We start from the raw sequence: 56007 nt of genomic DNA on the forward strand, positions 1-56007 counted from the left end.
ATGGGGATGATCCAGCTGGGCCGCATCCCCCCGCTGCGCCTGCCCTGATTATTTTGTAAGCACACCAACAATAATTCTGACCAACGTTTCCCGCAGTCATACAACTTATGCTTGCATGCCTCCTGCGAACCAGAAACAACTTGCCACAAAACAGGAGGCTCAAATGTCAGACGCGCTCAGCACCCGCATTGTCGAAAAACGCGACGACCTGATCGCGCTCACACAGGATCTCATCCGCATCCCCACGCTGAACCCGCCGGGCGCGCACTACGACACGATCTGCGCATTCCTTGAAAAACGCCTCTCGCCCCGGTTCGACTGCACCCTTGTGCGCGCGACAGGCACCCCCGGCGACAGCGACCGGCACCCGCGCTGGAACATCGTCGCCCGCGTCACAGGCACCCGCCCAGGCCCCTGCATCCACTTCAATTCGCACACCGATGTGGTCGAGGTCGGCAAAGGCTGGACCCGCGATCCCTTTGGCGGCGAACTGGACGGTGACAAGATCTACGGCCGCGGCGCCTGCGACATGAAAGGCGGCCTTGCCACCTCGATCATCGCCGTCGAAGCCTTTCTGGAACAGCACCCCGATTTTGCCGGTGCCATCGAAATTTCCGGCACGGCGGACGAAGAATCCGGCGGCTACGGCGGTGTTGCCTACCTTGCCAAAATGGGCTGGTTCAACCCCGAACGGGTGCAGCACGTGATCATCCCCGAACCGCTGCAAAAGGACCGCATCTGCCTTGGTCACCGCGGCGGCTGGTGGGCCGAGATCGAGACGAAAGGCGAAATCGCCCACGGCTCCATGCCCTTCCTTGGCGACTGCGCCGTGCGCCACATGGGCGCGGTCCTGCAAGCGTTCGAAGACACGCTATACCCCGCCATGGCCGCGCGGCACACCGACATGCCCGTGGTGCCCGAAGGCGCGCGCAGTTCCACCATGAACATCAACGCCATCCACGGCGGCCAGCCGGAAAATCCGCCCGATTACGACGGCCTGCCTGCCCATTGCGTGCCCGACAGCTGCCGCATCACCATCGACCGCCGCTTCCTGATCGAAGAACCGATCGAGTCGGTAAGCGCCGAAGTCATCGCCCTGCTCGACAACCTCAAATCCAACCGCGCAAATTTCGACTACACGATCACCGAACTCAACCGCGTGATCCCCTCGATGACCGACCGCGACGCGCCCATCGTCACCACGGTCACCCAGGCGATCCGCGACACACTGGGGCAGGAACCGACCTACGTCGCCTCGCCCGGCTCCTATGATCAGAAACACATCGACCGCATCGGCAAGCTCAAGAACTGCATCGCCTACGGCCCCGGCGTGCTGGAGCTGGCGCACAAACCGGACGAATGGATCGGCGTGACCGACATGCTCGATTCCGCCCGCGTGATGGGCAGAACACTGGAATCGCTGCTCCTGCCCTGACGCGGCGCCCCCCTTCATCTGCCCAGAAATATCCCGGGGGAGGCGCCGACAGGCGGCGGGGGCAGCGCCCCCCTTTCACCGCCGCAGTCAGCGCGACTCAGCCCACTGCGATATTGTCGATCAGCCGTACCCCGGCCAGCCATGCGGCGGCCAGCAGCCGCGCGGGCCTGTCCACGGTGGTCATCAACGCCAGATCCCCGCAGGCCCGCAGGTCAAGATAGTCCACCCCGGTAAACCCCGCCCGCGTCAGGCGTGCCTCGGCCACGGCGCGCAGGGCATCGTGATCGCCCCCCGCCAGCAGGCCACTGGCCATCTCTTCCATCGCGCGGTGCAGCTCGGGTGCCCAGACGCGGGCGCGATCCGACAGCAGCAGGTTGCGCGATGACATGGCAAGGCCGTCTTCCTCGCGGATGGTCGGGCAGCCCACCACCTCGACCCCAAGGTCCAGATCCCGCGAAAGCCGGGTCACCACCTGCAACTGCTGGTAATCCTTTTCGCCGAAATAGGCGCGATCGGCCCGGGTCTGGGTGAACAGCTTGGTCACCACCGTCGCCACGCCATCGAAATGCCCGGGCCGGTTGGCACCGCACAAAACATCCGTCAGCCCCGCGACCGACACCGTCGTGCAGAACCCATCGGGATAGATCTGATCCGGGTCCGGCACATAAACGGCATCGACGCCAAGCGGCGCCAGCCTGCGGGCATCCGCGACCTCGGTCCGGGGGTAATTCGCCAGATCCTCGGGCGAATTGAACTGCTTGGGGTTCACGAAAATCGTCACGATCACCCGGTCACACCCGGCCTTGGCAGCGCGCACCAACGACAGATGCCCGTCGTGCAGCGCGCCCATGGTCGGCACCACACCCACGGTCTGCCCCGCGCGTTTCCATGCGTCGACTTCGGCGCGCAGCTCGGTCAGCCTGCGCACAATCGGCGCGCTCATGCCTTTTTCCCCGGTGCAGCGTCACCAAAGACATGTTCAGGCCCCGGAAACTGCCGGGCGCGCACCTCTGTGGCATAGGCGGCCACGGCCAGTTCGGCCTGCTCGCCCAGATCGGCGTAGCGTTTGACGAACTTCGCCTTGAACGCGGTGAACAGCCCCAGCATGTCATCCACCACAAGGATCTGCCCGTCACATCCCGCCGAGGCACCGATCCCGATGGTCGGAATCTCGACCTCAGCCGTGATCAGGTCCGCCAGCGTTTCCGGCACCTTTTCCAGCACGACCGCAAAGGCACCCGCCCGTGTCACCGCCCGGGCATCGGCCAGCAGCGCCTCACCGGCGGCACCGCGCCCCTGCACCTTGTAACCGCCCAGCGTGTTGATCGACTGCGGCGTCAGGCCGATATGCGCCATCACCGGAATGCCGCGCCGCACCAGAAAGGCAATGGTTTCCTCCATCGCCACGCCGCCTTCCAGCTTGACCGCCCCCGCCCCGGTTTCGGCCATCACCCGGGCGGCATTGCGGAACGCCTGCGCCGGGCTTTCCTCGTAGGATCCGAACGGCATGTCGACCACCATCATGGCATGGGACAGCCCGCGCCGGACCGCCTGACCGTGCAGGATCATCATTTCCAGCGTCACGCCCAGCGTCGAAGGCAGCCCATGCAGCACCATCCCGACCGAATCCCCGACCAGCACGAAATCGCAATGGGCGTCCATCACCTGTGCCATCGGCGTCGTATAGGCGGTCAGCGACACCAGCGGCACGCCCCCCTTGCGGGCACGGATATCATCGGGCAGCGGTGCGGATTTGCGGGCGGTTGCACTCATCTCGGGACTCTCCTCATGACCAGGATGCGCGCTGCATCTACCAAACCCGACGCCCCGCCGCCAGCACTTCACCCGCGCAGAGCGCTTGAACGCAACGCCATTTCATCCGACAGTCGGTGCAACCGGCGCCGCCGACGCGCCCCATTGCAGGAGTTGACGCCGAATGAAACGCCGGACCCCGACCGCCACTTTGGCACGCGCCTTTGGCGTGACCCTCGCCCTTGCCACCGCCGCCCATGCCCAGCAGACCGACCTTACCATCGCGTTGCAGCTGGAACCGCCTCACCTTGACCCCACCAGCGCCGCCGCCGGGGCCATCGACTCGGTGCTATACGCCAATGTGTTCGAAGGTCTGACCCGTTTCGCCCCCGATGGCAGCGTCATCCCCGCGCTGGCGACCAACTGGGAGATCAGCGCCGATGGCCTGACCTACACCTTCCACCTGCACCCCGGCGTGACCTTCCATGACGGCACCACCATGGACGCCGAAGACGTGAAATTCAGCCTAGATCGCGCCCGCGCCGACGACAGCGTAAACGCGCAAAAGGCCCTGTTCGCCGATATCGCCGATGTCACCGTGACCGACGCCCAAACCGTCACCATCACCCTTGCGCAACCCAACGGCGCCTTCCTGTTCAACCTTGCATGGGGCGATGCCGTCATCGTGGCCCCCGAAAGCATCGACAATATCAAGACCGCGCCAATCGGCACCGGCCCCTTCAGGTTCGACAACTGGCGGCAGGGCGACCAGATCACCCTGACCGAATACCCCGGCTACTGGGGTGACAAACCCGCCCTGACCAGCGCGACATTCAAATTCATTTCCGACCCCACCGCCGCCTTTGCCGCCATGATGGCACAGGATATCGACGCCTTTGCAGGCTTCCCCGCCCCCGAAAACCTGCCCCAATTCGAGGCTGATCCACGTTTTCAGGTCCTCGTCGGCAGCACCGAGGGCGAGACGATTCTGGCGATGAACAACAAACAGCCCCCCTTTGACGATCCAAAGGTCCGCGAGGCCGTCGCCCATGCCATCAACCGTCAGGACGTGATCGACGGCGCGATGTTCGGCCTTGGCACCCCTATCGGCACACACTTTGCGCCGCACAATCCCGACTATGTCGACCTGACCGCGCAATCCGCCTATGACCCCGAACTGTCGCTGCGCCTGCTTTCTGATGCCGGCCTGCCGGACGGCTTTACCACCACGCTGAAACTGCCGCCGCCCTCCTATGCCCGGCGCGGTGGCGAAATCATCGCCGCCCAGCTGCGCGAGGTCGGCATCCAGACCGAAATCACCAACCTCGAATGGGCCCAGTGGCTTGAGGAAGTCTTTCGCGGCCACGATTTCGGCCTGACCATCGTCAGCCATACCGAGCCGATGGACATCAACATCTACGCCCGGCCGGATTACTACTTTCAATACGACAACCCGGCGTTTCAGGACCTGATGACCACGCTGAACACCACCACCGACGCGGCGGCGCGCTCGGATCTGCTGCGTCAGGCCCAGACGATGATCGCCGACGATTACGTGAACGGCTACCTGTTCCAGCTGGCCTATCCCACCGTCGCCGATGCCCGCCTGCGTGGTCTGTGGCTGAACCAGCCGACACAGGCGACCGATCTGACCGGCGTCAGCTGGGCGGAATAACGCCCGCCCGCAAAGCGGCACAAAAAAAAGCCGGAGCGCGAAGCTCCGGCTTTCGTCGGCATCATAAAGGTCCGGACTCCTCTTCCATTCCTTCTCGCACGCCGAAACTTTTCCCGGACCCGCAAACGCCGTGGCGCCACATTCAGATCTGGGTGGACTGCCCCCCGCGTTTCAACGTACTGACCAAACCGGTCCTTACAAACACAAAAACCAAACAAGCGCGCTGCTATCTGGCGGAAACAGTTCCGTTTACATTTCGATCACATTTTGGACATGTTCACGACATTCTGTCAAAATAAAACTCATCTGGCAGACAATTAAATTCTATGATGCTGTTGTTACTTGCCATTCGGTGCAAAATATTTGTCCAAATGCACTAGGCTTTGGCATCCGTCGCCGCCCAGCGCATCATTTACCGGCATGACCTGACGCGATCGACAGCCCGGCACCTCCCATGATCACCGACCCACTCATCAGCCGCTCCGCGCGTTGCACCGCCTGTCCTGACAGGTTGCCCACGATTCGCGACCAGCCTGCTGGCGGCTCTCCCGCGCCCTCATCCAGCACGGCCAACCCATACGCACAGCCATACGGGAACCATACGCTTTCCATACGCGTGCCATACGCCGATTTCCGCCTCTGGACCGCCCTGCGGTTGCGCCCTAACGTGCCGACATGCTGCGCTATGCCCTCTCGCGTTTGACCTCTCTTGCGATCAGCCTCGCTGTCGCCTCCGTGGTCATTTTTCTGGTGGTAGAAGTGGCCCCCGGGGACCCCGCCAGCTACATGCTCGGCATCAACGCGCAACCTGACACACTGGCGGCGCTGCGTAGCGAACTTGGCCTCGATGTCCCTAAAATAACGCGTTATTTCAACTGGGTAACCGGAATGCTCGCGGGTGATTTCGGCATGTCCTACACCTATCGCACCCCAGTTTCGCAGATGATTTCAGACCGGCTTTGGGTCTCTTTGCCGCTCGCGCTTTATGCCTTGGGGCTGGCCGTGCTGATCGCCTTTCCCGCCGGTGTCCTTGCCGCCGCCCGCCGCGGAAAAACAAGCGATATCAGCGTGATGGCCGCCACACAGCTCGGAATTGCCCTGCCGAATTTCTGGTTTGCCATGCTTCTGGTGCTGTTCTTCGCCATCAACCTGCGCTGGTTCAGCGCCGGCGGCTTCCCCGGATGGTCCTATTTTCCCAGCGCAATCAAGGCGCTAACGCTCCCCGCCGTGGCGCTCGCCCTGCCTCAGGCCGCTATCCTGACCCGCGTGCTACGTTCCGCCCTGCTCGACACCCTGCACGAAGATTACATCCGCACCGCCCGCGCCAAAGGGCTCACCCGCCGCCAGACCCTGTGGCGGCACGCCCTGCGTAACGCCTTGATTCCAGTGCTAACTATCATCGGATTGCAGTTCTCATTCCTGCTCGCCGGGGCCATAATCATCGAACAGGTTTTCTACCTCCCCGGCCTCGGACGCCTCGTTTTCCAAAGCATCAGCCAGCGCGACCTGATCGTTGTGGAATCCGTGGTGATGCTGCTGGTATTCGCAGTGATCCTGGTAAATTTCCTCGTCGACCTCGCCTACGCCGCCGTCGATCCCCGCCTGCGTTCCCGCGCATGAGGCTCTCTCTCGCCCTCGGCGCCACCCTCACCAGCCTGTTTGTCGGCGCCGCTCTGCTGTCCTTTATCTGGACCCCGTACGGTATCACGGGTGTGAACATCGCCGCCCGCCTGCACTCCCCGGACATGTCTAACCTCTTGGGAACAGACCATTTTGGCCGTGATCTTCTCAGCATGATCATGGTCGGTGCGCGCACCTCCATTGCCGTGGCGCTGATTGCGGTCGGCCTTGGCATGGGCCTTGGCGTGCCCCTTGGCCTGACTGCCGCCGCCCGGGCAGGCGGTTGGCTGGACGAGATCGTCATGCGCGGCAACGACCTGATCTTTGCCTTCCCCAGCCTTGTCATCGCCATCCTGATCACCGCCGTTTTCGGCCCCGGTGCGGTGAATGCGATCATCGCCATCGGGATCTTCAACATCCCCGTCTTTGCCCGCCTCACCCGGGGCGGCGCCCTGTCCCTGTGGCAGCGTGATTTCATTCTTGCCGCCCGTGTCGCAGGCAAATCCGCAGCCCGGATCAGTGTCGAACACATCCTGCCCAACCTTGCCAACCTGTTGATCGTGCAGGGAACCATCCAGTTTTCGCTGGGCATCTTGGCCGAGGCGGGCCTGTCCTATGTCGGCCTTGGTGCCCAGCCGCCGATCCCGTCCTGGGGGCGTATGCTGGCCGATGCCCAGACCATGGTGGCCATCGCGCCGCATGTGGCTGTGATCCCCGGCATGGCCATCGTTCTCATGGTTCTGGGCCTCAACCTCCTGGGCGACGGGCTGCGCGACGCGCTCGACCCGCGCCTGCGGGGGCGGAAACCATGACCCTGCTGAACATCCGCAACCTGTCCCTGTCCATCCACGGCACCCCGATCCTGCGCGACCTTTCCGTCAGCATCGCCCCGGGCGAGATCCTTGCCCTGACCGGCGAATCCGGTTCCGGCAAGTCGATGACTGCGCTGGCCACCATGGGGCTGCTGCCGCAGGGTGCTGAAACCACGGGCGAAATCGCCCTCAACGGCACGGACCTTTTGCAACTCAGCGAACCGCAGATGTGCAACCAGCGTGGCAACACGATTGGCATGGTCTTTCAGGAACCGATGACTGCGCTGAACCCGCTTCAGACCATCGGCCATCAGGTTGCCGAAACGCTTCGCCTGCGCCGCAATGGCGAGGCGCCGATGACACCCGCAAGCGCCAGGGATTTGGTGCGCGACACGCTCACCCGCGTTGGCCTTCCGCCCGAAAAGGTCCCGCTGACCCGTTTTCCGCACGAACTCTCGGGCGGGCAGCGGCAGCGCGTGGTGATCGCCATGGCCATCATCCGCCGGCCCGCCCTGCTGATTGCGGACGAGCCGACAACCGCGCTAGACGTCACCACGCAGGCGCAGATACTCGATCTGCTGCGCGACCTTGTGCGGGATTTCGCGATGGGGCTGATGATGATCACCCACGACCTTGCCGTGGTCAGCCAGATTGCCGACCGGATCGCCGTGCTGCGCAAGGGCGAAATCGTCGAACAGGGCCTTACGGACGATGTGTTCCGCCAGCGCCGTCACCCCTACACCCGCGCCCTGTTCGCAGCGTCCCGCCACCGGGCGCAGCTTTGCGATGTGCCCGTGCACGAACCGCTCCTGCGTGTGCAGAACGTCAGCCGCGACTACCCGATGAAACGCACGGGTCTGTTTCAGCCGCGCCCCCGGTTTCGCGCGCTCAAGGATGTCAGCTTTGATATCCGGCGCGGTGAACGCCTTGGACTTGTTGGCGAAAGCGGCTCTGGCAAGTCCACGCTGACGCGCGCCATGCTTGGCCTTGATCCGGTCAGCGGCGGCCAGATCACCCTTGATGGCAGACTGATCGACGTGAACAACCCCGCGACCCGCCGCAAGATGCAGGTCGTCTTTCAGGACCCTTACAGCAGCTTCAACCCCCGCCACCGCGTCGCCCGCCTGATCAGCGAACCCTTCCACCTGATGGACGACGCCCCCACCGCGGCCGCCCGCGACGCCGCAATTGCCGAAGTGCTGACAGCGGTCGACCTGTCACCGTCAGACGGGGCCAAGTACATCCACGCGTTTTCCGGCGGGCAGCGCCAGCGCATCGCCATCGCCCGCGCCCTGATCACCCGCCCCGAACTCATCCTCTTTGACGAGGCTGTTTCGGCCCTTGATGTACGGGTCCGTGCACAGATCCTGGACCTGATCGCAGACCTGTCGCGGCGCTATGGCCTCAGCTACCTGTTCATCAGCCATGACCTGTCGGTCGTGCGCGGCATCACCGACCGAGTGATGGTCATGCAGGCTGGTGAGATCGTCGAACAGGGGCCCACAGATCAGGTCTTTGATGCCCCATCGCATCCCTACACCCGCAAACTGATCGCCGCCGCCCCGCGCCTGCCTGCCTTTGGTGACGAGGCTCTATCGACAGATAGGGGCATGACATGAGCCTTCCGAGCAAGACGCCCATGACTACCCCGGTCCGCATCAAACTCCTTGGGGCCAACATATCTGACATCAGCGCGGCGTCACCCGCCGGGCTCTTGCGGGCCGCCCCTCCACCCGCCTTGCTGCGGCGGCGGAACAACCACCCAGTTCTGAACCGGAAAGGTCCGACATGCATCCCGGCCCCCTGAACCTGATTACAGATGTCGCTGGCCTTCGGGTCGGCAATGCGCAGGACGCCGGGATAAACTCGGGAACCACCGTGCTGACCGCTGACGCCCCGTTTGCCTGTTCCTACGCCGTTCTGGGCGGTGCCCCCGGCACGCGTGAGACGGACCTGCTGGAACCCGACAAATCCGCGCCGGGGGTCGATGCGCTGGTCCTGTCCGGCGGCAGCGCCTTTGGCCTTGCCGCAGCTCAGGGGGTGATGGACGCCCTGCACGCAGCGGGTCGCGGCTTTGCTGTCTACAGTGCCCGCGTGCCTCTGGTTCCGGCGGCGATCCTGTTTGATCTGTTGAACGGTGGTCACAAAAACTGGTCTGAAAACCCCTACCCTGCCTTGGGACGGGCGGCACTGGCAGCGGCGGACCATAGGTTTGCAATTGGCAGCGCAGGCGCGGGGATGGGCGCGCAAACGGCAATGCACAAAGGCGGGCTTGGCTCGGCCTCAATCGTGCTTGACGGTGGTATTACTGTCGGCGCGCTGGTGGCTGTCAATCCTCTGGGCAGCGTCACCACACCGTCCGGCCGCCATTTCTGGGCTGAGCCCTTTGAAATCGACAAAGAGTTCGGTGATCTGGGTCCTGATCCGGCGCGCGGCTTGCAGGCGTTACCGGACAGTCGCAAGTCCGCCTCGATGGCGGCGCTTGGCAACACCACCATCGGCATTGTCGCGACCGATGCACTGCTCGACAAGGCGCAGCTGAAGCGGATGGCCGTCGCGTCGCATGATGGAATCGCACGCGCCATCGTACCGGCGCACAGCCCACATGACGGCGACCTGGTCTTTGCCGCCTCGACCGGGGCAGTGCCGTTGACCGCCCCGCCGCAGCAATTGACGCAGATCGGGCATGCCGCTGCCCTGTGCCTGTCCCGCGCCATCGCCCGCGCTGTATGGGAAGCGACGCCCATGCCCGGGGATCTGCTGCCGACACTGCGGCAGGAACTGGGCCTGATCTGAAAGCCTTTGCGCCATCTCAGTCATCGCGGCGGTGCTGTCGGCGGGAGTATGTTCAGGCAGAGCAAGGGGAGCGGTCAGCGCAGGATCGGCGGTTTCTTCGGATCAGAGCCGGGAGCGGATGGGGTTTGGATATTAGCCGACGAGGGTTGCGGCAAATCGAAACGCAGGCCGACACGCGCCAGTTTTGCCGTCAGCGGATCACTGTCGGCAAGAAAGACAACGTCCAGCGCGCCAGCCTCGATCCCGGAAAACACCAGCGCTTCGTTCACGGCCCGCGCCAGTGCCGCTTCTGCCCCGGGGGCCGTGCCGGTCAAACCCAGCAGGTGGCCACGGCTTTCATCGTCATAGATCACTGCGGCAAGATACGCCTTGCGCGCCAGCCCCGCAGCGAGGCCGAGCTTGGTATCCAATGCGGTGATCAGACTGTCCGGCAGGCCCTTTGGGGTCAGTACCTCGACCGGACGCGCCTCTGATTCCTCGGGGCCTTCGCCAAGCGTCTGGGCCAGCCAGTCCACGGCCGATGCCGGGATCAGGATCGATGACGGAGCGACTTCGAGGTTCAGGCCAAGCCCAATGTCCTGCCCTGCCAGCATTCCCGCAATTGCGCGCCCCGAAAGCGCCGCATAGGCCGCGGCACGCGAGGTGAAAGCAGTGAGCCGGTCCTCGCGGTCGAAGACCAGAACGAAGCGGCTGTCGGAGACTTCGAACAACTCGGGCGTGACATTGTCACCTGTTGGTTCCTGGGCCAGAAGAAGGAAGAGTTCACCATCCGCCAAACGTTCATAGAACTTCAGACGCGCCGAAGAATCCTCGGGCGCGGCCTCCATAGCGGCGTGGGCGGCATCCAGCGGCGTCTCTTCGATCATCACGTTTCTCCAAATGCAGACAGTGCCCGGCGCGTGGGTCGGGCGACCCATAGCTATTGAACCGGTGGCGGCGTGACCATCCGGTATTGCGCCGGGACCGATGCAGCAAGAGGAAGATGTCTGGGCAGATGGTCGCGCCACGGCTTCAGGAACGGCTTGTGTCAGACCGGTGAGGCGCTGATGACTGCGATCCCTGACATGTCGAACAGGCCGATATTTGGCGCGGAAGAATGCTGGAACGGCGTCACCGCTGCCTGCAAAATGAACAGGTGGCGGGCTCTTTTCCCCTGAGGACGTCTTGAACTTGTGACCCGATAGTTGGCGGTCTATGGTCCTCCTGTGCCCCCGGGACACGACGTCGGGGGCTGTCATGGTATTTGCGCGTGTGCCACAATGTTGCCATTGAATTCAGTCCATTACAGGCCAGGAGGCCGTCCCCATGCCCCCCAAATTCGGAACCAGCGGTCTGCGCGGTCTTGTTGTCGAACTGACGGACCAGATCGTAACCGATCATGTACGCGCCTTCCTGTCGGTCTGCGATGTGGGGGATACGCTTTTTGTCGGCCATGACCTGCGCGACAGCTCACCGGCTTTGGCGGCGGTGGTCACCGACGCGGCGCTGGATGCCGGTGTAAATGTCGTATCCTGCGGGGCACTGCCTACGCCGGCTCTGGCACTGGCAGCCCTCAATTTGGGGGCTGGGGCGCTGATGGTCACTGGCAGCCATATTCCCGCAGACCGCAACGGGCTCAAGTTCTACACCCGCATGGGCGAGATCACCAAAGCCGACGAGACCGGGATACTGGGTGCCCTCGGGCAATCGGCCAAGGGGCTTGTCGCCCGGAATTCCGAGGATCTGCAGGCCACCGAACGCTACCGCGACCGTTTCATTGCCGCCTTTGGGTCCAAGGCACTGAGCGGCACGCGGCTCGGCGTCTATTCCCACTCGGCCGTCGGGCGTGATGTGATGATCGAGATCTTGCAAGGCGTTGGCGCCGAGGTGATTGAGCTGGGTCGTTCGAACATCTTCATCCCCGTCGACACCGAGGCGGTCGATGCCGGGACCCGCGCGCAACTGCGGAACTGGGCTGCTGAACATGGCGTCGATGCGATTTTGTCCACCGATGGCGATTCGGACAGGCCGCTGGTGACCGACGCCACTGGCACCGTCGTTGTCGGTGATGTGTTGGGCCAGATCACGGCGGCGCTGCTTGGGGCCGATGTGGTGGTGACGCCCGTTTCATCGAATACCGGCGTCGACAACGGCGAACGATTTGCCGAAGTCATCCGCACGCGCATCGGATCGCCCTTTGTGATCGCGGCGATGGAGGCGAAGTCCGGCGAAAAGGTCGTAGGCTACGAGGCGAACGGCGGCTTTCTTCTGGGCTATGATGCCAAGGGGCCGACCGGGCCGCTGCCCGCGCTGATGACCCGGGACTGCATGCTACCGATCCTCGGTGCGCTCTTTGCTGCACGGAATGGGGACGGCATCGATCTTGCCGCCCGCGTGGCCCAGGAACCGGCGCGATTCACCGCCGCCGATCGGCTTGAGAATGTGCCGACAGAGCGGTCACAGGATCTGGTGGCGCGGCTGAACGCCGATAGCGCAGTTCAGGACGATCTTCTGGGCCGTCTGAGTCTGGGCCGCGCGGTGGCGCTGGACCAAACCGACGGAATGCGCCTGACCGCCGAGTCTGGCACGGTGATCCACATCCGCCCCTCGGGCAATGCGCCGGAACTCCGGCTTTATGTCGAAGCGGAGTCTCCGGAGCAGGCCTTCGTCACGCTTGAGACAGGTCTCGGAGTGCTTCGTGGGATGCTGGGCGAGTAAAAACCGGCAATACGCAGTTGATTAGAACCATGCCCTGCGGCACCCATCCTTCCCAATGTGCGGCACTTGCCCTCTGTCAGTCTGAAGCAGCGACCGACGCCCCGGCGTCACATCAGGCAGGCAATCTGCACCGCAGCGCGGACGCCGTCGATGATGCGCAGGTTTGTGGCCGCTTCTGCCCGGCTGGGCAGGTCCACCATGCCGGCACAGCCCAGAACGATGCTGTCCACATCATCCTCGCGCGCGGCAGCCGAGATTTCCTCAAGCACACGCAAGGCAGCGGCATCGGCCTCACGCTCAAGGTCCAGCACGGCCACGCCGCTGGCGCGGACCCGTCCCAGATGCCCGGCAAGCCCGTAGGCGTGGATATTTTCCTCAAGCACGGGAACGGAAACCTCCAGCGTGGTCACCACAGAAAACCGCGGCCCAGCCAGCACGGCCATATGATAGGCCGCCTGCCCGATCCCGATCACCGGGCAGTTGGCGATGGCACGCGCCTCGTTCAGGCCGGTGTCGTCGAAACAGCCGATGATCACCGCCCGTGCGCCAAGTTCAGATGCCTTGGCAACCAGTTCTAGCAGCGGAGGAACGGACGCCGCGCCATCCTCAGGCCCCTGAATTGCCGGGGGGCCGTCATGTGACGTCCAGCCCACGATCTTGAAATCTGGGGCCACATCCAAGGCGATGCGCTCCATGGCATCGGTCATGGACACGGTGCTATTGGGGTTGATGAGAACGATCATACCAAGCCGCTGCCTGCATCCGACCCCTTGGCCGCGCGGCGCCGTGTAGCGAACCAGGTGACACAGAGGAACACACCGATCATCAGCAGCGAAAACACCGTGGTCAGCGTGCCCAAGGCGTAAAGCACGGGCGTCGTGACATTGGTCGTCATCCCGTAGATCTCCAGCGGCAAGGTGTTATAGCTGCCCGCGGTCAACAGGGTGCGGGCGAATTCATCATAGCTGAGCGTAAAGCCGAACAGCGCCACCCCGATCAGCGACGGCGCTATGATCGGCAGCACCACATGTCGAAGCGTCTGCCACGGCGTGGCCCCGAGGTCGCGCGCCGCCTCTTCATAGCTTTTGTCGAAACGGTTGAAGACGGCGAACATGATCAGCAGGCCAAAGGGCAGTGTCCAGGTCAGCTGCGCCCCGAATCCGGATGTCGCCCAATGCACCGTCAACCCGGATTGCGAAAACATAAGGCCCACGCCCAGCGAGATGAGGATCGACGGAATCACCAGCGAAGTGATGATGAGGTAAAACAGCACGTTCGAGCCATAGAACCGCTTGCGGAACGCCAGACCACCCATCACCGACACGACCACCGTGGTCACCATCACCATCAGGCCAAGCGCAAAGCTGCGCCGGAAACTGCCCCAGATGTCACCCACCGCCTGCTGTTCGAACAGGTCGCGAAACCAGTGGAGCGAGGTGCCCCGCATCGGAAAGGTCAGCCCGCCGCCCTCACCCTGAAACGACAGGATGCCAATGGTCAGCGTCGGCCCGTAAAGGAACAGCAAGAACAGCGCAAAGATCGCGGCAAGGACGTAAAAGGATCGGGACCGTGGTTCCATTCTACAACTCCTTCCGGATATCGACAAAGCGCAGCATGATGGCGATCACGATCAGAACCGTCCCCAGCAGCACCACCGCTGTCGCCGCCGCCGATGGGTATTGCAACAGGGCTATGTCGTTTGAAATCAACCGCCCCACATTGGCCGACTGACTGCCAGACATGAACCGCACGGTGATGAAATCGCCCATCACCAGCGTGATGACAAAGATCGACCCGATCATGATCCCCGGCTTGCAGAGCGGCACAATGACGTTCCACAGGATCTGCACGCCATTGGCGCCCGCGTCCCGGGCCGCCTCGATCAGGGATTTATCGATCCGCATCATGGTGTTGAAGATCGGCACCACCATGAACAGCGTATATAGGTGCACAAAGGCCAGGATCACGGCAAAGTCCGAAAACAGCAGCCAGTCCAGCGGCTCATCTATCACACCCCACGAAATCAGCGCCGAATTGGCGATCCCGTTACGCCCCAGGAACGGGATCCACGAAATCATCCGGATGATGTTCGACGTCCAGAACGGGATCGTACACAGCAGGAACAGCGCGATCTGCCATGTCAGCGTGCGCACGTGGAAGGCCAGGAAATAGGCCACGGTAAAGCCGATCACAAAGGTGAACGCCCAGGTGATCAGCGCATATTTGAAGGTGTTCAGAAACACACGGTAGGTCACCGGTGACCCAAACAGAAATTCATAATTGTCGAATTCAAAGGCCGGAATGATGGAGAACTCGGTGGCCCGCCAAAAGCTGACGATGGCAATCATCACGATCGGCGCCACCAGAAATACCAGCAGCACCAGCGCCATAGGCGCCGCCTGCAACCAAGCCACAGCCCCCGCTCTCATCCGCCCCATCTGCATAGCTCGCAGGTCCCCTGCTTCTTCTCATTCTAAAATACGCCGGGGTTGCGGGGGCTGACCCCCATTCCGGCACAGGGGCCGGGCACAACCGCCCGGCCCCTGCAATAGTCACATCACGCTGCGATGAATTCGTTCCACTTGCGGACCATGTACTGGTTCTCGTCCATGACCGAATTCCAGCAGGCCACAGCGCCCATGCGTTCCTCGAAAGATCCGCCGTCGCGTGTTTCGCCCGCTTTTGCCAGCGCGTCGCCAAACGGCGAGGTGATAACATCGGTCGCTTCCTTGCCTTCGAACCAATAGCCCCACTCGTTCTCGGACATGTGCTCCTTGGAGGTCGACGGCACGGCCGAATAATAGCCCTGACGCATCAGGAACCCGCCGACCCAACCGTCGAGATACCAGTTGATGTATTCATAGGCTGCATCGCGTTCGAGACCGGTCAGAGCCTTGGACAGGCCGATACCGCCGCCCCACGAACGGTAGCCCTCTTCCAGCGGCTGATAAACACACGGGATGCCCTTGGATTTCACTGCCGTGATTGCGGGCGACCACATCGACTGGATCACCACTTCGCCGGACGCCATGAGGTTCACCGACTCGTCAAACGACTTCCAGAAGGCGCGGAACTGGCCGTTCTTCTTGGCTTCTGTAAAGATGCCAAGGGTCATGTCGATCTCTTCCTTGGTCATGTTGCCCTTGTCTGCATAGGTGTGCTCACCCATCGACTCGACCACCATCGCCATGTCCATGATCCCGATGGACGAAATATCAAGGATCGATGCCTTGCCCTTGAATTCAGGGTTCAGCAGTTCAGACCAGTTCTTGATCGGGCGGCCGATCAGGTCGGGGCGGATGCCCAGCGTGTCGGCGTTGTAGATGGTCGGGATCAGGGTCATCCAACCGGATTCCTCCTGCACGAAATCCTTGCCATCCGGACCAGAAGTAAAGCCGACCGTGTGCGGCGCCGTGCCCTGAGCGATCGTGCTTTCGGGGGTCAGCTTGCCATCACGGAAGATGCCGACGATCTTGTCGTAGTTCTTGATCTTGGAGGTATCCATCGCCTGCAGGTTGCCCGCGGGCCAGACCTTTTTGCAGATGAAATATTCGATGTCGGCGATGTCAAAGCTGTTGGGCTGGGTCGCTGCCCGCTGGGTCACGGAATCCGTATCCAAAGCGGTCATTTCCAGCGTGAAGCCAAGGTCTTCCTTCACCTTCTGCGCCACCTCGTTGAGGTTGGACACACCGGTGCCGAACTGGCGCAGCGTCACATCCTTGATGTTCTGCGCCCAGATCATCGGGGCACCCAGGGTCGATCCGGCAGCAAAGGCGGCACCGCCCTTTAGCACACCACGGCGGGAAATCGGGGTCGTTGTCATGTCTTACTCCTTGTCAGACGTATCGCCGCTTCACGCGGTCAGTTTGTGCAGGTTCTTGGCATCCCAGATCAGACCGACACGGTCGCCCGGGGTATGCGGGTTGGAATAGAACTCGTTTTCGGGCACCAGGGCTGTCAACTCCTGATCCCCGGCTATCCGGGCCAGAACGGACACATGCGTGCCCTGATATTCGATGCCAGTGACATTGGCCTCGACGCCGTTGCCCGGCGCGCCAACGCCGACGGCATCGGTTCGGATGGCGAAATGCCCCTCTGGCAGGGCAACCACGTTGTGACCGCCCATGAATTGCGCAACGAAACGGGTACGCGGAGCATTGAAGACGTCCCGCGCAGGTCCGGCCTGCTCAATCACCGCGTTGTTCATCACGACGACCTCATCAGCCAGGGCAAGCGCCTCGTCCTGACCGTGGGTGACATGCACAAAACTGATCCCCAACTCGCGCTGCAGCTTTCGCAACTCACCGCGCATCCGGATGCGCAGGAACGGGTCCAGCGCCGACAGCGGTTCGTCCAATAGCAAGACCTGAGGACGTGTGATCAGAGCACGGGCCAGCGCCACGCGCTGCTGCTGACCACCCGAAAGCTGGTCCGGCAGGCGCTCGGCCATCGCGGTCAGGTCGACAAGCTCCAGCATCTCGGCCGCCTTGGCGCGGCGTTCGCGGGTATCCACACCCTTCATCTTGAGCGAAAAGGCCACGTTGTCGATCACACTGAGATGCGGAAACAACGCATAACTCTGGAACATCATCGCCGTGCCGCGCTTGGCGGGGGGTAGGTGTGAAATGTCGCGACCGGCCAGATTGATCGCGCCTTCGCTCACCGACTCGTGCCCGGCAATCATCCGCAGGGTCGAGGATTTGCCACAGCCCGACGGCCCCAGCAGGCAGGTGTAACTGCTTGGACGGAAATGATGGTTGATCGCGTCAACCGCAACAGTCTTGCCATAGCGCTTGGTGACGGACACCAGTTCAAGGTCTTGGACAGGTTGGCTCATTTTACCCCCATAATACGATTTCAGTGTAACCGGACGTCCGGGCATCTGTGCAAACAGACTTCGTTGGGGTGGCGCAACCGTGCGCAGGAATGCCCAAAACTACCTCACACCCCGAGCCGTCTGCCTAAATTTCGAACACAATATTGTATACAATCCATTGCCGAACGTCTTCGTCTGTTCCATCGCTTGCCGGTGGCGCAGGATTCTGCAATGTCCCGGTCAGAGATTTGATCATGAACAAACCCCATTCCACACAGCCCCGGACGCTTCACCGTCTTGCTGCCAGCGACCGCGTCGCCGAGGCGCTTTCTTTGGCGATTCACGAACACCGCTTGTCCCCCGGAACCAAGCTGGGAGAGGATGAGATCGGCGAAGTCTACGGCGTTTCGCGCACGATCGTGCGGACTGCATTGCAGTCGCTGGCGCATATCCAGCTGGTCGAAATGCACCGCAATCGGGGCGCGTTCGTCGCACAACCTTCGCAGCAGGAGGCACGCGAAGTCTTTGAGGCACGCGAACTGCTGGAACCGCGCACGGCACACATGGCTGCGGCCCGCGCCACCGCGGCGGATATCGATACTCTTCGCGCGCATATTGCAGAGGAACATGCCGCCATGGCGGCGGGGGATCGCGGTCGTGCACTACACCTGTCGGGCCTGTTCCACATAGAGATCGCCCGCATCGCCGGTCAGACCACCATCGCGGGCTTCGTCGATGAATTGATTGCGCGGTCGTCCCTGATCATCGCGCTGTACTGGCGGCGCGAATCTGCCTTATGTGAAAGCCATGCCCATCACGACCTGATTGAGGCGATTGCCGGGCGCGATGGGCCGAGCGCAGAAGACCTCATGCGCAGCCATCTGGTAGACCTGCATTCCGCACTGGATCTGCATCGCTCTGCCGCGCCGGCCCGATCGCTGAAAGAAGCGCTGCAAAAACCCGGGTCCTGATCCGAGCAGGTCAGCCCGGAAAACGCAGGGTCACGCGCAGGCCCGGCCCGGCGTCTGACAGCGTCAGTTCGGCATCATGCACCTGCGCAATACTGGCCACCAGCGACAGGCCGAGGCCGTTGCCAGGGGTCGTCCGGCTGCGGTCCAGACGGTAAAGGCGGCGCAGGACCAGTTCGCGTTCCTCCGGTGGAATGCCCGGGCCGGAATCGGTGACGGACAGATCGACATGGGTCGCGCTCTGGGACAAGGCGACGGTGATACTGCTCCCCATGGGCGTATGACGCAGGGCGTTTTCGATCAGGTTCGCCAGCACTTGCCCCAGCAGGTTGCGGTCGCCGACCACAGTTCGCACAGGATCATCCGGCAGGGCGCAGGTTAGCGTCTGACCATTCTCGGCCGCTGAAGGTTCGTAGACATCGCACAGCGTCTGACACAGCGCCGTCAAATCCACAGGGGCGAAGCGCGCGCGGGGCGACCCACTTTCGATCTGGGCCAGTTGCAGCAGCGAATGAAAGACCGATACGATCCCGTCAAGCTCTGCCAGCGCCTTGTCCACAAGCGCGCGTTCGCCATCGGGCAGGTCCTTGCTTTGGCTCAGTTCGTCCAGATGCACCGCCACGCGCTGAATCGGAGTCTTGAGATCATGAGCAATGTCCGAAGACACCTGCCGCAGGTTGGCCACCGTGTCTTCCTGTGATCGGGCCATCTGATCGACCTTCGCGCCGATCCGGGCAAGATCGTCGGACCAGCCGCTGGCATCCCCCACACGCGCCCCAAGGTTTCCCGATGTCAGCTGGTCCAGGGTCCCGCTGATCACCGCAACATGCCGCGCCCCGCGCCGCGCGAGGATCAAACCGCCGGACAGGGCGATCAGGATGGTCGGCAGCAGGCTAAGCCCGAGGATGTTCTGAAACACGCCGCGCAGGGCATCAATCTGCGCCCGACTGCGCGCCACGGTAAGCTGCCCGCCGCGCAGCGAGGCGGTCAGCGCAAGGTAGCGCCCGGTGATCTCGGGCTGGCCGGGCAGGTCAGATAGAATGCGGTAGCCATCTGCGTCCCGCGCCACCACCGCGTTACCATAATGCAGACCGTTGGGGGCAAAATAGCTGAGCACCACACGCTCCGGGTTGGTCGAGCGCGCCTCGGCCTGGACCAGGGTCGCAAGCGCAGCGGCCGAAGGCGCGGCGCGAAACCCAGCCATGTCCTGGGTAAGGTCGGCGCGCATTGTCTGCTCGAACGATGCCTGCGTGTAGACATAGCTTGCCAGCAGCCCCAGCAGCGACACGACCGAGAACAGCAGCACCAGCCCCCCCGCCAGTCGCAACGGCATGGAGCGCAGCATCGAGTCCCGCGTCAGGGTCACGCGTCGATCCGATAGCCGGCACCGCGCACGGTCTTGATAAGTTCGGTCTCGAAGGGCTTGTCGATCTTGGCGCGCAATCGGCTGATATGGGTCTCGACCACGTTGGTCATCGGATCAAATGAAATATCCCAGACCGATTCCAGCAGCATGGTGCGGGTCTGCACCCGCCCTTTGCGGCGGATCAGATTTTCCAGAATGGCGAATTCGCGCGGCAGAAGGTCAATCTGCTGCCCTTCCCGCGTCACTTTGCGGGCGATCAGATCCATCTCAAGGGTTCCCGCACGCAAGACGGTCTCTTGTTCCACCGCCTGCGGACGACGGGCAAGGGCGGCAACCCGGGCCGACAGTTCTCCAAAGGCAAAGGGTTTCACAAGGTAGTCGTCGCCCCCGGCGTTCAGCCCGCTGATCCGGTCTTCGACACTGCCCAGAGACGTCAGAAACAGCACCGGCGTCCGGTTGCCCGCGCCGCGAAGGGTCTTGACCAGGGTCATCCCGTCGATCTCGGGCAGCATCCGGTCGACAATCAGTACATCGTAGCTGCCCCCCGTTGCCTGGATCAACGCGTCCTTGCCGCTGGCCACCAGATCGACGCTCTGGCCCTCTTCGCGCAGACCGCGCGCGATGTAAGCCCCCGTTGTCACATCGTCTTCGACCACAAGCAGTTTCATTCCGTCCTCGCGAAGGTGCTCTGCCCCACTAAGGGGCCATTGCTCTAAAATCAACACTCGGGCCGCGCAGGGCAAGGGCCGTGAGCTTGTTAAACTATTTGTATAGTCCGGCGCACCCCATTGTGAGATCGCACCCTCATGTTTGGATCATCACGAAATCCATCAACGGAGCGATCATCCATGACACCCAACCCCCTCTACCGCCGCCTTGCAGGCTCTGCCGCTCTGGTCGCCGCCCTAAGCGCAACGGGCGTCACCCTGACCACCGCGACCCCGGCACTGGCGGTGCCCGCTGGCGGCTACGGCGATCTGGTCGAAGCCGTTTCCCCCGCCGTCGTCTATATCGAAGTCACGGAAAAGGCCGACCCCATCGATATGCGTGGCCAGTTCCCCGAAGGCATGCCCGAAGAACTGCGTCGTCAGTTCGAACGGATGATGCCACAGGGCGGCGAGCAGCAGCAACAGCGGCGTCAGGGTGTCGGCTCGGGCTTCATCATCTCCGAAGACGGCAAGATCGTCACCAACAACCATGTCGTGGATGGTGCCGAAACCGTCAGCGTGAAGCTGGCCGATGGGCGTAGCTTTGACGCAAAGGTGCTGGGCAGTGACCCGCTGACAGATGTGGCGCTGCTCCAGATCACAGCCGACGCCAAGCTGCCGTTCATCAAATTTGGCGATTCCACCAAAATGCGCCCGGGGGATGAGGTGGTAGCCGTGGGCAACCCCTTCGGCCTTGGCGGCACGGTCACTTCGGGCATCGTGTCTGCGATTTCGCGAGACATACACTCTGGCCCCTATGACGATTTCATCCAGACCGACGCCGCCATCAACAAGGGCAATTCCGGCGGCCCGCTGTTCAACAATGCCGGCGACGTGATCGGCATGAACACGGCGATATTCTCGCCTGATGGCGGGTCGGTCGGGATTGGCTTTGCCGTGCCGTCGGAACTTGTGCAAACGATCATCGCGGACCTGTCGGATGACGGCACCATCACCCGCGGCTGGCTGGGCGTTCAGATCAAACCGATGCCCGCAGAAATCGCTCAGGTGTTGGGCTATGACCAGCCCAAGGGTGCCGTGATCGAGATAGTGAGCCCCGACAGCCCCGCCGCCAAGGCCGGTCTGGAAAAGGGTGACATCATCCTGTCCTTCAATGGCACCGATATCTCCGATCTGCGCGATCTGACCCGCGCCGTGGCCGCGACCGACCCGGATGCGACTGCCCCGGTCAAGATCCTGCACAAGGGCGCGGAAAAGACCATCGAGGTCACCGTGGGCACCCTTGCCAAGCAGGACGCCTGACAAGGAATTCCGTCGGCCCACGACCCCTGTGCCGATGGATCCCGTGTAGCAGCGGGACAGCCCGGTCCGGTTCTTGCGAGAGGCCGGGCCAAGCTTTCGAAAACCCTTGGGTCCTGTCCCTCTGTCCTTGGGTTTGCGTCGTATCTCCCGACTGTCGACACGACTCCTGACCTGAACCCCGGCGTGGAAATGCGCCGGGGCTTTTTCACGCCGGTTCGCCGGACCGCTGCTCTCTTGCCAGATCGATCATCTTGGCGCAGCTTTCTCCCTAGCCCTTATGGCACTCTTGGGAGATTTCGATGTCACTGACGGTTTTTGCACATCCGTTTTCGTCCTACTGTCAGAAGGTTCTGATGGGTTTGTGGGAGAAGAACCTGGACTTCGAGTATCGCCATCTGGAACACCCCGGCGCGGCAGAAGAACGCGCCGCCCTCTGGCCATTCGGGCGTTTTCCCGTGCTTGTCGATGATGGCCAAACGGTGGTGGAATCCAGCATCATCCTCGAACACCTCGACATACGCTTTCCCCAAGTGGCGCGCCTACTCCCTACGGATTCAGCGGCGGCGCTCGAAGTGCGGTTCATGGACCGGTTCTTTGACATTTACGTCATGAGCGAAATGCAAAAACCAGTGGCCGAGGCGTTGAAAGGGGAAGCGGGCCAGACGGAACAGGTTCAGGCGGCGGCGGCGCGGTCACTGGAAACCGCATATCGCTGGCTGGAAACCCGGTTGCAGGGTCGCACATGGGCGGCAGGTGACGATTTCAGCATGGCCGACTGCGCCGCAGCCCCATCGCTGTTCTATGCGGACTGGGTTCATCGCATCGGCCCGGGTTATCCCGTGTTGCGCGCGTACCGTGCACGCCTACTGGCACGGCCCTCATTCGCGCGGGCAGTCGAAGAGGCCCGCCCCTACCGCGCCTATTTCCCGCTGGGGGCACCGGACCGCGATTGACCCGCGGACCGGTTGGGCTTTTCCTTAGGCGGCGGCCTTCTCGGGCCGCTTTACCCGGTACACTGCAAGATACAGCGCCGGCACAAACACCAGTGTCACCACCGTCCCCGCAATAATCCCGCCCATCATCGCAAAGGCCATCGGCCCCCAGAAAATCTGCCGCGAGATCGGGATGAGGGCAAAGCTCGCCGCCGCCGCCGTCAGCAGGATCGGCCGCGCCCGGCTGTCTGAGGCCGTGAACACCGCGTCCCAGGCCGACAGCCCGTAATCGGCAATCTGCACTTCGATCTCGTGCACCAGGATGATCGAGTTGCGGATCAGGATCCCGATCAGCGCAAGCACCCCCAGAATGGCCACGAATCCCAACGGTGCGCCCGAAGGCAGCAACGCCGCCACCACGCCGATCAGACCAAGCGGTGCCGCCGCAAAGACCACCAGCGCCCGGCGGAAACTCTGCATCTGCGCCATCACAAGAAAGGCCATGATCAGCAGCATCAATGGCACGACCGCAGCAATCGGCGCCTGAGATTCCGCGCTGGATTCAACCGTGCCCCCGACCTCGACCGTATAGCCCATCGGCAGTTTGGCGTTGAACTCGGCCACCTGAGCGGCCAGCGCGTTGACGATTGTGGCCGGTTGGTCCTTGGTGGTGATCGCCGCCTTGACGGTGATCGTGGGGCGGCGGTTTTCCTGCCGGATCACCGGCTGTTCGGTGTCATAGTTGAAAACGGCAATCGACGACAACGGCACCGGAACGCCATCCGGCCCGCCCAGCTGAAGATTGGTCAGCCCTTCGATAGAGGATCGTGTCGTATCAGAACCACGGGCGATCAGATCCACCAGATAGGTGCCATCGCGCAATTCGGTCACTGCCGTGCCTTCGTAGATGCCATTGAGCGCCGAGGCGATATCACGTGATGTCAGACCCAGCAGGCGCACTCGGTCCTGCACGATGTCCACGCGTACGACCCGAGACGGTTCGTTCCAGTCAAGAACGATGTTGTCCGTCCGCGCATCCGTTGCCACCAGCGCCGCCATGTCGCGCGCCACATCCCGCAGCATGTCAAGTTCCGGCCCCGTGACACGATACTGCACAGGGCGGCCCACCGGCGGCCCGATTTCCAGCAGTTTCACAAAGATATCCACACCCGGGAATTCGTCCGCCGCCATCTGGGTCAGCTTTTCCCGAAGGCGGTTACGCGCCTCGATCCCCTGTGTCTGAATCACGATCTGGCCGGTGTTCGGCCCCGGTGTCGGAACATCGAAGGACAGGATAAAGCGCGGCGCACCGCGGCCGACATAAGAGGTCCAGAACTTTACGTCCTCATCGCCCTTCAGTGCCTCTTCGAAACGGTCCATCGTGGCCTTGGTTTCGGTAATCGACACGTTCTGCTGAAGCGTCATGTCAACCACGAGTTCGGGCCGGTCCGATGAGGGGAAAAACTGGTTCTCGACAAACTGCATCGACCAGACAGATACACCAAAGACCACCATCGTGACCGCGATCGTGAGCCAGCGGAACCGCATGGCACCGCGCAGTACGTTGTGGAACATCCGCCGGACGGGCCCCGGACCCTTGTGCGCATGCACGACGTGCTCCTTCAGGATCGTCACGCCGATCAGCGGTGCAAACAGCACCGCCACCACCCATGACACCAGCAGCGCCACCGCGATGACCACGAACAGCGAAAAGGTGAATTCCCCTGCGGCCGAGTTGTTCAGGCCAATGGGGATGAAGCCCGCAACGGTCACCAGCGTGCCGGACAGCATCGGAAAGGCGATTGAGGTCCAGGCGAAAGACGCCGCCTTGGGCAGGGATTCCCCCAGTTCAAGCCGCGAAATCATCGTCTCAATAGCGATCATCGCATCGTCGACAAGCAGACCCAGCGCGATGATCAGCGCGCCCAGAGAAATGCGTTGCAGCGTGAAGCCGGCGTAGTTCATCACGACGAATGTAATGGCCAGCACCAGCGGAATGGTCAGTGTGACGACCAGCCCGGCACGTACACCCAGGCTCACGAAACTGACCGCAAGAACGATCAGTACCGCCTCGACCAGGGCCTGGACGAAATGACCCACGGCCTCGTCCACCACTTCGGGCTGATCGGCGACATGATGGACACCGATCCCAAGCGGCAGGGCGTTCTCCACCTGCTCCATCACGACGGCCAGTTCCTCGCCGAATGTTACGATGTTGGCGCCCTTGCGCATGCCAACGGACAGGCCGACAGCCTCTTGCCCGTTGTAGCGAAACAGTTCGGACGGCGGATCTTCGTAGTCCAATGTGACCGTGGCGACGTCCGTCAGCCGAAAGAACTGATCCCCGAACCGCAGATTCACATCCAGAAGGCTTTGCGCATTGTCGAAACCGCCACCGATGCGCACCAGAACCCGCTCGGACCCTGCGTCGATTTCGCCAGAGGGCAGGATCGCATTCTGCGCCGAAAGGGTCGCACTCACATCCGCCTGGCTGATGCCGAGCGCGGCCAGCCGGTCCGTGGAATATTCAAGGTAGACGACCTGATCGCGGGTGCCGAACACCTCGACCTTGCCGGTATCGTCCAGCCCCTGCACGGCGCGGCGTGCCTCTTCGACATAATCGCGCACCTCACGCGGGGTGTAGCCATCCGAGGTAAAGGCAAAGATGTTGCCGTAGACATCCCCGAAATTATCATTGAACTGGAAGCCGGCGAATTCTGCCGGGAAATCTGGCCGGATATCGGCCATCATGTTGCGGATTTCCTGCCAGAGACGCGGCAGATCCTTGGCCTTGGTGGTGTCGAGAAGATCGACATAGACGATGGACACACCGGGCCGGGTGATTGACCGGGTCCTGTCCAGAGAATCCAGATCTTCGAGCTTTTTCTCGATCCGGTCGGTGACCTGGTTCAGCGTCTCCTCGACCGAGGCACCGGGCAGCGTCGCCGAGATGATCATCGTCTTGATCGCGAAATTCGGATCTTCCTCGCGCCCGATGTTCACGTAGGACAGTGCCCCCGCCAGCAGGCTGACGATCATCAGGAACCAAACGAACGACCGGTGCTTGAGCGACCAGTCAGAGAGGTTGAAACTTTTCATTGGTCGGCTCCCGGCAGTTGGCGCGCAGCAATGCGCGGTCCGACGGTCTGACCGTCCTCAATGGAATTCACGCCGCGGATGACAATTTCGTCACCGACGCCGACGCCTTGCAGAATGACCACACGGCCCCCCGCACGCGGGCCGGTCGTTACCGTCACGCGGCTGACCACACGGTCGTCTTTGCTGACACGCCAGACGGTGCGCAGTTCGCCATTCTCGATCAGCGCGGTGACGGGCAGCGTCGTGATCGCGCCCCTGCCGCCCTCAAGCGTGGCATTGACCAGCGCGCCCAGGCGGAACCCCGCGCTGGCATCCTCGGCCAGCGTCAGATGCGCCGCACGGGTACGGGTCGCGCGGGCCGAAACCGGGTCGATCCGGGCCAGCGTGGCCTCTGCGCTGACTTCGGGATTGGACAGCAGATGGATTTCGAACACCGCATCGGGTGCCATACCGGCCGCATCCTCTTCGCTGAGCGCGATGATCACCTCGCGCCGATCTGTTGAGGACAAGCGCATCACCGCCTCGCCCGCTGAAAGGGTGGCACCCGGTTCGGCGCTGACACTGGTAATGACACCATCCATCGGCGCTGTAAGGTCGGCATAAGCGCGGGCATCCTCGGCGCGGGCCTCGGCAGATCGGGCCTGCTCCATCGCGGCCTCGGCAGCGGCAAGATCATTGCGCGCGGTTTCCAGCGTCACCTCACTGCCCACACCACGGATGGCCAGTTGCTGGGCCCGGTCAAAAGCGTCGCGTGCGGTCTGTAGATTAGCCTCGCCTATGGTCACCCCGGCCTGCGCCGCGCGCAATTCGGACTCAAGGTCCGATGCGTCGATCCGCGCCAGGACTTCGCCCTTTTTGACAATGTCGCCGGTGTCCACGTTGCGTTCCGCCAGCGTACCCAGACGCAGAAACCCCAGATCCAGTTCGGATGAAGCGGCAACACTGCCCACCCAAATTGACGAAAGCCCCGCCTGCGGCGTCACGATTTCGGTAACCACGGGGCGGGGGGCAGATGCCTTGGCTGCGTCGTCGGCGAGTGCGGGATGTGAAAACGTCAGCAGGGTCAGAAAAACCGGAAACAGGGTGTTTTTCATTTCGGAGCCTCCACAACGCGTACAATCCGTCCGGGATAAAGCAATTGTGTGCCCAGCCGCACAATGATCTCACCGGGCGACACCCCGTCGTCCAGCAATATCTCGGTGCTGGTATAACGTCGGACCTCAACCCGGCGCAGACTGACAGTGCTGGTTTCGGGATCAACCACCCAGACCGCCGGCCCTTCGGCGGTGGCCGAGATCACCGACCACGGCAGTGTGATATGTACACCTTCGCTAATTTTTGTACGGCCTCGCACAGCATCGCCATAGCTGAGCCCCGGCAGCTCCTCGTCCAGCACCACCTTGACAGACACCGTGCCGCTGGCCGCATCGACCAAAGGAGAAATTTCGGAGACATGGCCGGTCACGGTGGTTTCGGGACGATCAATAGGAGAGAGCGTGATCACCGAGTCGGGGCTGGAGCCACCGGTCAACACGGATTCGGGCACGTCAAAGATCGCCTCGTACCCCTGCCCCTGCGCCAGTTCAAAGACCGGCTGGGCGGCGCCCACAACCTGCCCGGGTTCTGCCAGACGCTGGATCACCGTGGCATCCTGCGGCGCAAGCAGCACTGTATCCGCCAGAGCATCGCGGGCCTGTTCAAGCTCGGCCTCGGCCTGAGCCTTGCGGGCCACGGCGGCGGTCAGACGGTCTGCGGCAGTATCGCGTGACGCCCGCGTCGTGGCACCGCGGTCAAAAAGTTCCGCCTGACGGGTGTCATCGTCGCGCGCCGCTGAAAATTCTGCTGTGGCGGCGGCCAGTTGCGCCTCGACGCTGCGCAGGGCCTGTTCCTGCTGTACCCGGTCGATGCGAGCAAGGGTATCGCCAGCCGCGACCCGGTCGCCGTCATCCGCCATCATCTCGGAGATCCGCCCGCCGGTCGGGAACGAAGCGTTCAGCGTTTCGGGGGCCATAAGTTCGCCCGTCAGGGACAGGATCCGCACGGTGTCAGCGCTTTCAGCCTTGGTGACGGACACAGCAAGAGGTGCCTCGGCCAGGGTCGGGCCGGGCGCTGCGGCAAGCGCAACCACAAGGCACAGGCCCGGCGCCGCGATAAAAATATGGTCCATGGCGGCATTCCCCTTGTGGACAGCAAGAAGGTGACTGCCGTCAACTGAACTAATCGGTTCACTTCCTAGACGAAACCAGGGGACGGATCAAGCGACGTGTCGCAAGACATTTATGAAATTACCCCGCGTCATAATCTGGCCGGGGCGCGCAGAATGGCGCCCCGGATCGGGATCTTACTTGCCGGATTCAAGTGCATCGAGACGGGCCTTGAGCGCCATATTCTCTTCGCGGGCCTTCTGCGCCATGGCGCGCACCGCATCGAATTCTTCGCGGGTTACGAAATCACGGTCCGCCAGCCAGCGGTCCAACATGGATTTCATCGCCGTCTGTGCTTCTTCCCGCGCGCCCTGCGCCACGCCCATGGCGTTGGTCATAAGCTGCGAGATATCGTCGAAAACTTTGTTGCGCGTCTGCATTGGACTCTCCGCCGTTACATCTATTTCCTATATGGGCCCGTGGCCGCCAGGTCACAAGTCCGGCTGGTAGAGGGGGGCGGCCCCTAAGGAGATTTCGGCCACCCAATGAATCCACCCGCGATCAAGCCAAAGGCGTCGGGCACCGCCGTTTTTAACCTTTCCATCAGCGTCCTGTTCGACCAGAGGCGATGCTCGCGACCCCCAGCCAGTTGACATCTCCACATAGCCAGAGGCAATTAACTGCAAATGAACACAGGCATCCCCTTTCCGCCCCTTTCGCCCGAACTGTTTTCCATCTCTGTTTTCGGGATGGAGTTCGCCCTGCGTTGGTATGCGCTGGCCTATATAGCGGGCATCCTGATCGCCTGGCGACTGGCGGTGACGGCCGTAAAGCGGCCCGCGCTCTGGCCTGTGTCGACCCCACCGATGGGGCCCGTTCAGGTAGAAGATCTGCTGACCTGGATCATTCTGGGCGTCATTCTGGGCGGTCGACTGGGATTCGCCCTGTTTTACGAACCCGCCTTCTACCTGAGCAATCCGCTCCAGATCCTGAAGATCTGGCAGGGGGGCATGTCGTTTCACGGCGGTCTGATCGGGGTCACGCTCGCAGCACTGATCTATGGGCTGCGCCATACTCTGCCTTTGTTGTCTATGGCGGATATGATGGCCCTTGCAACGCCGCCGGGCCTGATGCTGGGCCGACTGGCGAATTTCGTGAATGCCGAGCTTTGGGGGCGTCCCACGGACCTGCCCTGGGGCGTGATTTTTCCGGGCAATGCGGCGCAGTCCTGCGGGCAGGCACTGGGCGAGTTTTGCGCAAGGCATCCCTCGCAGCTTTATGAAGCCGCGCTCGAAGGGCTGCTGTTGAGCGGGCTGCTGATCTGGCTCGCCTTCCGTCGCGGTGCGTTGAAGCGGCCCGGATTGCTGACCGGTGTTTTTGCGGTTGGTTATGGACTGGCAAGATTTCTGGTCGAATTCGTTCGCCAGCCCGACGCGCAGTTCATCACGCCCGGAAATTCCCTTGGGCTGGCATGGCATATCGGCGGATATGGCCTGACCATGGGGCAGATTCTATCGCTGCCGATGATCCTGCTGGGTGTCGGGCTGATCTTGTGGGCGCGGCGCAAGGAATGACAGCGTTGCGCGATATCCTTGCGGCGCAGATCGCCGCGCAGGGGCCGCTGACCATTGCGCAGTACATGACTGCCTGCCTGTTGCACCCTGAACATGGCTATTACACCACCCGGGATCCCTTCGGCACGGCCGGCGATTTCACCACCGCCCCCGAGATTAGCCAGATGTACGGTGAGCTTATCGGTCTGGCACTGGCGCAGACCTGGCTGGATCAGGGGGCGCCCGCAGTTTTCACTTTGGCCGAACTTGGTCCCGGGCGCGGCACGCTGATGGCCGACATCCTGAGGGCGACGGCGCGAGTTCCAGGCTTCCATGCCGGCGCGCGTCTGCATCTGGTCGAGGCTTCACCGACCCTGCGCGCCCGTCAGGCCGAAAGCCTGCGCGGCGCATCCCCAATATGGCACGACAGCGTCGATGACCTGCCCAATGATGCGCCGATTTTCGCAGTGGCCAGCGAATTTTTCGATGCCCTTCCCGTGCGCCAGTTCCTGCGCGACGGAGGTCTCTGGCGCGAACGGGTCGTTGGATTGCGTGGGGGGGAGCTTGCCTTCGGGATGACAGACGCCCTGCCCGACCCGCGCCTGACAGTGCGACTGGATGACACGCGCGACGGTGATCTGATCGAAACCTGCGCCCCTGCCAAGCCGATCGCCGCCGCCCTTGGGAGCCGCATTGCCACGCATGGTGGTCTGGCCCTGATCGCCGATTATGGTGGATGGCGCTCCTTGGGTGACACGTTTCAGGCGGTCCGGCGGCATCAGTCGACCGACCCACTGCAGGACCCGGGTCAGGCTGACCTGACCGCCCATGTGGATTTCGAAGCATTGGCCGAAGCGGCCCCCTGTGCCCACACGCCTCTGACCCCTCAGGGTGTGTTTCTCGAACGGTTAGGCATCACGGAACGGGCCCGTGCCCTGGCCGCGCGGCTGGACGGAGATGCACTCGACAGTCACGTCAACGCACATCGCCGGTTGACCCACCCCGACGAAATGGGGACGGTATTCAAGATGCTTGGATTCTTCCCCCACGGTGCACCGCTACCCCCAGGATTTGCGCATGGCGCTTGAAATCATCACGGCCAACAGCCTCTCGCCGCTGAGCCACGGGTTTTTCACCCGCAAGGGCGGAGCATCCTCTGGCGTATTCGCCGGACTGAACTGCGGGACCGGTTCGACAGACCAGACCGAGATTGTAGCGATCAATCGCGCCCGTGTTGCCGAGGCATTGCAGGTCTCCGCCAACCACCTTGTCGGGGTGCATCAGGTGCATTCGGCAGATGTCGTGACATTGACCGGCCCGCTGGAGGACAAACCGAAGGCCGATGGGATGGTCACCGCCACGCCCGGCATTGCCCTGTCGGTGCTGACCGCAGATTGTCAGCCGGTGCTTTTCGCCGATGCCAAAAACGGCGTGATCGGCGCCGCCCATGCAGGCTGGCGCGGCGCGTTGGACGGCGTGCTGGAGCGGACCGTGGATGCGATGGAGGCACTGGGCGCGAATCGGGAGGACATTACAGCGGTGATCGGCCCCGCAATCAGTCAGCGCGCCTATGAGGTGGGACCAGAATTCTTTGAAACGTTTATGATCGAAGACCCTCAGTATGCCCGGTTCTTTGCCAATGGCGCAGGGGACCGGCTGCATTTTGACCTGCCGGCCTTTGGCCTTTACCGTCTGCGTCTTGCCGGAGTGTCAGCGGAATGGACCCGCCATTGCACCTATTCAGATGCCGAGCGGTTCTATTCCTATCGCCGAACGACCCATGATAAAGAGGCAGACTACGGCCGCCTGATTTCCACCATCCGGCTTTGACAGCCGCTGGTTTTTAGGCAGAGCGACTAAGGCGTTCCTCAAGGATATCAAAGGGCACGCCCGGCTCATCCTTGGCACCGCGGATCACCAGACTTGTCTTGACGCTGCCCACATTTTGCGCGGTCAACAATTGCCCGGTCAGAAAGCTCTGGAAAGTGCTCAGATCAGGGGCGACACATTTCAGGATGAAATCCACCTCGCCGTTGAGCATGTGACACTCCCGCACCAACGGCCAGGCGCGGCAGCGGTCCTCAAAGGCGCTCAGATCCGCCTCGGCCTGACTTTGCAGACCGACCATGGCAAAGACCTGCACCTCGAACCCCAGTTCGCGTGGGTCGACTTCTGCATGATAGCCGCGAATAAAGCCCTGCTCTTCGAGCGTTCGCACGCGTCGCAGACAGGGAGGCGCAGAAATGCCCACCCTTTTCGCAAGCTCCACGTTGGTCATTCGGCCATCAGCCTGAAGTTCGGATAGAATTTTACGGTCGATCGGATCAAGCCTGTGTGCCGGCACGCCCATACCCCTTGAATTTTTCGTTTGTTACCACACAACCCCACGTATGCACAATTATATAACTCAATTGCGCAAGATTCTTAACATGGCGGCAGGCGGCACTACTTCTGTTCACGGCAGCGTGTCACTGATTTGCGCCGACGCTTGCCTGCGCGTATATGCAAAGACTGAGCGAGATACGCAACCACACGCGAAGGGGCCCTAGATGTCCGAAACACGCCACACCAAAGTTCTGATCATCGGATCCGGTCCAGCCGGCTACACCGCCGGAATCTATGCCAGCCGCGCCATGCTGTCGCCGCTTCTTGTCCAGGGGATCGAGCCGGGCGGCCAGCTGACGACAACCACCGAGGTCGAAAACTGGCCCGGCGATACCGAGGTTCAAGGCCCTGACCTGATGATCCGCATGGAGGCGCACGCGCGCGCCATGGGGACCGAGATCATAGGCGATATCATCACCTCGCTCGACATGGACAGCCGCCCGTTTGTGGCTCAGTCCGACAGCGGCACGGTCTACACTGCTGACGCGGTGATCCTTGCCACAGGCGCGCGGGCGAAATGGTTGGGCCTGCCTTCAGAAGAGAAATTCAAGGGCTTCGGCGTCTCGGCCTGCGCCACCTGCGACGGATTTTTCTATCGTGGACAAGAAATCGTGGTGATTGGCGGCGGCAACACCGCCGTGGAAGAGGCGCTTTTCCTGACCAACTTTGCCTCCAAGGTCACACTGATCCACCGTCGCGACACCCTGCGGGCGGAAATGATTCTGCAGGACCGTCTGGCCAAGAACCCCAAGATCGAAACGCTCTGGTTCCACGAACTGGCCGAGGTCATTGGTGCCGAATCCCCCTTGGGTGTCGAAGGCGTGCGCGCACGGCATGTCGAAACCGGCGAGATCACAGAAATCCCTGCCAAGGGCGTTTTTGTTGCCATCGGTCATGCCCCGGCAAACGAATTGGTGAAGGACAAGCTGGAAACCCATATGGGCGGCTATGTTCTGACCAAGCCGGACAGCACCGCCACCTCGATCCCAGGCATCTTTGCGGCCGGGGACCTGACGGACCACAAATACCGGCAAGCAGTAACCTCTGCCGGGATGGGCTGCATGGCTGCACTAGAAGCCGAACGCTGGCTGGCCGAGCAGGATATCGGGTCCGGCAAGGACGAAACGATATCACCGATCAACGAAACGGCCTGATACTTCAGACATATCGCCCACAAAAAAGGCTGCCCCAGCGGGCAGCCCTTTCCAAATTCACGATATTGGCACGATCAGTGAACGGTGACCGGTGCCAGATCGTTCTGGCGGGCCAGAGAAAACGCCATGCTGCGGTCAGTTACCAGCGCCAGCCGCTCTCCGTCCGCGCGGTGCACGGCATAGAGGATATCCTGATCTTCAATCTGTTCCTGGACGTCTTCAGGCAGATCGGCGAACAGAACGGGACGGACATAGACCAGACGATCCTCGTCCTGCCCATCAAAAACATATTTTGTATTCATCACCTTACCCCTTTCTGATCTGTATTGTCTGCACAACTGTCTCGGGACGAGACAGGGTGAGATCTACATGCAGCAATCCGTTTTCCATGATCGCCTCGCCGACTTCCACACCATCCGCCAAGACAAAGGACCGCTGAAATTGCCGCGCTGCGATACCGCGATGCAAGAAAATCCGTTCCGGCGCGTCCTCGCGGCTGCGGCCGCGGATCACCAGTTGCCGGTCTTCGACCGTGATTGCCAGATCGCCTTCGGAAAACCCGGCCACCGCAAGCGTTATGCGGTAGGCATCCTGGGCCGTCTGTTCGATATTGAAAGGCGGATACCCTTCGTTGCCGGTCTTGGCAGTACGCTCCAGCAGGCGTTCCAGCTGCTCAAAACCCAGCATATGGGGATGTGACCCCAAAGACATTTTGGTCATCGACACGTCCTTTTGCACAAGCGACAGTCTGCCAGGGTCCCATTATGGCAACCCTGCCACCCAAATATGGGAATTGCGTCGCGGCAAAGCAAGGGCTTTGCGCCGCTGCCGCGATTCGCTATTCTGGATCTCAGTCAGACCAAGGAACCAGACCTGCCATGAATGCACCCGGCGAAATCTCGATGAAAACCGACGATGTGCTGCGGGTCGAGCTTGAGGTGTTCCGCCGCGAACACCGTGATCTCGACGACGCCATCCGCGCCTTGCAGGACAGGGGCACCGCCGATCAGCTGACGCTGCAGCGGCTGAAAAAGAAAAAACTGTACCTCAAGGACAAGATCGCGCTGATAGAGGACCGGCTTTTGCCCGACATCACCGCCTGATCTGACAGCTCCCTGCCTCACCGCATCTGTGGTGAGATCTTTGAATCTGCGTATCTGGAAAGAGAAGAGGCGCGGTGGTTGTTCAGAACAGTGCCTGAGGGCGGCTTTCTGTTCACATGCGTCTTAGCATTTTCAAAAACGCAAGGCGGCGCGGCATCCTGGGGGTTGTCGGCTTGCCAATATTGCCCCTGACGTTCAAATGCATATAGTGCGCTTTCGCATCACCGGGGGACGTGAATGACACAAGTTGGAGTCAAGGTCGGCATCATCATGGGGAGCCAGTCCGACTGGCCCACGATGAAAGAGGCGGCAGACATGCTGGACGCCCTTGGCGTCGCGCATGAGGTCAGGATCGTCTCAGCCCACCGCACGCCGGACCGGTTGTGGACCTATGGCAAGACGGCTGTCGAGCGCGGATTGCAGGTGATCATTGCCGGGGCCGGCGGTGCCGCACACCTGCCGGGCATGATGGCGTCCAAGACACGCGTGCCCGTGATCGGCGTTCCGGTGCAGACCCGCGCCCTGTCTGGGGTCGACAGCCTTTATTCGATACTGCAGATGCCGCGTGGCTTTCCAGTTGCCACCATGGCGATCGGCGCTGCCGGGGCCGCGAACGCAGGCCTGATGGCGGCCGGAATCCTCGCACTGCAAGACCCTGCACTGGCCGACCGCCTGGACCAATGGCGCGCCGATCTTTCGGCATCGATCCCCGAAGAACCGGATCGTAACGCGGTATCCTGACGCCTTTGCGCAGCTTATCGACCCCTGGACTGCAACTGGATCGAGACTGACATGACCACGCCCCTCCCCTCCGGCTCTACCATTGGCATCATCGGCGGCGGCCAGCTGGGCCGCATGCTTTCGGTCGCCGCCGCGCGCCTTGGGTATCGCAGCCACATTTTCGAACCCGGCACCCTGCCCCCGGCGGGCGACGTGGCCCATGCCGTGACGACTGCACCTTACGACGACCATGCGGCATTGCGGGCCTTTGCCGGAGCGGTGGACGTCATCACCTATGAATTTGAGAATATCCCGACAGAGGCGCTGGACCTGCTTGAGGGTGTGCGCCCGATCCATCCGGGGCGCGAGGCGCTGCGGATCAGCCAAGACCGGCTGACCGAAAAGGCTTTCCTGCAAGGACTATCCCTGACGACCGCACCCTTTGCAGATGTGCCGGACGAATCTGCGCTCGAATCCGCCCTGGCAGAAATCGGAACCCCGGCGATCCTGAAGACCCGGCGCTTTGGCTATGACGGCAAGGGGCAGGCGCGTATCATGTCTCCTGCCGACAGCGCCGCAGCCTGGGCCGATCTGCAGGGCAGCGCGCTGATCCTGGAAGGGTTCATCGACTTCAGCCACGAAGTGTCCGTCATAGCCGCACGCGGGCTTGACGGGTCGGTGGCCTGTTTCGATCCGGGCGAAAATGTGCACCGCGATGGCATCCTGCGCACAACCACCGTGCCGGCACGGCTAAGCCCGTCGCAACGATCAGACGCGGTGCTGATCGCCGCGCGGATCCTGAACGCGCTCGACTATGTCGGCGTGCTGGGGGTCGAATTGTTCGTCACACCCAAGGGGCTGATCGTGAACGAGATCGCGCCGCGTGTGCACAATTCTGGCCACTGGACCCAAAATGGCTGCGCCGTGGACCAGTTTGAACAGCATATCCGCGCCATCACCGGATGGCCGCTGGGCGATGGCGGGCGCCATTCGGACGTTCGTATGGAAAACCTGATCGGCGATGATCTTGACCGTCTGCCCGAACTGGCCAAAGCCCCCCATGCCGCCCTGCACCTTTACGGCAAAACCGACGTGAAACCGGGCCGTAAGATGGGCCATGTCAATCACGTCCTCCCGGGCTGAAACCGGGCAAGGACGCATGTAGAGGGGCGGGTCAGGCAGCTACGCCAGAAAGCGTGCCGCAACATTGCCCGAAAGATAGGCCACCTGCCCTGCGGCAAGCGTTGCCACGACGCGGTGCGTCTCGGGGTCCATGACCACGATGTCCGCCCGCTGCCCGGACTCCAGTTGCCCACGGTCGGTGAGGCCCAGCACCCGGGCCGGCCCTGCAGACACCAGCGACCAGGCTGTTGCCGCGTCGCAAACCCCCAGTTCGACCAGACGCCAAGCCGCCCGTGCGGGCGAAGGATAATGATAGTCGGATGCCAGCGCATCGATGCAACCCGCCTGCACTAGTTCCAGTGCCGAAACATTGCCCTTGTGGCTGGCCCCGCGCACCAGATTGGGCGCGCCCAGCACAACGGGTTCGCCCGCGCCATGTGCCTCGGCGGCGGCGGACAGGGTTTCGGGAAATTCCGACACCAATGCCCCCCGCGACCGCCAGACCTGCCTTACCCCGGCGTCATGATCGTCATGTGATCCCAAACGCACGCCACTCGCCGCAAGCCGCTCCGCCAACGTCGTGGTTGCCTCGGGCACCTCGGCTGTTCGCGCCTCAAGGTCAAGAAGCATCCGGAAATGATCCTCGGGGTTACGTCCGCCTTTTAGCGCCTGACCGGTCAGTCTAGGGGGCATGCGCCCTTCGGACAGGCGATCATGCGGCAGATGGTCATTGAAAACCACATAGGTGATGCCGAAACGTTTTATGGCCGCCTCGGCGCGGGCGTAGTCGTCCAGCAAATGGGTTTCGAGACGCAGTTGAAGGCGCAGATCCACTGGCAGGCTTGGCGCGACGTCAATGACGCTGGCAAAGACATGTTCGGCAAAGTCCGGGCCGCGCATGCCGCCTTCCCAACTGAAGAACTGCGCCAGAACGCCCGTGGTGATGCCGTTCGCCGCAAGTTCCGCAGCGCAGGCGACAACCCCGTGCGATGCTTCCCGCAACGCTCCGCGCCGAGGGGCCATGTGACGTTCGAACCCGTCACCATGCGCATCGACGATACCCGGCAGGACCAGATATCCCGATAGATCCACCCGCCGACCCACAGAATTATCCACGATTTGCCCGCCCGAGATCGCAAGCGGCCCCGCATCCCAGCCCGACGGGCGCAGCACCTGTGCACCATCAAGCGTCAGTTCAATCGTCATCGCCGCATATCCCCACAAGGCACGCCAGTTCGCGTGCCGAAAACACCTTGGTCCAGTCCAGATCCGGATCGAACTGGCCAGTTTCAAGAAACGCCAGCACCTGCGCCATCACGCTGGGTGCCTGCATGATAAAGGTATGAGTCACCGGCATGATGATCTGTGCCTTCATGCCCGCGACCTCGGTCGATGCGACCGAGACCTTGCCGTCATCCTGACCTGGGATCAGTTCAGAAAACAGCGGGTTGAGCGAGCGTGTTCCCGACACGACACCCAGTTCGAAATCAACCGGTGGCAGCTGTGCGGGCAGATCATCAGGCCCGGTGCCCAGCTGCTGGCCCGCCGGGCCATTCAGCCAGTCGAACAACTCCAGCCCGCCCAACTCGTCGACCAGTTCGCTGCCTTGGTTGGGTGGCGCGAGCATGACGACCCGCCCCATCTGCGCCGGGTGGTGATCCCGCAGCCAGACCCGCAACAGAATCCCGCCCATGGAATGGGTGACAAAGTGCACCCGCCTTGCGCCGCACTGCGCCAGAGCCTCGGGCAGGGTTTCGTCAACCAGTGTCTGGATTCGCGCCGATGTCGAATCGTACCCCGGCACAACTGTGTTGTATCCACGCACCGTCAGCACCCGCGCCATCAGGGCAAAGGAATATTCGGTCCGCGCCAACCCATGCAGCAGGATCACGCAATCCCCTGGTTCGGCCCGGACAGGGCCCGGGAACGGTGTGGCAACCAGCAGGGAAATCAGGAACAGGATCAAACGCATGTGCCGTCAGATACGCCGCTTTTTCATCCTGAGAAAGGGAGAACCGGCCATCGGTAAAAGGTCACCTGCCCCGCAGTGGCACCACCGACAGGGCGACTCCGCCCAGCACCACCGCCGCAGCCAGTACAAAGCCCAGCGTCGGCACCTCGCCCAGAAAGACCAGCCCGCCGATCAGCGCGATCACCGGCACCGTCAGCTGCGCCACTGCGGCCACGGTCCGATCCAGCTTTGGCAGGACACCGTACCATAGCAGATACCCCAAGGCTGAAGTTCCGGCCCCGGAGAGAACCGCCAGGATCAGGCCGCGAGCTTCGGCCTCGACCGGTGTGGTACCGGTCGACATCAGAAGCGTCAGCGCAAGCCCGATGGGGGCCGCGATGATGAAGTTCGCCGCCGTGGACGCAAGTGGATCGCCCGCCCCCCGGCCAGCCAATGAATAAAGCCCCCAGCCGATACCCGCAGCAGCCATCAGCGCGCCATGAAGCAGGCTGACGCTAACACCCGCACCGGGCCAGAGCAGCCAGACCAACCCGGCAAAGGCCGTGAGTGCCCCTATAGTGCGCTGCATCGACAGCTTTTCCCGACCCAGAACAGCCCCTGCGAACATCGTGATCTGCACGACCCCGAAGAGTATCAGCGCGCCAAGACCGGTATCCAGCACGAGATAAGCGCTTGAAAAACCGTAGACATAAACGAGAAGAGACAGAACTGAAATCAGGCGGCCCCGCCCGCCCAACCGCAACCCGCCGCGAAAGGCCAGCGCCAGAATGGCCAGCATCACCGCCCCAGCCAGAAGCCGAACAGTGCCAAAGGTGACGGCATCGATTCCGCCCCCGACCAGCGCCATCCGGTTCAGAACGGAATTCGCGGCAAAGGCCAGCATTGTCAGAGCGGTAAGGAGGAAAATAGGCATGGCGCAGGCTGTGCCAGCAGGGCGTCAATGGCAAGCCCTGCCGAGGAGATTTCAAGCAATCAGGCTCTTTTGTGCAAGGGCGCTCTTCTGCGGAAAACACGCCGCGCCCTGTGCCCGACATCCCGCACCGCAAACCTGTCAAACCAGTTTTATCCAACACGGGCCGCAACCAACAAAAAGGGGCCGCCCGAAGGCGACCCCAATTCATCCCACTGGATGGCGTGATTTACATCATGCCGCCCATGCCGCCCATGTCGGGCATGCCGCCGCCGCCGCCCTGGCCTTCTTTGGCAGGACGATCAGCAACCATCGCTTCGGTGGTGATCAGCAGACCAGCGATCGAGGCAGCGTCCTCAAGCGCGGTGCGGACAACCTTGGCCGGGTCGATGACGCCAAACTTGAACATGTCGCCATATTCGTCGGTCTGAGCGTTGTAGCCGAACTTCAGGTCGTTGCTTTCGCGGATCTTGCCAGCCACTACGGAACCGTCAACACCAGCGTTCTCGGCGATCTGACGCAGCGGTGCTTCAAGCGCCTTGCGAACGATCGTGATACCGGCGTTCTGGTCGCTGTTCGCGCCCTCAAGCCCGACCAGAACCTTGGCAGCCTGGATCAGAGCAACACCGCCGCCAACGACGATACCTTCCTGAACAGCAGCGCGAGTGGCGTTCAGTGCGTCGTCGACGCGATCTTTACGCTCTTTCACTTCGGTTTCGGTCATGCCGCCAACGCGGATGACTGCGACGCCGCCTGCGAGTTTCGCAACACGCTCCTGCAGCTTCTCTTTGTCGTAGTCCGACGTGGTCTCTTCGATCTGGTTACGAATCTGGGCAACGCGCGCCTCGATCTCGGCCTTCTCGCCCGCGCCGTCAATGACGGTGGTCTCGTCTTTTGTGATTGTAACTTTCTTGGCCGAACCGAGCATGTCCATCGTGACATTCTCGAGCTTCATGCCCAGATCCTCGGAAATCACCTGGCCGCCGGTCAGGATCGCGATGTCCTGCAGCATTGCCTTGCGACGGTCGCCAAAGCCCGGTGCCTTGACGGCAGCGATCTTGAGGCCGCCACGCAGCTTATTGACCACGAGGGTCGCCAGTGCTTCGCCTTCGACATCTTCTGCAATGATCAGCAGCGGCTTCTGCGACTGGATCACCGACTCGAGCAGCGGAACCATCGGCTGGAGCGACGACAGTTTCTTCTCGTGCAGCAGGATCATGCAGTCTTCGAGATCTGCAATCATCTTGTCAGCGTTGGTGACAAAATAGGGCGACAGGTAGCCGCGGTCGAACTGCATGCCTTCGACGACATCGGTCTCGGTCTCGAGGCCTTTGTTCTCTTCGACGGTGATGACACCCTCGTTGCCGACTTTCTGCATCGCGTCCGCGATCTGACGACCGATTTCGCTTTCGCCGTTGGCAGAGATCGTGCCGACCTGAGCAACTTCAGCAGAGTCGTTCACGGGACGAGCAGCGGCTTTGATCGCAGCAACCACTTTGGCCGTCGCGAGGTCGATGCCGCGCTTCAGGTCCATCGGGTTCATGCCGGCGGCAACCGATTTCATGCCTTCCTTGACGATGGCCTGGGCCAGAACCGTCGCGGTGGTGGTGCCGTCGCCAGCTTCGTCATTGGTGCGGGAAGCGACTTCCTTCACCATCTGTGCGCCCATGTTCTCGAACTTGTCTTCCAGTTCGATCTCTTTGGCGACAGACACACCGTCTTTGGTGATGCGCGGGGAACCGAACGACTTGTCCAGAACAACGTTGCGGCCTTTGGGGCCGAGTGTGACCTTAACCGCGTCGGCAAGGATGTTCACACCCTTGAGCATACGCGAACGGGCGTCGGTCGAAAACTTTACGTCTTTAGCAGACATGTGGATTTCTCCTGTTAATCAGTGAAAGGGGTCAGCGGACGGAACGGATCAGGCTGCCTTGGCAGCCGCGTCGTCCAGGATGATCCCGAGAATGTCGGATTCTTTCATGATCAGCAGCTCTTCGCCGTTGACCGTAACTTCGGTGCCCGACCATTTGCCGAACAGGATCTTGTCGCCAGCCGAAACTGCCATTTCGATCAGTTCGCCAGAGTCCTTGCGGGCGCCTTCGCCACATGCAACGACGATACCCTCGGCGGGCTTTTCTTTTGCGCTGTCGGGGATGATCAGACCACCCTTAGTCTTGTCTTCACCTTCGATACGACGAACCAGCACACGGTCGTGGAGCGGTTTAAATGTCATCTTCGAGTCTCCTTAGCTCAAAGTTTCCTAATGGCCCCCCGTCCTCGGGCAGGCCGTTAGCACTCACGTCAGTCGAGTGCTAACGGCGCATAGGTATGGAGCAGAGGGGGACCTGTCAACACGGGAGTTTGCAAATATTTGCGTGGCAAAGCCTTGAAATGCACAACGACAAAGGGGGGTATAGGCACATGATCCACGCTCTCATGCAGGAATTCCCTACTCTGAGAAACGCACGGTCTTTGTCTGGTCAAAATTAACCGTATGAGTCGCGACCTGCCGAGACGGTGGCAGCGCCCGGCGATACGAAGTGAATCACGCCTCCCAGGAGTCTGCCCAGTGCACCAGACCCCCCCGCCCCGCATCGGTCAGCGCATAGATTCCCTTTTCGACCCTCGTGAACCATCCATAGTGATTCTCTGCCATGATCCGGGTCGCGACCTTCACCCCGACGGCCTTGGCCACCACAGCCCCCTTGCTGGGGCCATGTTCGGCCAGATGCGCCGCACAGTTCAAAGCGTCCTGCCGGTAGCCCGTGACAATGCCGTAGCGTGTCGCCCCGCCTTCGTTGGGGTCGCCCCGCAACCGGTCAAATTCCCTGAGCAGTCGCGCACGCGCTTTCGGGCTTCGTCTGGGCATCGGGCCGCCGGGGTCGCACAGCACCTCGGTCACACCATCGCCGCGCACGGTAATGAACCCCAGCCCCAACCGACGGCACAGAGCCGTATTGTCCTTTAACGCCCGTTTCGCCTGCGCGCCTTCCGGCCGGGGCACGGCGATATAAACCAGATCGCTCATCGTCAGTCTCGCCACCGCCTGATGGAACAATGTCAGCGTGATACGCAGCTTCAGCTCGACGATCACCGGATCCTCGTCCCCACGCCGCGCCACCAGATCGGCCTTGCCGACCTCTCCCTTGACCTCATAGCCTTGGCGCTGCAGCAGCGTCTTGACCGGAGCATAGAGATCACTTTCGCGCTTCATGGCACCTATCCTCACTCCCCTGCTTGTCGCTGACAAGGCCATTCCCTAGGTAAGATGCACAACTCCGGAGATTGATCATGCGCCTGCTCGCCCCCCTGCTGCTTTGCCTTGGACTTGCCGGAGCCGCCTCGGCGCAATGCGCGGGCAAGGACCTGCGCCAGGACCTTTCGGAGCAGGAAAGAACCGAGCTGAGGGCCATCGTATCCGCGACGCCCTATCCGGTCGGCAACCACTGGCGCGCGGTGCGCGGTGATCAGGTGATCGACCTGATCGGGACTGTGCATCTGGACGACCCACGCCTTGACGCACCCGCCGGACGAATCAGGTCGCTGATCGAAAATGCAAGTGTGGTCCTGCTGGAAATGTCCGCAGCCGAACAGGCCGAGATGACCGCAGAGCTATCTTCTGATCCCGAAATATTGCTGCTGTCGGACACGACCCTGCCGGAACTGATGGACGAAGACTCCTGGCAGACCCTCGCCGCGGCGGCCAGAGCCCACGGCATACCCGCTGTCATGGCTGCCAAGTTCCAGCCCTGGTATCTGTCGATGCTGCTTTCGATCCCGCCCTGCGCCACCGCAGGGCTGGAGCAGGCGCAGGGGCTGGACGGACGGATCATGGACATGGCGCAGGCGGTCGGCGTGCGGATGGAGTCGCTGGAAGACCATAACACCGTGCTCGACCTGTTCCGCGATGCCCCGCTCGACGAACAGATCGTGATGATGGAAGCGACGCTGACCGCGCCTGACACCAACGAGGATCTTTTCGCTACGCTTCTGGCTGGCTATTTCGACGAGGCCGTGACCGAAAGCTGGGAAGTGTCTCGCCTCCTGTCGCGCCGTCTGTCCCCGCTCGACCCCGCCGAAAGTGATGCGATGTTCGCCCAGATGCAGTCCGACCTTTTGGACAGCCGTAACCGTGCCTGGATGCCCGTGATCCTTGACGCTGCGAATGATAGCCCCATCGTCGTGGCCGTTGGCGCCGCCCATCTTCAAGGTAAAGTTGGCTTGCTCAACCTGCTTGCTGCAGAAGGTTTCACTTTGACCCGCGAGCCGTTCTGAGCCGGTGCGACAGGGGCCGACATGGGGCCAGAGGCTGATCCCCCTGACCCCATTCTCAATCTCAGGCCGCCAGCCCGCGCCCGCGGAGCAACGCATCGACTCCCGGCATCCGCCCGCGGAATTGAGTGTAAAGCGCCTCTGCATCCTGCGAGCCGCCCGCCGAAAGGATGAACTCCTCCAACCGCGCTGCCATCTTGGGGTCGAACGCCGACCCGGCTTCCTCAAAGGCGGCAAATGCGTCGGCATCCATCACCTCTGACCACATGTAGCTGTAGTAGCCGCTGGAATAGCCGTCCCCGGCGAACACATGGGCAAAGTGCGGCGTCGCGTGGCGCATCGTGATCGCCGAGGGCATCCCGATGCCTTCCAGCACTTCGGCCTGCTTTTTCATCGGGTCAGCAGGGGCTGCACCGTCATGGAATTCCAGATCCACCAGCGCCGAAGCGATATATTCCACTGTCGAAAAGCCCATATCGAAGTTTGCGGCCTTCAGCACCTTATCCAGCAAGGCGCGTGGCATGGCCTCTCCGGTCTCGGCGTGGGTGGCGAACTCCTCAAGCACCTCAGGCACTTCCAGCCAGTGCTCGTAAAGCTGGCTTGGCAGTTCGACAAAGTCCCGCGCAACCGAGGTCCCCGAGACTGATCCGAAATCCACATTCGACAGCATCTGGTGCAGCGCATGACCGAATTCATGAAACAGGGTCCGCGCATCATCATAGGACAGCAGTGCGGGCTTGCCCTTGGACGGCTTGGCAAAATTGCACACGTTGATCACGATCGGCGTCTTGACCTCGGGCCGCTTGGCCTGTGACCGCATGGCCGAACACCATGCCCCCGAACGTTTGGACGACCGCGCGAAATAGTCGCCGATGAACACAGCCAGATGTTCCCCCTTGCGCAGCACTTCCCAGGCGCGGCAGTCGGGGTGATAAAGAGCTGCGTCCAGCGGGCGGAACTCTAGCCCGAACAGCCGCGTCGCGCAGGTAAACGCCGCCTCGATCATCCGATCAAGTTGCAGGTACGGCTTCAGCTCGGCTTCATCCAGATCATGCTCCGCCTTCCGGCGCTTTTCAGCGTAGTAACGCCAATCCCATGCCTGCAGCGGTCCGTTCACGCCGTCCTTCTGCATCATGGTTTCCATCACTGCGGAATCCGCCAGCGCCTGCGCCCGGGCCGGTGTCCAGACCTGCATCAGCAGATCGCGCACCTTGTCAGGGCTGCCGGCCATCTCGGTCTCAAGCTTGTACTCGGCAAAGGAGCGATATCCGAGCAGCGCTGCACGCTCTTCGCGCAGCGAAAGGACCTCGGCAGCGATCCCGGTATTGTCCGTCTCACCCCCCGATTCACCCCGTGCCACCCAGGCCCGCCAGGCCCGTTCACGCAGATCGCGGCGGTTTGAGAACTGCAGGAATGGCACGATGAGAGAGCGTGACAGCGTGATCACAGGGCCATCCTTGCCCAGATCCTCGCCTGCTGCCCGGGCCGAGGCACGCACGAATTCCGGCAGCCCCTCCAGATCATCTTCGGACAGAACCATATGCCAGCCCGCCTCATCCGCCAGCAGGTTCTGCGTGAATTGCGTGCCCAGAACCGCCAGCCGCGAATTGACCTCGGTCATCCGTTTGGCTTCATCCCCGCTCAGCGCCGCGCCGGCCCGAACAAAGCCGCGATGGGTCAGCATAAGCACCCGCGCCTCTTCGTCCGAAAGACCCAGCGCATCGCGCCGTTGCCACAAATCCCGCACCCGCGCGAACAGGGCTGCATTGTTGTAGATCGCCGACGAATGCGCCGAAAGCTTTGGCGAAAACTGTCTCTGCAGATCTTGCCGCGCCGCATTGCTGTCCGCACCGGCGATCGAGAAAAACACCGACAATACCTTGTTGAGCGCCTCACCTGCGCCCTCCATCGCCTCTACCGTATTGGCGAAGGTTGCCGACTCGGGGTTATCAGCGATGGCTTCGATCTCGGCCATATGGTCGGCCAGCGCAATTTCGAACGCCGGCGCGAAGTCGTCATCGGAAATGGCATCGAACGGCGCCAGACCAAACGGCGTGTCCCAATCGGCAAGCAATGGATTTGTCATGAAAGCTCTCCTTTGCCCCATAGCTATGCCTCCGGCGGCGGCCTTACAATATTCAGGCACGCCACATGCCTTCATCTGCGCAAAATTCTCCCTCCGGAGGCGTCCGCCCACTCCGAGAGGACACAACCTCAGGGCTTCTGGCGCAAATGCTGCTCAAGCCGACGCAAAGCCAGTGACAGCCCGATGGTCATAGTCAGGTAGATCAGCGCGACCACGTTATAGGTTTCAAAATACCGGAAATTTCCAGCCGCCGTTATCTTGCCCAGCTGTGTCACATCCAGAACCCCCAGCACCGAAACAAGCGAGGAGTCCTTGGTTATTGCGATGAAATCGTTGCCAAGCGGCGGCAAAATCGTCCGGATCGCCTGTGGAAAGACCACCAGACGGAACCGCTGCACCCGGCTCAGACCCAGCGCATCCGCGGCCTCGATCTGTCCGGGATCGACGGACAAGAGCCCGGCGCGGAACACCTCGGCGATGAACGCCGAATAGCCGATGGTCAGCGCGATAATTGCCCGCCACAGTAGCGAGAAATCCCTTGTCCGGATCCGCTCGAAGCCTACAAACTCCAACATCCAGTTGCCCAGTGCAACCAACCCCGGCGCGAGAACGAAGGCGACGTAAAGCAACAGCACCAGCATCGGAATTCCGCGGACCACTTCGGTATAAAACCGTGCCACTTGGCGCAGGATCAGCGACCGCGACAGCGACATCAGCGCCACGATCAGCCCAAGCCCCGCCGCCAGGACAAACCCCACAAGCGTCACAAAGACAGTGATCTGAACCCCGCGCAGCAGCGTGGCGAGGATCTGTTTCTGCAGATCATCGACCATGATCCGGTAGAACAGCCCCAGCCCAAGCAGGGCCACGACCACGAGCCACCAGGGAAAATCCTTGCGATCTTTTTCCCGGCTCACCGTCGCTCCGCAAATGCCGACATGGATTTGAGGGACAATCCGCTCACTCGCCCAGCTTGGTGTCCAGGAACCACTTCTTGTTCAGGGCGTCGATGGTGCCATCCGCCTTCATGGCCGCAATTGCTGCGTTGATCGGCGCCACAAGGTCGGCCCCCTTGGGAAAGATGAAGCCAAAGTCCTCGGTCCCCAAAGTCTCGCCCACGATCTTGAGCGCGCCGTCCGACGCGGCCGCATAGCCTGCACCGGCGGTGCCATCGGTCAGCACAAGATCGACGTCACCGGTGCGCAGCGCCTGCACCCCGGCCCCGAAAGTTTCGAACAGCTTGATACGCGGATTGGCCTCATCCCCGTCCAGCACTTCGTAGACCCCGACGTAGAACGGCGTTGTCCCGGGTTGCGCGGCCATCAACAGATCCGGATCGGCAGCAAAGCCCGCAGCATCGGAAAACCGCTCTTCATCACCACGCACAAGCATGACCATTTCCGAACGCATATAAGGATCCGAGAAATCGACCGTCTCGGCACGATCCTCGCGGATGGTGATGCCGGTCATGCCGATGTCAAACTGCCCCTCTGCCACCGCCGGGATCATCGCATCCCAGCTGATGTTTTCGTAAGACAGGTCGAAATTCAGCCGCTTGGCGATCTCGGCCATGGCCTCGTATTCCCAACCAACCGCCATTCCGGTTGTGGGGTCGATGTATTGGAGCGGCGGATAGGCATTCTCGACTGCGACCACCACTTCGCGCCCATCAAGATCGGGCAGATCCGCCGCTGCGACCGCTCCGGTCGCCGACACCACAACTGCCAGTGCCCATCCCAGAATGACTTTCATCTCAATCTCTCCAAAATCCGATTTCCGCACAGGATATCGCCGCCCCCTGTGCCAAGGCAAGTATCAGCCGCCGCAGATGGGACAGCCGTCCTTCCGCTTCAGCGCGATCTTGCGCGTCTCGCCCCAAAGCGCATCATAAATCAGCATCTCGCCTCGCAGGGCTTGCCCGGCCCCTGTCAGCAGTTTTATCGCCTCAACTGCCATCATCGATCCGACCACCCCGGGCAGTGGCCCCAGAACACCGGCCTCGGCACAGGATGGCGCAAGGCCCGGCGCGGGTGCTTCTGGGAAAATGCATTGATAACAGGGAGTGCCACTCGCCGGATCAAAGACCGAAAGCTGCCCTTCCCACTGGCTCAGCGCGCCCGAAATCAGCGGTTTGCGCGACGCTACCGCCACCCGGTTCACCAGATAGCGCGTGGCGAAATTATCAGTTCCATCAAGAATAACGTCATATTCGGCAAACAGCGCCTCTGCGATCTCTGCGTTCAGCCGACGGTGATAGGGCTTTACGGTTACATACGGGTTCAGCGCCCTCATCGCCAATTCGGCCGAAAAAACCTTTGGCAGTCCAATGTCACGGTCGCGGTGGATCACCTGCCGCTGCAGGTTGGCATTTTCGACCAGATCGTCGTCAATCACGCCGATTGTCCCGACCCCCGCCGCCGCCAGATATTGCAGCACCGGTGCCCCGAGCCCCCCGGCACCGATCACCAGAACGCGCCCGTCGCGTAGCGCCTTCTGCCCCTGCCCGCCGATCTCTCGCAGCACGATGTGGCGAGCATACCGTTCCAGTTCCGTGTCGGAGAAACGGTCCGTTTTCACCACCGGTGTCTCTTGCACCCCCCGTGTTTCGGCCTTTGCCCGCAGTCGGCCCAGACCGGCGCGGTAAATCAGGACAAGCCCGACACATCCGCCGAGGATCAGCCAGAGCGCCGCCGACTCGCCCGTTGCCATCCGTACCGGGTGCCCAACGGGCAGCGCCAGATGCAGCCCCAGAACAGCGACAAACAACACGCCAATCATGTAGAGACGCGCCTGCCGGGGGGCATCCATCGCATAGCCGATGCCCCAGAGCACCGCACAAAGGAACAGAACCAGCAGCATCAGCCGACCCCGGTCGAACCAAAGCCGCCGGATCCGCGCGCACTTTCGTCCAGACTCTCGGCCAGCGAAAACGATGCCTGCACCACCGGCGCCAAGACCATCTGCGCGATCCGGTCGCCGTGCTCGATGCGAAACGGCACCTGCCCTAGGTTCATCACAATCACCCCCAGCGGACCGCGATAATCCCAATCAATTGTCCCCGGGCTGTTGGGCAACACAATCCCGTGCTTTAATGCCAGCCCAGAGCGGGGCCGAATCTGGATCTCATATCCTTGGGGAATGGCCAGTCTCAGCCCCGTCGGCACCAACATCCGTGCGCCCACGGCCAGTTCGACCGCACCGCGATCAGCAAACTGTGCGCGTAGATCGGCCCCTGCCGCACCCCCGGTAGCATAGGCAGGCAGGCCCAGAGTCCGATCCGCACCCTCGTCCCACATCACCTGAACGATCACCATCCTAGCCCCCTCATTCCTTGCTTCGCAGATAGGGCGTGACCGAACCGCGCTCACAACCATCTTGCGTCCCCGGCCCGATGCACCGACTTCGTCTATTTCCAAACACGCAAAATGCGGGGTTCATGCCGGGCCCAGTGTTTCGGCAATCCGCGACGCCAGCCGCACCGCGACCTCGCTCTTGTCCATCCGTGGCCAGACCTCGGCACCCGCACCTGAGATCAACGTCACCGCATTCTCTGCCCCGCCCATGATGCCTGTCGCGGGGCTCACGTCATTGGCGACGATCCAGTCACAGCCCTTGCGCAGCCGCTTGGCAGTTGCATTGGCCTCCACATCATCAGTTTCAGCGGCAAAGCCGACAACCAGCGCCGGGCGGCCTTGGGTCATTTTCGACACTTCGGCTAGGATGTCGGGATTTTCCGTGAACGCCAGCGCGGGCAATTTCCCCGCCACCTTTTTCATCTTCGACGTAACCTCTTCGGCCATACGCCAGTCCGCAACGGCTGCGGCAAAAACCCCGGCATCCACCGGCAGCGCCGCCAGCACCGCGTCACGCATCTGTCGCGCAGTTTCGACCCGGATGACTTCGACACCTTCGGGTGGTGGCACGGTTGCAGGACCCGTGACAAACACCACTTCCGCGCCCAGAGCCGCCAGAGCACGGGCAATCGCCGTCCCCTGCGCGCCCGACGACCGGTTGGCAATATAGCGCACCGGGTCGATCGGTTCGTGCGTGGGACCAGAGGTCACAAGCACCCGCCGCCCCTTCATCGGGCCATCGGCCAGCGCCGCCTCAATGGCCGCGACAATTTCCAAAGGTTCCGACATCCGCCCGGGCCCGTATTCGCCGCAGGCCATGTCGCCTTCGTTCGGCCCGACAAACAGCACCCCGTCGCCGCGCAAAGTGGCAAGATTGCGCTGTGTCGCGGCATGTTCCCACATCCGCACGTTCATCGCCGGGGCAACCAGCACCGGCGTGTCCGTCGCCAGCAAGAGCGTACTCGCAAGATCGTTCGCCAGACCGCCTGCCATCTTTGCCATCAGATCCGCCGTCCCCGGCGCCACCACCACCAGATCGGCCACCCGGCTTAACTGGATGTGACCCATTTCAGCCTCATTGGTTAGGTCGAAAAGATCGGTGTAGACCGTTTCTCCGGCGAGAGCAGAGACCGACAGGGGCGTGACAAATTCGTCGGCTGCCGACGTCATTACCGGCGTCACGGCCGCGCCGCGTTCGCGCAGACGGCGGATCAGATCCAGCGCCTTGTAGGCCGCGATACCACCACCGATAATCAGAAGGATCCGCTTGGCCTTCAGCATATGTGCGCCTTTCGGGACGTGTCAGATGGTGCCAGTGTTAGCCAGCTCGCCGGGGAAACTCAATCGTCCCCGCCATCTGTCTGAGGCCTGCCATCCTGAAACGCCGCGCAGGGATCGCCCCGGTCGACATCGCCTGTCACCTCAATCACGTCAAAACCGCCATCGGGTGCACCAAACGATTCCTCGCCCTGACCAAACGTGGCCAAGCTGATGCCTGGGTGCGCAAGCGCCAGCAACGCAGGCGCCCCCCAATCACGGCGGGCATGGCCATTTCCGGTGATCACTACGACCGGCCCGCCGGTATCCTCCAGCGCCTGCGCCGCTGCACTGGCAAGCATAGCGTCTCGTACCCGCTGGATTTCGACCATCACTGGCAGCATCTCCTCTGGCATCATGTCGCAATGCGCTGTCTTCTGCAGCGCTTCGCGCGCGCCCTGCTGATCTGCGGTCAGTTCTTGATCGAGACCGTAGTCTGGTGCTTCCGGACCAAAAACCACCGTCGCGCCCTCGCTCATCACCTGTTGCGCCGCGTCCCTTGGCAGCCCCGCCCCGTACCAGACGGCCTCAGGTCCGGCCGCGAAGATAGGATAATACATCGCAAAATCCGGCCAGCCGCTCGCGTTCCAGTCCAGAGCCGCTTCCAGGGCGGTTTCGTCGGCGACCAGTTCCGGCGTAATCCGAGCGGCCTGCGTATTGGTCAGCATCTCGAACACCAATGCTTTGGGTGCGATCTGTTTCACCAACTGCGCCTGGCGGGCGTGGTGTTCGGCGTTGTCGTGCTGTTCCCCCAGGAACACCACATCCCGCCCTGCGAAAAGATCCCCGTCAGCCAGAACTGGCAGGGCAACCAAACTGACGAAAACGCCCGTTCTGAGGGCGCGGATCAGGCGAGGAATGCGTGCACCTCGCCGGATTGGGTCTCAAGCGTCTTGCGCATCTTGGCGAAGGCCGCCGCCTCAAGCTGGCGAACCCGTTCCTTGGATAGTCCCAGTTCGGCGCCCAGGCTTTCAAGCGTACGGGAATCGTCACGCAGCTTGCGTTCACGCACGATGAACCTTTCGCGTTCGTTCAGGGCGTTCATCGCGAATAGCAGCCATTCGCGCAATTGGGCCGTGTCATGGCTGTTTTCCACGATTTCCGCCGCTTGCGCGCCATCATCCTCAAGCGCGTCGATCCATTCGCGCCCCTCATCCTCGGCCGACTGAGTTGCGTTCAGCGAATAATCGGAACCCGAAAGGCGGCCCTCCATCATCTCGACATCGTGGAGCGGAACCCCAATCTCGGTCGAGATCATCTGACGCAGCTGGTGGCGGTCAAGAGCCACACCCGTCGCTTCGGCCTCACGCTCCAGCCTAGCCTGCACGCGGCGCAAATTGAAGAAAAGCGATTTTTGCGACGACGTCGATCCGGTGCGCACCATGGACCAGTTGCGCATCACGTAGTCCTGAATCGATGCTTTGATCCACCAGACCGCATATGTCGAAAACCGCAACCCACGGTCGGGGTCAAACTTGTCAGCGGCTTTCATCAGGCCAAGCCCGGCCTCCTGAATCAGGTCGTTCATGGGGGCGCCGTAACGTTTGAATTTGGACGCCATGGATATGGCAAGGCGCATGTAGGCCGTGATCAGACGATGCAGGGCGGCCTCGTCCCTCTGGTCGCGCCAGGCATAGGCCAGACGAAGCTCGGTTTCAGCGTCCAGCATTTCGGCCTTCATCGCGCGGCGGGACAGTGTCTGGTCATTGAAAGTATCAAGTGCCATGTCGTCTCCCCAATTATCAAATGCGGCCCGGGGCTACCGTTTGGACGGTGCCAAGGGTGGACTTCTGCATAAACCTACTAACGGTTAACGCCGCTGGATCAAAATTGGTTTCAGGAAAATTGCGCCTGCACACGTATTCTTGAACAGATGCATCACCGAGCATTATGTCTACGCGCACAAAATTGTGTTGGGCGGCAAAGGTTAGCGGTTTTATGGTCCCAGCATATTTTGGGGAGAGCGTGTCATGACCTACCAGATCTATCTTGGCGATTATTCCTATTCCAGCTGGTCCCTGCGCGGCTGGCTGCTTCTCCATCGCTGGAATTTGCCCTACCATGTCACTTTTGTCGATTTCTCGGACGGTTCTGTCGCCGCACAGGTGGCGAACGTGGTTCCGGCACGCACAGTTCCCACGCTTGTAACGCCAGAAGGAACCGTTGTCTGGGACAGCCTTGCCATGGCCGAAGAGTTGGCGAGTCGACATCCCGACGTTGGCATCTGGCCTGCCGATCCCGCCGCCCGGGCCACCGCCCGGTCACTCGCGGCCGAGATGCATTCCGGTTTTGGCGCGCTGCGCAATGCGTGTCCGATGAACCTGCGCGCGGCCTATGCCGATTACGCCCCCTCAGCAGAGGTTCTGGCCGACATTTCCAGGATCGAGGCCATCTGGTCCCTTGCCCGCGCGCGCCACGGTGGCCAGGGTCCGTGGCTTTGCGGCAGCTATTCGGCGGCAGATGCATTCTTTGCGCCAGTCGCCATGCGCATCGCGGGCTATGGGTTGCCGGTATCAGCGCAGGCGCAAGCCTATGTGGAGGCGCATCTGAATGATCCAGCGCTCCGGCGCTGGCGTGCGATGGGCCTCGTGCGCGGGGATGACCTGCCGCAATATGCGCGCGGCTACGCCCGTAAACCTTGGCCCGGCCCGGCGCCCCTGATGGCCGAGGCGACAGAGGACAGTACAGCGGAAAACGCGACTTGCCCCTATTCACATGACCCGGTGGCGCATTTCCTGAAACTTGACGGGCGGATCTTTGGGTTCTGCAACGCCTTTTGCAGGGACAAGACCGCCGCCGATCCTGCTGCCTGGCCCGCTTTCATGGCGCTGCTTGGAAACAAGTGATCCTGCGGGAGCGCATCAATAAAGTGGGCACCGCTACGTCGATCTTAACACTTCACTAACCATGCACGCCCCACCCTTGACCGTCACAGGCAAAGAGGGGCGGCATGGTCGCTACGTCCTATACCGTCGCCTTCGAAGGGGTTGAGGCCCGACCGGTCGAGGTGCAATGCGCCGTGACCCCGGGCCTGCCATCCTTTTCCATCGTTGGCCTGCCTGACAAGGCCGTGTCCGAAGCGCGCGACCGGGTGCGCACGGCGCTGACGTCGATGGCGATCGCGCTTCCGTCCAAACGTATTACCATAAATCTCTCACCCGCGGACCTGCCAAAGGAAGGGTCGCATTTCGACCTGCCCATCGCACTGGCCCTGCTTTCGGCGTTGGAGGTCATCCCAAGCGACGAGGTGGCGCAATTGGTGTCGCTGGGGGAGTTGTCGCTCGATGGCTCTCTGGTCGCGGTACATGGAGCGCTGCCGGCCGCGATGAGCGCCGCCGAAAACGACCGCATCCTCATCTGCCCGCGCGCATCCGGGGCCGAGGCCGCCTGGGTCGAGGCCTGTACCGTTCTCGCGCCGTCAAACCTGATGGAGCTGATCCACCACTTTACCGGCCGCAGCATCCTGTCGCCCAGCACCGCCGGTGAGGTGCGCACGGAACGCAGCGGGCGCGACCTGCGCGACGTAAAGGGGCAGGAACGCGCCAAACGGGCGCTGGAAATCGCAGCAGCCGGGCGGCATCATCTGATGCTGATCGGGTCGCCCGGATCCGGTAAATCCATGCTGGCGGCCCGCCTGCCCGGCATTTTGCCGCAACTGACCGCGATCGAGGCGCTGGAAACCTCGATGATCCACTCGCTCGCCGGGCTGCTAGACGAAGGCGGTATTTCGCGATCCCGCCCATTCCGGGAACCGCACCACACCGCCTCGATGGCCGCAATCGTGGGCGGCGGCAAACGGGCCCGCCCCGGTGAAATTAGTCTGGCGCATAATGGCGTGCTGTTCATGGATGAATTTCCGGAATTTCCGCGCACGGTCCTCGAAACCCTGCGCCAGCCGATCGAGACGGGCGAGGTTATGATCGCCCGGGCGAATGCGCACATCACCTATCCCTGCCGATTCATGTTGATCGCCGCCGCCAACCCCTGCAAATGCGGCTATCTGGCGGATTCCGCAAAGGCCTGTTCGCGCGCGCCAATCTGTGGCGAGGATTATCTGGGCCGCATTTCTGGCCCGCTGATGGACCGGTTTGACATGCGTATCGAAGTACCGCCCGTCGCCTTTCGTGACCTCGACCTGCCGCCCTCGGGCGACGATTCCGCTACGGTAGCAGACCGCGTGGCCGTCGCCCGCGCCGTGCAGACCCGCCGCTATGGCGACACTCCGGGCCTGCGAACCAACGCGGATGTGCAGGGACAGATGCTTGAGGAGGTTTGCGCCCACGACAGTGACAGCCACGCGCTGATGATGCGCGCTGCCGACCGGTTCGGCCTGACTGCACGGGGCTATCACCGGGTGCTGCGGGTGGCGCGCACCATCGCCGATCTGGACGGCGCCGAGATGATCCGCCGCCCACATGTAGCCGAAGCCCTGAGCTACCGGCTGATGTCGGCGAACGAGTCCTGAATAAAGTCCGCGGCGTGGCGCAGGCTGGTGCGCGCCTCGGGCAGCCAGCCGTCGAAAATCTGCCAGACATGCGGGCAATCGGCTTCCCGCTCGACCGTGACCGCTGCACCGAAACTGCGCAGCCGCTCTGCCATCCTCAGCCCGTCGTCGCGCAGAACTTCGGTGTCGCTGATCTGGATAAGAACAGGTGGCGTGCCCGGAAAATCAGCGTAAAGCGGCGAGGCGCGGGGATCGCGCGGGTCGGCACCACATAGGTAGATCTGAACAATTTCTGCCATCCTCTCGACCGGCAGCAAAGAGTCATTTCCCCGGTTGCTTTCAAGACTCGCCCCCGTTGCCGCCAGATCCGTCCAGGGGGAAAATGCAAATGCCGCCCTTGGCACCTTTTCTTGGGCGCAACACCAGGCGAGCAGGGCCAGCATCAACCCACCGCCAGCCGAATCGCCACCAAGAACAATATCCTGCGGGTGATAACCAAGGCTTTCAAGTTGGCGGAACGCGGCCACTGCATCGTCAAAGGCGGCAGGAAACCGGGCCTGCTGGGCCAATCTATAGCGCGGCGCACAAACCTCGATCCCGCTGAGTTGCGACAGTCGGCCCAGCATCCCGATATGAGTCAGAGGATGCCCCGACACATAGGCACCGCCATGCAGATAAAGGATGACCCGGTCGGGGGCACAGGTCCCGGCGCAGATCCAGTGCAGGCCACCGGGCCGCTCAAGATGCCGCAGATAGGGGGGTGTTCGGAACAGCCAGCGCGCAGATCGCGCAAAATCGCGATCCGCCTCTTCCGGTCCCACCGTACGCCGCATTTTCGGCTTTGCCAAAAACCGCATCTGCGCGTTGAGCAGACGTAGTTGCCAGCTCATGCACGCCGCGATTCGATCGCCTGCCAGATTTTTTCGGCAATGTTAACGCCGTCAAACCGCTCAAGCTCTTGAATGCCGGTGGGTGAGGTCACGTTGATTTCAGTCAGGTAGTCGCCGATGACATCGATCCCGACAAAGATCTGGCCCTTTTCCCTAAGAATCGGACCAATGGCGGAGCAGATCTCAAGATCGCGTTCGGTCAGGTTCACCTTTTCCGGGCGACCGCCCACATGCATATTCGAACGCACCTCGCCTGCAGCCGGTACACGATTGATGGCGCCAACCGCTTCACCATCGACAAGGATCACGCGCTTATCGCCTTTGGTCACAGCAGGCAGGTATTTCTGCACGATCAGCGGTTCGCGGCTGAACCCGGTGAAAAGCTCATGCAGGGAGCTGAGGTTGCGATCATTGGCATCCAGACGGAATACACCCGCCCCGCCGTTGCCATAAAGCGGCTTGAGGATGACGTCGCCATGGCGCGCCTTGAAATCGCGGATGGTCTGAAGATCGCGCGCGATGGTTGTCGGCGGTGTCAGCTGCGGAAAATCCAGCACCAGCAGCTTTTCGGGAAAGTTGCGCACCCAGAACGGGTCGTTCACCACCAGCGTGCCCGGCGCCAGACGGTCCAGCAGGTGCGTGGT

The 56007-nt window shown here is 62.0% G+C and carries 55 protein-coding genes (2 of these 55 running past the window's edge); 21 read left to right on the plus strand and 34 right to left on the minus strand.

Annotated features, from left to right (window positions below):
• Both CHB75_RS08595 and CHB75_RS08600 read left to right on the plus strand, forming a co-directional pair.
• Positions 1–48: the end of a DUF2125 domain-containing protein gene (locus CHB75_RS08595; RefSeq protein ID WP_089270126.1), read on the plus strand. 912 nt of this gene lie to the left of the window's left edge; only the last 48 of its 960 coding nucleotides appear in the window; its start codon lies off the left edge, out of view; it ends in the stop codon at positions 46–48.
• A 115-nt stretch (positions 49–163) separates the two neighbouring features.
• Positions 164–1435: an acetylornithine deacetylase/succinyl-diaminopimelate desuccinylase family protein gene (locus tag CHB75_RS08600; protein WP_089270127.1), complete on the plus strand. Its 1272-nt coding sequence runs from the start codon at positions 164–166 to the stop codon at positions 1433–1435.
• Positions 1436–1532: 97 nt separating this feature from the next.
• On the opposite strand, the gene panC is transcribed toward CHB75_RS08600, so the two are convergent.
• On the minus strand, positions 1533–2378 hold the full coding sequence (gene panC, locus CHB75_RS08605; protein ID WP_089270128.1) for a pantoate--beta-alanine ligase: 846 nt from the start codon (positions 2376–2378) through the stop codon (positions 1533–1535).
• Entirely contained in the window at positions 2375–3208 is an 834-nt protein-coding gene (panB, locus tag CHB75_RS08610; RefSeq protein ID WP_089270129.1) for a 3-methyl-2-oxobutanoate hydroxymethyltransferase, read from the minus strand. The genes panC and panB overlap by 4 nt, the downstream gene beginning before the upstream one ends.
• A 163-nt stretch (positions 3209–3371) precedes the next feature.
• Here panB and CHB75_RS08615 point away from each other — a divergent pair, with 163 nt between their 5' ends.
• Entirely contained in the window at positions 3372–4862 is a 1491-nt protein-coding gene (locus CHB75_RS08615; RefSeq protein WP_089270130.1) for an ABC transporter substrate-binding protein, read from the plus strand.
• A gap of 408 nt (positions 4863–5270) precedes the next feature.
• On the opposite strand, the gene CHB75_RS08620 is transcribed toward CHB75_RS08615, so the two are convergent.
• On the minus strand, positions 5271–5474 hold the full coding sequence (locus CHB75_RS08620) for a hypothetical protein (protein WP_089270131.1): 204 nt from the start codon (positions 5472–5474) through the stop codon (positions 5271–5273).
• A gap of 63 nt (positions 5475–5537) precedes the next feature.
• Here CHB75_RS08620 and CHB75_RS08625 point away from each other — a divergent pair, with 63 nt between their 5' ends.
• The 4 genes from CHB75_RS08625 (at position 5538) to CHB75_RS08640 (ending at position 10090) form a co-directional block, all read left to right on the plus strand.
• Positions 5538–6482 (plus strand): ABC transporter permease, encoded by a 945-nt coding sequence (locus tag CHB75_RS08625; RefSeq protein WP_089270132.1) that lies wholly within the window; start codon positions 5538–5540, stop codon positions 6480–6482.
• Positions 6479–7294: an ABC transporter permease gene (locus CHB75_RS08630; protein ID WP_089270133.1), complete on the plus strand. Its 816-nt coding sequence runs from the start codon at positions 6479–6481 to the stop codon at positions 7292–7294. The genes CHB75_RS08625 and CHB75_RS08630 overlap by 4 nt, the downstream gene beginning before the upstream one ends.
• Positions 7291–8913, plus strand: a complete 1623-nt coding sequence (locus CHB75_RS08635) for an ABC transporter ATP-binding protein (protein ID WP_089270134.1) — start codon at positions 7291–7293, stop codon at positions 8911–8913. Before CHB75_RS08630 ends, CHB75_RS08635 begins: the two co-directional genes overlap by 4 nt.
• 169 nt (positions 8914–9082) lie before the next feature.
• Entirely contained in the window at positions 9083–10090 is a 1008-nt protein-coding gene (locus CHB75_RS08640) for a P1 family peptidase (protein ID WP_089270135.1), read from the plus strand.
• 74 nt (positions 10091–10164) lie between these two features.
• Here CHB75_RS08640 and CHB75_RS08645 read toward each other — a convergent pair whose 3' ends face one another.
• A complete protein-coding gene (locus CHB75_RS08645) occupies positions 10165–10956 on the minus strand; it encodes an SseB family protein (protein ID WP_089270240.1) in 792 nt (263 codons plus the stop codon).
• A 439-nt stretch (positions 10957–11395) separates the two neighbouring features.
• On the opposite strand from CHB75_RS08645, the gene CHB75_RS08650 reads away from it, so the two are divergent.
• Positions 11396–12787, plus strand: coding sequence for a phosphomannomutase (locus CHB75_RS08650; protein WP_089270136.1), 1392 nt, complete (start codon positions 11396–11398; stop codon positions 12785–12787).
• Between the two features lie 107 nt (positions 12788–12894).
• Here CHB75_RS08650 and CHB75_RS08655 read toward each other — a convergent pair whose 3' ends face one another.
• The 5 genes from CHB75_RS08655 to CHB75_RS08675 all read right to left on the minus strand — a co-directional run bounded on the left by CHB75_RS08655 (position 12895) and on the right by CHB75_RS08675 (position 17624).
• Positions 12895–13530 (minus strand): aspartate/glutamate racemase family protein, encoded by a 636-nt coding sequence (locus CHB75_RS08655; protein WP_089270137.1) that lies wholly within the window; start codon positions 13528–13530, stop codon positions 12895–12897.
• Entirely contained in the window at positions 13527–14366 is an 840-nt protein-coding gene (locus CHB75_RS08660; protein WP_089270138.1) for an ABC transporter permease, read from the minus strand. Before CHB75_RS08660 ends, CHB75_RS08655 begins: the two co-directional genes overlap by 4 nt.
• A 1-nt stretch (position 14367) precedes the next feature.
• Positions 14368–15231 carry an ABC transporter permease gene (locus CHB75_RS08665; RefSeq protein WP_089270139.1) on the minus strand — a complete coding sequence of 288 codons (864 nt, stop codon included), beginning with the start codon at positions 15229–15231 and terminating at the stop codon, positions 14368–14370.
• 113 nt (positions 15232–15344) lie between these two features.
• The gene (locus CHB75_RS08670; protein WP_089270140.1) at positions 15345–16610 is read right to left on the minus strand and encodes an ABC transporter substrate-binding protein; all 1266 of its coding nucleotides are present in this window, start codon (positions 16608–16610) and stop codon (positions 15345–15347) included.
• 30 nt (positions 16611–16640) lie between these two features.
• A complete protein-coding gene (locus tag CHB75_RS08675) occupies positions 16641–17624 on the minus strand; it encodes an ABC transporter ATP-binding protein (RefSeq protein WP_089270141.1) in 984 nt (327 codons plus the stop codon).
• Positions 17625–17857: 233 nt separating this feature from the next.
• On the opposite strand from CHB75_RS08675, the gene CHB75_RS08680 reads away from it, so the two are divergent.
• Complete coding sequence (locus tag CHB75_RS08680; protein WP_089270142.1) at positions 17858–18574, plus strand: GntR family transcriptional regulator; 717 nt, start codon at positions 17858–17860, stop codon at positions 18572–18574.
• Between the two features lie 10 nt (positions 18575–18584).
• Here the strand turns inward: CHB75_RS08680 and CHB75_RS08685 are convergent, their stop codons facing one another.
• A complete protein-coding gene (locus CHB75_RS08685) occupies positions 18585–19937 on the minus strand; it encodes a sensor histidine kinase (protein ID WP_245840825.1) in 1353 nt (450 codons plus the stop codon).
• On the minus strand, positions 19934–20605 hold the full coding sequence (locus tag CHB75_RS08690) for a winged helix-turn-helix domain-containing protein (RefSeq protein WP_089270143.1): 672 nt from the start codon (positions 20603–20605) through the stop codon (positions 19934–19936). The genes CHB75_RS08685 and CHB75_RS08690 overlap by 4 nt, the downstream gene beginning before the upstream one ends.
• A 180-nt stretch (positions 20606–20785) precedes the next feature.
• Between CHB75_RS08690 and CHB75_RS08695 the strand changes: the two genes are divergently transcribed.
• A complete protein-coding gene (locus tag CHB75_RS08695; RefSeq protein ID WP_089270144.1) occupies positions 20786–21907 on the plus strand; it encodes a Do family serine endopeptidase in 1122 nt (373 codons plus the stop codon).
• 299 nt (positions 21908–22206) lie between these two features.
• Positions 22207–22860 carry a glutathione S-transferase family protein gene (locus tag CHB75_RS08700; protein ID WP_089270145.1) on the plus strand — a complete coding sequence of 218 codons (654 nt, stop codon included), beginning with the start codon at positions 22207–22209 and terminating at the stop codon, positions 22858–22860.
• 24 nt (positions 22861–22884) lie between these two features.
• Here the strand turns inward: CHB75_RS08700 and CHB75_RS08705 are convergent, their stop codons facing one another.
• The 4 genes from CHB75_RS08705 to CHB75_RS08720 form a co-directional block, all read right to left on the minus strand.
• Positions 22885–25938, minus strand: a complete 3054-nt coding sequence (locus CHB75_RS08705; protein WP_089270146.1) for an efflux RND transporter permease subunit — start codon at positions 25936–25938, stop codon at positions 22885–22887.
• On the minus strand, positions 25935–27032 hold the full coding sequence (locus tag CHB75_RS08710; protein ID WP_089270147.1) for an efflux RND transporter periplasmic adaptor subunit: 1098 nt from the start codon (positions 27030–27032) through the stop codon (positions 25935–25937). The genes CHB75_RS08705 and CHB75_RS08710 overlap by 4 nt, the downstream gene beginning before the upstream one ends.
• Entirely contained in the window at positions 27029–28105 is a 1077-nt protein-coding gene (locus tag CHB75_RS08715) for an efflux RND transporter periplasmic adaptor subunit (protein WP_089270148.1), read from the minus strand. The genes CHB75_RS08710 and CHB75_RS08715 overlap by 4 nt, the downstream gene beginning before the upstream one ends.
• A gap of 174 nt (positions 28106–28279) precedes the next feature.
• Positions 28280–28522, minus strand: coding sequence for an accessory factor UbiK family protein (locus CHB75_RS08720; protein ID WP_089270149.1), 243 nt, complete (start codon positions 28520–28522; stop codon positions 28280–28282).
• Between the two features lie 246 nt (positions 28523–28768).
• Between CHB75_RS08720 and lgt the strand changes: the two genes are divergently transcribed.
• The 3 genes from lgt to pgeF are packed head-to-tail and all read left to right on the plus strand — an operon-like array spanning position 28769 to position 31465.
• Entirely contained in the window at positions 28769–29656 is an 888-nt protein-coding gene (gene lgt / locus CHB75_RS08725) for a prolipoprotein diacylglyceryl transferase (protein WP_089270150.1), read from the plus strand.
• The gene (locus CHB75_RS08730; RefSeq protein WP_089270151.1) at positions 29653–30723 is read left to right on the plus strand and encodes a class I SAM-dependent methyltransferase; all 1071 of its coding nucleotides are present in this window, start codon (positions 29653–29655) and stop codon (positions 30721–30723) included. Before lgt ends, CHB75_RS08730 begins: the two co-directional genes overlap by 4 nt.
• Entirely contained in the window at positions 30713–31465 is a 753-nt protein-coding gene (gene pgeF, locus CHB75_RS08735) for a peptidoglycan editing factor PgeF (protein ID WP_089270152.1), read from the plus strand. The genes CHB75_RS08730 and pgeF overlap by 11 nt, the downstream gene beginning before the upstream one ends.
• A 13-nt stretch (positions 31466–31478) precedes the next feature.
• Here pgeF and CHB75_RS08740 read toward each other — a convergent pair whose 3' ends face one another.
• On the minus strand, positions 31479–31979 hold the full coding sequence (locus CHB75_RS08740) for an Lrp/AsnC family transcriptional regulator (protein ID WP_089270242.1): 501 nt from the start codon (positions 31977–31979) through the stop codon (positions 31479–31481).
• A 205-nt stretch (positions 31980–32184) separates the two neighbouring features.
• Between CHB75_RS08740 and trxB the strand changes: the two genes are divergently transcribed.
• Positions 32185–33174, plus strand: coding sequence for a thioredoxin-disulfide reductase (gene trxB, locus CHB75_RS08745; RefSeq protein ID WP_089270153.1), 990 nt, complete (start codon positions 32185–32187; stop codon positions 33172–33174).
• 74 nt (positions 33175–33248) lie between these two features.
• On the opposite strand, the gene CHB75_RS08750 is transcribed toward trxB, so the two are convergent.
• Positions 33249–33476: a DUF1150 family protein gene (locus tag CHB75_RS08750; protein ID WP_089270154.1), complete on the minus strand. Its 228-nt coding sequence runs from the start codon at positions 33474–33476 to the stop codon at positions 33249–33251.
• Between the two features lie 4 nt (positions 33477–33480).
• On the minus strand, positions 33481–33894 hold the full coding sequence (locus CHB75_RS08755; RefSeq protein ID WP_089270155.1) for an Hsp20 family protein: 414 nt from the start codon (positions 33892–33894) through the stop codon (positions 33481–33483).
• Positions 33895–34052: 158 nt separating this feature from the next.
• Here CHB75_RS08755 and CHB75_RS08760 point away from each other — a divergent pair, with 158 nt between their 5' ends.
• From CHB75_RS08760 to CHB75_RS08770, 3 genes are all read left to right on the plus strand, one after another.
• On the plus strand, positions 34053–34277 hold the full coding sequence (locus CHB75_RS08760; RefSeq protein WP_089270156.1) for a YdcH family protein: 225 nt from the start codon (positions 34053–34055) through the stop codon (positions 34275–34277).
• Positions 34278–34514: 237 nt separating this feature from the next.
• Positions 34515–35018 carry a 5-(carboxyamino)imidazole ribonucleotide mutase gene (gene purE, locus CHB75_RS08765; RefSeq protein ID WP_089270157.1) on the plus strand — a complete coding sequence of 168 codons (504 nt, stop codon included), beginning with the start codon at positions 34515–34517 and terminating at the stop codon, positions 35016–35018.
• Between the two features lie 51 nt (positions 35019–35069).
• Positions 35070–36140: a 5-(carboxyamino)imidazole ribonucleotide synthase gene (locus CHB75_RS08770; protein WP_089270158.1), complete on the plus strand. Its 1071-nt coding sequence runs from the start codon at positions 35070–35072 to the stop codon at positions 36138–36140.
• A gap of 39 nt (positions 36141–36179) precedes the next feature.
• Here CHB75_RS08770 and CHB75_RS08775 read toward each other — a convergent pair whose 3' ends face one another.
• The 6 genes from CHB75_RS08775 to CHB75_RS08805 form a co-directional block, all read right to left on the minus strand.
• Positions 36180–37325 carry an alpha-D-ribose 1-methylphosphonate 5-triphosphate diphosphatase gene (locus CHB75_RS08775; protein WP_089270159.1) on the minus strand — a complete coding sequence of 382 codons (1146 nt, stop codon included), beginning with the start codon at positions 37323–37325 and terminating at the stop codon, positions 36180–36182.
• On the minus strand, positions 37315–38091 hold the full coding sequence (locus CHB75_RS08780; RefSeq protein ID WP_089270160.1) for an alpha/beta fold hydrolase: 777 nt from the start codon (positions 38089–38091) through the stop codon (positions 37315–37317). Before CHB75_RS08780 ends, CHB75_RS08775 begins: the two co-directional genes overlap by 11 nt.
• A 61-nt stretch (positions 38092–38152) precedes the next feature.
• Positions 38153–39004 carry a DMT family transporter gene (locus CHB75_RS08785; RefSeq protein ID WP_089270161.1) on the minus strand — a complete coding sequence of 284 codons (852 nt, stop codon included), beginning with the start codon at positions 39002–39004 and terminating at the stop codon, positions 38153–38155.
• Between the two features lie 226 nt (positions 39005–39230).
• On the minus strand, positions 39231–40874 hold the full coding sequence (gene groL / locus CHB75_RS08795) for a chaperonin GroEL (protein WP_089270163.1): 1644 nt from the start codon (positions 40872–40874) through the stop codon (positions 39231–39233).
• Between the two features lie 48 nt (positions 40875–40922).
• Positions 40923–41234, minus strand: coding sequence for a co-chaperone GroES (locus CHB75_RS08800; RefSeq protein WP_089270164.1), 312 nt, complete (start codon positions 41232–41234; stop codon positions 40923–40925).
• A 312-nt stretch (positions 41235–41546) separates the two neighbouring features.
• Positions 41547–42215, minus strand: a complete 669-nt coding sequence (locus tag CHB75_RS08805; protein WP_089270165.1) for a DUF2161 domain-containing phosphodiesterase — start codon at positions 42213–42215, stop codon at positions 41547–41549.
• Positions 42216–42292: 77 nt separating this feature from the next.
• Between CHB75_RS08805 and CHB75_RS08810 the strand changes: the two genes are divergently transcribed.
• Positions 42293–43276, plus strand: coding sequence for a TraB/GumN family protein (locus CHB75_RS08810; RefSeq protein ID WP_089270166.1), 984 nt, complete (start codon positions 42293–42295; stop codon positions 43274–43276).
• 61 nt (positions 43277–43337) lie between these two features.
• Here CHB75_RS08810 and CHB75_RS08815 read toward each other — a convergent pair whose 3' ends face one another.
• From CHB75_RS08815 to CHB75_RS08850, 8 genes are all read right to left on the minus strand, one after another.
• A complete protein-coding gene (locus tag CHB75_RS08815) occupies positions 43338–45359 on the minus strand; it encodes a M3 family metallopeptidase (protein ID WP_089270167.1) in 2022 nt (673 codons plus the stop codon).
• Positions 45360–45487: 128 nt separating this feature from the next.
• On the minus strand, positions 45488–46276 hold the full coding sequence (locus CHB75_RS08820; protein WP_245840827.1) for an amino acid ABC transporter permease: 789 nt from the start codon (positions 46274–46276) through the stop codon (positions 45488–45490).
• A gap of 43 nt (positions 46277–46319) precedes the next feature.
• Positions 46320–47111: a transporter substrate-binding domain-containing protein gene (locus CHB75_RS08825; RefSeq protein ID WP_089270244.1), complete on the minus strand. Its 792-nt coding sequence runs from the start codon at positions 47109–47111 to the stop codon at positions 46320–46322.
• A 63-nt stretch (positions 47112–47174) separates the two neighbouring features.
• Positions 47175–48218, minus strand: coding sequence for a HesA/MoeB/ThiF family protein (locus CHB75_RS08830; protein WP_089270168.1), 1044 nt, complete (start codon positions 48216–48218; stop codon positions 47175–47177).
• Complete coding sequence (gene dut / locus CHB75_RS08835) at positions 48218–48673, minus strand: dUTP diphosphatase (RefSeq protein ID WP_089270169.1); 456 nt, start codon at positions 48671–48673, stop codon at positions 48218–48220. The genes CHB75_RS08830 and dut overlap by 1 nt, the downstream gene beginning before the upstream one ends.
• 120 nt (positions 48674–48793) lie before the next feature.
• Complete coding sequence (gene coaBC / locus CHB75_RS08840) at positions 48794–49993, minus strand: bifunctional phosphopantothenoylcysteine decarboxylase/phosphopantothenate--cysteine ligase CoaBC (protein WP_089270170.1); 1200 nt, start codon at positions 49991–49993, stop codon at positions 48794–48796.
• 59 nt (positions 49994–50052) lie between these two features.
• A complete protein-coding gene (locus CHB75_RS08845) occupies positions 50053–50844 on the minus strand; it encodes a ChaN family lipoprotein (protein ID WP_245840829.1) in 792 nt (263 codons plus the stop codon).
• A 32-nt stretch (positions 50845–50876) separates the two neighbouring features.
• Positions 50877–51755 carry an RNA polymerase factor sigma-32 gene (locus CHB75_RS08850; protein WP_089270172.1) on the minus strand — a complete coding sequence of 293 codons (879 nt, stop codon included), beginning with the start codon at positions 51753–51755 and terminating at the stop codon, positions 50877–50879.
• A gap of 244 nt (positions 51756–51999) precedes the next feature.
• Here CHB75_RS08850 and CHB75_RS08855 point away from each other — a divergent pair, with 244 nt between their 5' ends.
• Positions 52000–52875: a glutathione S-transferase gene (locus tag CHB75_RS08855; protein ID WP_089270173.1), complete on the plus strand. Its 876-nt coding sequence runs from the start codon at positions 52000–52002 to the stop codon at positions 52873–52875.
• A 104-nt stretch (positions 52876–52979) separates the two neighbouring features.
• Complete coding sequence (locus CHB75_RS08860) at positions 52980–54494, plus strand: YifB family Mg chelatase-like AAA ATPase (protein ID WP_089270174.1); 1515 nt, start codon at positions 52980–52982, stop codon at positions 54492–54494.
• Here the strand turns inward: CHB75_RS08860 and CHB75_RS08865 are convergent.
• The gene (locus CHB75_RS08865) at positions 54464–55363 is read right to left on the minus strand and encodes an alpha/beta hydrolase (RefSeq protein WP_089270175.1); all 900 of its coding nucleotides are present in this window, start codon (positions 55361–55363) and stop codon (positions 54464–54466) included. The genes CHB75_RS08860 and CHB75_RS08865 overlap by 31 nt on opposite strands.
• On the minus strand, positions 55360–56007 hold the 3' portion of the coding sequence (gene gshB / locus CHB75_RS08870; protein WP_089270176.1) for a glutathione synthase. It continues 288 nt past the right edge of the window; 648 of the gene's 936 nt are visible here — the last part of the coding sequence; its start codon lies off the right edge, out of view; the stop codon is at positions 55360–55362. Before gshB ends, CHB75_RS08865 begins: the two co-directional genes overlap by 4 nt.

It is taken from the genome of Puniceibacterium sediminis (assembly GCF_900188035.1).
Taxonomy (GTDB): Bacteria; Pseudomonadota; Alphaproteobacteria; order Rhodobacterales; family Rhodobacteraceae; genus Puniceibacterium; species Puniceibacterium sediminis.

Excerpts from the sequence above, each read along its gene's own strand:
- CHB75_RS08660 (WP_089270138.1), bottom strand. The coding sequence starts at position 14,366 with ATGGAACCACGGTCCCGATCCTTTTACGTCCTTGCCGCGATCTTTGCG.
- CHB75_RS08600 (WP_089270127.1), top strand. The coding sequence starts at position 164 with ATGTCAGACGCGCTCAGCACCCGCATTGTCGAAAAACGCGACGACCTG.
- CHB75_RS08670 (WP_089270140.1), bottom strand. The coding sequence starts at position 16,610 with ATGACAACGACCCCGATTTCCCGCCGTGGTGTGCTAAAGGGCGGTGCC.
- CHB75_RS08755 (WP_089270155.1), bottom strand. The coding sequence starts at position 33,894 with ATGACCAAAATGTCTTTGGGGTCACATCCCCATATGCTGGGTTTTGAG.
- CHB75_RS08710 (WP_089270147.1), bottom strand. The coding sequence starts at position 27,032 with ATGAAAAACACCCTGTTTCCGGTTTTTCTGACCCTGCTGACGTTTTCA.
- CHB75_RS08730 (WP_089270151.1), top strand. The coding sequence starts at position 29,653 with ATGACAGCGTTGCGCGATATCCTTGCGGCGCAGATCGCCGCGCAGGGG.
- CHB75_RS08770 (WP_089270158.1), top strand. The coding sequence starts at position 35,070 with ATGACCACGCCCCTCCCCTCCGGCTCTACCATTGGCATCATCGGCGGC.
- CHB75_RS08775 (WP_089270159.1), bottom strand. The coding sequence starts at position 37,325 with ATGACGATTGAACTGACGCTTGATGGTGCACAGGTGCTGCGCCCGTCG.
- CHB75_RS08810 (WP_089270166.1), top strand. The coding sequence starts at position 42,293 with ATGCGCCTGCTCGCCCCCCTGCTGCTTTGCCTTGGACTTGCCGGAGCC.
- CHB75_RS08640 (WP_089270135.1), top strand. The coding sequence starts at position 9,083 with ATGCATCCCGGCCCCCTGAACCTGATTACAGATGTCGCTGGCCTTCGG.
- CHB75_RS08645 (WP_089270240.1), bottom strand. The coding sequence starts at position 10,956 with ATGATCGAAGAGACGCCGCTGGATGCCGCCCACGCCGCTATGGAGGCC.
- CHB75_RS08630 (WP_089270133.1), top strand. The coding sequence starts at position 6,479 with ATGAGGCTCTCTCTCGCCCTCGGCGCCACCCTCACCAGCCTGTTTGTC.
- CHB75_RS08825 (WP_089270244.1), bottom strand. The coding sequence starts at position 47,111 with ATGAAAGTCATTCTGGGATGGGCACTGGCAGTTGTGGTGTCGGCGACC.
- dut (WP_089270169.1), bottom strand. The coding sequence starts at position 48,673 with ATGGTGATCGTTCAGGTGATGTGGGACGAGGGTGCGGATCGGACTCTG.
- CHB75_RS08615 (WP_089270130.1), top strand. The coding sequence starts at position 3,372 with ATGAAACGCCGGACCCCGACCGCCACTTTGGCACGCGCCTTTGGCGTG.
- CHB75_RS08665 (WP_089270139.1), bottom strand. The coding sequence starts at position 15,231 with ATGCAGATGGGGCGGATGAGAGCGGGGGCTGTGGCTTGGTTGCAGGCG.
- trxB (WP_089270153.1), top strand. The coding sequence starts at position 32,185 with ATGTCCGAAACACGCCACACCAAAGTTCTGATCATCGGATCCGGTCCA.
- CHB75_RS08830 (WP_089270168.1), bottom strand. The coding sequence starts at position 48,218 with ATGCTGCTGGTTCTGTTCCTTTGTGCGGTGCTCTGGGGCATCGGCTAT.
- CHB75_RS08695 (WP_089270144.1), top strand. The coding sequence starts at position 20,786 with ATGACACCCAACCCCCTCTACCGCCGCCTTGCAGGCTCTGCCGCTCTG.
- CHB75_RS08675 (WP_089270141.1), bottom strand. The coding sequence starts at position 17,624 with ATGAGCCAACCTGTCCAAGACCTTGAACTGGTGTCCGTCACCAAGCGC.
- CHB75_RS08720 (WP_089270149.1), bottom strand. The coding sequence starts at position 28,522 with ATGCAGACGCGCAACAAAGTTTTCGACGATATCTCGCAGCTTATGACC.
- groL (WP_089270163.1), bottom strand. The coding sequence starts at position 40,874 with ATGTCTGCTAAAGACGTAAAGTTTTCGACCGACGCCCGTTCGCGTATG.
- CHB75_RS08850 (WP_089270172.1), bottom strand. The coding sequence starts at position 51,755 with ATGGCACTTGATACTTTCAATGACCAGACACTGTCCCGCCGCGCGATG.
- panC (WP_089270128.1), bottom strand. The coding sequence starts at position 2,378 with ATGAGCGCGCCGATTGTGCGCAGGCTGACCGAGCTGCGCGCCGAAGTC.
- CHB75_RS08760 (WP_089270156.1), top strand. The coding sequence starts at position 34,053 with ATGAATGCACCCGGCGAAATCTCGATGAAAACCGACGATGTGCTGCGG.
- purE (WP_089270157.1), top strand. The coding sequence starts at position 34,515 with ATGACACAAGTTGGAGTCAAGGTCGGCATCATCATGGGGAGCCAGTCC.
- CHB75_RS08865 (WP_089270175.1), bottom strand. The coding sequence starts at position 55,363 with ATGAGCTGGCAACTACGTCTGCTCAACGCGCAGATGCGGTTTTTGGCA.
- CHB75_RS08715 (WP_089270148.1), bottom strand. The coding sequence starts at position 28,105 with ATGGACCATATTTTTATCGCGGCGCCGGGCCTGTGCCTTGTGGTTGCG.
- coaBC (WP_089270170.1), bottom strand. The coding sequence starts at position 49,993 with ATGCTGAAGGCCAAGCGGATCCTTCTGATTATCGGTGGTGGTATCGCG.
- CHB75_RS08780 (WP_089270160.1), bottom strand. The coding sequence starts at position 38,091 with ATGCGTTTGATCCTGTTCCTGATTTCCCTGCTGGTTGCCACACCGTTC.
- pgeF (WP_089270152.1), top strand. The coding sequence starts at position 30,713 with ATGGCGCTTGAAATCATCACGGCCAACAGCCTCTCGCCGCTGAGCCAC.
- CHB75_RS08750 (WP_089270154.1), bottom strand. The coding sequence starts at position 33,476 with ATGAATACAAAATATGTTTTTGATGGGCAGGACGAGGATCGTCTGGTC.
- CHB75_RS08650 (WP_089270136.1), top strand. The coding sequence starts at position 11,396 with ATGCCCCCCAAATTCGGAACCAGCGGTCTGCGCGGTCTTGTTGTCGAA.
- CHB75_RS08700 (WP_089270145.1), top strand. The coding sequence starts at position 22,207 with ATGTCACTGACGGTTTTTGCACATCCGTTTTCGTCCTACTGTCAGAAG.
- CHB75_RS08815 (WP_089270167.1), bottom strand. The coding sequence starts at position 45,359 with ATGACAAATCCATTGCTTGCCGATTGGGACACGCCGTTTGGTCTGGCG.
- CHB75_RS08785 (WP_089270161.1), bottom strand. The coding sequence starts at position 39,004 with ATGCCTATTTTCCTCCTTACCGCTCTGACAATGCTGGCCTTTGCCGCG.
- panB (WP_089270129.1), bottom strand. The coding sequence starts at position 3,208 with ATGAGTGCAACCGCCCGCAAATCCGCACCGCTGCCCGATGATATCCGT.
- lgt (WP_089270150.1), top strand. The coding sequence starts at position 28,769 with ATGAACACAGGCATCCCCTTTCCGCCCCTTTCGCCCGAACTGTTTTCC.
- CHB75_RS08690 (WP_089270143.1), bottom strand. The coding sequence starts at position 20,605 with ATGAAACTGCTTGTGGTCGAAGACGATGTGACAACGGGGGCTTACATC.
- CHB75_RS08860 (WP_089270174.1), top strand. The coding sequence starts at position 52,980 with ATGGTCGCTACGTCCTATACCGTCGCCTTCGAAGGGGTTGAGGCCCGA.
- CHB75_RS08705 (WP_089270146.1), bottom strand. The coding sequence starts at position 25,938 with ATGAAAAGTTTCAACCTCTCTGACTGGTCGCTCAAGCACCGGTCGTTC.
- CHB75_RS08635 (WP_089270134.1), top strand. The coding sequence starts at position 7,291 with ATGACCCTGCTGAACATCCGCAACCTGTCCCTGTCCATCCACGGCACC.
- CHB75_RS08855 (WP_089270173.1), top strand. The coding sequence starts at position 52,000 with ATGACCTACCAGATCTATCTTGGCGATTATTCCTATTCCAGCTGGTCC.
- CHB75_RS08680 (WP_089270142.1), top strand. The coding sequence starts at position 17,858 with ATGAACAAACCCCATTCCACACAGCCCCGGACGCTTCACCGTCTTGCT.
- CHB75_RS08805 (WP_089270165.1), bottom strand. The coding sequence starts at position 42,215 with ATGAAGCGCGAAAGTGATCTCTATGCTCCGGTCAAGACGCTGCTGCAG.
- CHB75_RS08800 (WP_089270164.1), bottom strand. The coding sequence starts at position 41,234 with ATGACATTTAAACCGCTCCACGACCGTGTGCTGGTTCGTCGTATCGAA.
- CHB75_RS08625 (WP_089270132.1), top strand. The coding sequence starts at position 5,538 with ATGCTGCGCTATGCCCTCTCGCGTTTGACCTCTCTTGCGATCAGCCTC.
- CHB75_RS08655 (WP_089270137.1), bottom strand. The coding sequence starts at position 13,530 with ATGATCGTTCTCATCAACCCCAATAGCACCGTGTCCATGACCGATGCC.
- CHB75_RS08620 (WP_089270131.1), bottom strand. The coding sequence starts at position 5,474 with ATGGAAAGCGTATGGTTCCCGTATGGCTGTGCGTATGGGTTGGCCGTG.